Annotated in this window: 56 protein-coding genes, 1 tRNA gene, 1 pseudogene and 1 riboswitch (1 of these 59 cut by a window edge); of the genes and pseudogenes, 31 read left to right on the top strand and 27 right to left on the bottom strand. The window is 53.5% G+C overall.

The genetic code is table 11. The features are described from left to right. The first annotated feature begins 32 nt into the window (after nucleotides 1-32). Nucleotides 33-1,001, top strand: a complete 969-nt coding sequence (locus OGW13_RS14880) for an IS5 family transposase (protein WP_000654811.1) — start codon at nucleotides 33-35, stop codon at nucleotides 999-1,001. Between the two features lie 44 nt (nucleotides 1,002-1,045). On the opposite strand, the gene OGW13_RS14885 is transcribed toward OGW13_RS14880, so the two are convergent. Genes OGW13_RS14885 through OGW13_RS14905 form a run of 5 tightly spaced genes read right to left on the bottom strand, consistent with a single transcriptional unit; the run spans nucleotide 1,046 to nucleotide 9,096 of the window. After that, nucleotides 1,046-2,692 (bottom strand): hypothetical protein, encoded by a 1,647-nt coding sequence (locus OGW13_RS14885; protein ID WP_287116251.1) that lies wholly within the window; start codon nucleotides 2,690-2,692, stop codon nucleotides 1,046-1,048. A gap of 35 nt (nucleotides 2,693-2,727) precedes the next feature. After that, on the bottom strand, nucleotides 2,728-5,643 hold the full coding sequence (locus tag OGW13_RS14890; RefSeq protein WP_094169384.1) for a type I restriction endonuclease subunit R: 2,916 nt from the start codon (nucleotides 5,641-5,643) through the stop codon (nucleotides 2,728-2,730). Between the two features lie 56 nt (nucleotides 5,644-5,699). After that, the gene (locus tag OGW13_RS14895) at nucleotides 5,700-6,869 is read right to left on the bottom strand and encodes a restriction endonuclease subunit S (protein WP_094169383.1); all 1,170 of its coding nucleotides are present in this window, start codon (nucleotides 6,867-6,869) and stop codon (nucleotides 5,700-5,702) included. After that, a complete protein-coding gene (locus tag OGW13_RS14900; protein ID WP_094169382.1) occupies nucleotides 6,869-8,476 on the bottom strand; it encodes a type I restriction-modification system subunit M in 1,608 nt (535 codons plus the stop codon). Before OGW13_RS14900 ends, OGW13_RS14895 begins: the two co-directional genes overlap by 1 nt. A gap of 47 nt (nucleotides 8,477-8,523) precedes the next feature. Beyond that, a complete protein-coding gene (locus OGW13_RS14905) occupies nucleotides 8,524-9,096 on the bottom strand; it encodes a restriction endonuclease subunit S domain-containing protein (protein WP_094169381.1) in 573 nt (190 codons plus the stop codon). A 471-nt stretch (nucleotides 9,097-9,567) separates the two neighbouring features. Here OGW13_RS14905 and OGW13_RS14910 point away from each other — a divergent pair, with 471 nt between their 5' ends. From OGW13_RS14910 to OGW13_RS14965, 12 genes and pseudogenes are all read left to right on the top strand, one after another. Further along, a complete protein-coding gene (locus OGW13_RS14910; protein WP_048215512.1) occupies nucleotides 9,568-10,431 on the top strand; it encodes a GTPase family protein in 864 nt (287 codons plus the stop codon). Between the two features lie 91 nt (nucleotides 10,432-10,522). Next, nucleotides 10,523-11,350 carry a DUF932 domain-containing protein gene (locus OGW13_RS14915; protein ID WP_054626377.1) on the top strand — a complete coding sequence of 276 codons (828 nt, stop codon included), beginning with the start codon at nucleotides 10,523-10,525 and terminating at the stop codon, nucleotides 11,348-11,350. Between the two features lie 226 nt (nucleotides 11,351-11,576). Beyond that, nucleotides 11,577-12,272, top strand: a complete 696-nt coding sequence (locus OGW13_RS14920) for a hypothetical protein (RefSeq protein WP_054626378.1) — start codon at nucleotides 11,577-11,579, stop codon at nucleotides 12,270-12,272. Nucleotides 12,273-12,309: 37 nt separating this feature from the next. Beyond that, nucleotides 12,310-12,483: pseudogene (locus OGW13_RS14925) on the top strand (DUF4339 domain-containing protein); the annotation flags it as partial. Nucleotides 12,484-12,545: 62 nt separating this feature from the next. Then, nucleotides 12,546-13,454 carry an Ivy family c-type lysozyme inhibitor gene (locus OGW13_RS14930; protein WP_064761968.1) on the top strand — a complete coding sequence of 303 codons (909 nt, stop codon included), beginning with the start codon at nucleotides 12,546-12,548 and terminating at the stop codon, nucleotides 13,452-13,454. 99 nt (nucleotides 13,455-13,553) lie between these two features. Then, the gene (locus OGW13_RS14935) at nucleotides 13,554-13,793 is read left to right on the top strand and encodes a DUF905 domain-containing protein (protein WP_054626379.1); all 240 of its coding nucleotides are present in this window, start codon (nucleotides 13,554-13,556) and stop codon (nucleotides 13,791-13,793) included. Between the two features lie 83 nt (nucleotides 13,794-13,876). Beyond that, nucleotides 13,877-14,335, top strand: coding sequence for an antirestriction protein (locus OGW13_RS14940; protein ID WP_128347215.1), 459 nt, complete (start codon nucleotides 13,877-13,879; stop codon nucleotides 14,333-14,335). Nucleotides 14,336-14,350: 15 nt separating this feature from the next. Continuing rightward, nucleotides 14,351-14,827, top strand: a complete 477-nt coding sequence (locus OGW13_RS14945) for a JAB domain-containing protein (RefSeq protein WP_046495838.1) — start codon at nucleotides 14,351-14,353, stop codon at nucleotides 14,825-14,827. An 8-nt stretch (nucleotides 14,828-14,835) separates the two neighbouring features. Further along, nucleotides 14,836-15,057, top strand: coding sequence for a DUF987 domain-containing protein (locus OGW13_RS14950; RefSeq protein WP_000691995.1), 222 nt, complete (start codon nucleotides 14,836-14,838; stop codon nucleotides 15,055-15,057). Between the two features lie 18 nt (nucleotides 15,058-15,075). Next, the gene (locus OGW13_RS14955) at nucleotides 15,076-15,393 is read left to right on the top strand and encodes a type IV toxin-antitoxin system YeeU family antitoxin (RefSeq protein ID WP_046495841.1); all 318 of its coding nucleotides are present in this window, start codon (nucleotides 15,076-15,078) and stop codon (nucleotides 15,391-15,393) included. 20 nt (nucleotides 15,394-15,413) lie between these two features. Beyond that, nucleotides 15,414-15,755, top strand: a complete 342-nt coding sequence (locus tag OGW13_RS14960) for a TA system toxin CbtA family protein (RefSeq protein ID WP_048215514.1) — start codon at nucleotides 15,414-15,416, stop codon at nucleotides 15,753-15,755. A gap of 115 nt (nucleotides 15,756-15,870) precedes the next feature. Further along, entirely contained in the window at nucleotides 15,871-16,704 is an 834-nt protein-coding gene (locus tag OGW13_RS14965) for a DUF4942 domain-containing protein (protein ID WP_128347216.1), read from the top strand. A gap of 102 nt (nucleotides 16,705-16,806) precedes the next feature. On the opposite strand, the gene OGW13_RS14970 is transcribed toward OGW13_RS14965, so the two are convergent. Next, a tRNA-Ile gene (locus tag OGW13_RS14970) sits at nucleotides 16,807-16,882 on the bottom strand. A 125-nt stretch (nucleotides 16,883-17,007) separates the two neighbouring features. Between OGW13_RS14970 and mug the strand changes: the two genes are divergently transcribed. Beyond that, on the top strand, nucleotides 17,008-17,514 hold the full coding sequence (mug, locus tag OGW13_RS14975) for a G/U mismatch-specific DNA glycosylase (RefSeq protein ID WP_042998198.1): 507 nt from the start codon (nucleotides 17,008-17,010) through the stop codon (nucleotides 17,512-17,514). 47 nt (nucleotides 17,515-17,561) lie between these two features. Here the strand turns inward: mug and rpoD are convergent, their stop codons facing one another. The 3 genes from rpoD to rpsU form a co-directional block, all read right to left on the bottom strand. Further along, the gene (gene rpoD / locus OGW13_RS14980; RefSeq protein WP_042998197.1) at nucleotides 17,562-19,406 is read right to left on the bottom strand and encodes an RNA polymerase sigma factor RpoD; all 1,845 of its coding nucleotides are present in this window, start codon (nucleotides 19,404-19,406) and stop codon (nucleotides 17,562-17,564) included. Between the two features lie 233 nt (nucleotides 19,407-19,639). Next, nucleotides 19,640-21,385, bottom strand: a complete 1,746-nt coding sequence (gene dnaG, locus OGW13_RS14985; RefSeq protein WP_044265580.1) for a DNA primase — start codon at nucleotides 21,383-21,385, stop codon at nucleotides 19,640-19,642. A 232-nt stretch (nucleotides 21,386-21,617) separates the two neighbouring features. Then, nucleotides 21,618-21,833, bottom strand: coding sequence for a 30S ribosomal protein S21 (rpsU, locus tag OGW13_RS14990; protein WP_001144069.1), 216 nt, complete (start codon nucleotides 21,831-21,833; stop codon nucleotides 21,618-21,620). 227 nt (nucleotides 21,834-22,060) lie between these two features. Between rpsU and tsaD the strand changes: the two genes are divergently transcribed. Further along, complete coding sequence (gene tsaD, locus OGW13_RS14995; protein WP_042998195.1) at nucleotides 22,061-23,074, top strand: tRNA (adenosine(37)-N6)-threonylcarbamoyltransferase complex transferase subunit TsaD; 1,014 nt, start codon at nucleotides 22,061-22,063, stop codon at nucleotides 23,072-23,074. 123 nt (nucleotides 23,075-23,197) lie between these two features. Here the strand turns inward: tsaD and ureG are convergent, their stop codons facing one another. The 10 genes from ureG to ttdA form a co-directional block, all read right to left on the bottom strand. Beyond that, on the bottom strand, nucleotides 23,198-23,815 hold the full coding sequence (gene ureG / locus OGW13_RS15000) for an urease accessory protein UreG (protein ID WP_042324316.1): 618 nt from the start codon (nucleotides 23,813-23,815) through the stop codon (nucleotides 23,198-23,200). A 9-nt stretch (nucleotides 23,816-23,824) separates the two neighbouring features. Continuing rightward, complete coding sequence (locus OGW13_RS15005; protein WP_287116252.1) at nucleotides 23,825-24,499, bottom strand: urease accessory protein UreF; 675 nt, start codon at nucleotides 24,497-24,499, stop codon at nucleotides 23,825-23,827. After that, entirely contained in the window at nucleotides 24,499-24,957 is a 459-nt protein-coding gene (gene ureE / locus OGW13_RS15010) for an urease accessory protein UreE (protein ID WP_042998193.1), read from the bottom strand. Before ureE ends, OGW13_RS15005 begins: the two co-directional genes overlap by 1 nt. 9 nt (nucleotides 24,958-24,966) lie before the next feature. Next, nucleotides 24,967-26,670 carry an urease subunit alpha gene (gene ureC / locus OGW13_RS15015; protein ID WP_109739822.1) on the bottom strand — a complete coding sequence of 568 codons (1,704 nt, stop codon included), beginning with the start codon at nucleotides 26,668-26,670 and terminating at the stop codon, nucleotides 24,967-24,969. Then, nucleotides 26,663-26,983: an urease subunit beta gene (locus OGW13_RS15020; protein ID WP_044328096.1), complete on the bottom strand. Its 321-nt coding sequence runs from the start codon at nucleotides 26,981-26,983 to the stop codon at nucleotides 26,663-26,665. The genes ureC and OGW13_RS15020 overlap by 8 nt, the downstream gene beginning before the upstream one ends. Before the next feature lie 9 nt (nucleotides 26,984-26,992). Continuing rightward, entirely contained in the window at nucleotides 26,993-27,295 is a 303-nt protein-coding gene (locus tag OGW13_RS15025; RefSeq protein WP_042998190.1) for an urease subunit gamma, read from the bottom strand. Between the two features lie 9 nt (nucleotides 27,296-27,304). Further along, entirely contained in the window at nucleotides 27,305-28,129 is an 825-nt protein-coding gene (locus tag OGW13_RS15030; protein ID WP_287116260.1) for an urease accessory protein UreD, read from the bottom strand. Nucleotides 28,130-28,252: 123 nt separating this feature from the next. Further along, nucleotides 28,253-29,716, bottom strand: coding sequence for an anion permease (locus OGW13_RS15035; RefSeq protein WP_042998189.1), 1,464 nt, complete (start codon nucleotides 29,714-29,716; stop codon nucleotides 28,253-28,255). A gap of 48 nt (nucleotides 29,717-29,764) precedes the next feature. Further along, complete coding sequence (gene ttdB / locus OGW13_RS15040) at nucleotides 29,765-30,370, bottom strand: L(+)-tartrate dehydratase subunit beta (RefSeq protein ID WP_042324302.1); 606 nt, start codon at nucleotides 30,368-30,370, stop codon at nucleotides 29,765-29,767. Continuing rightward, nucleotides 30,367-31,278: a L(+)-tartrate dehydratase subunit alpha gene (gene ttdA, locus OGW13_RS15045; protein ID WP_090048979.1), complete on the bottom strand. Its 912-nt coding sequence runs from the start codon at nucleotides 31,276-31,278 to the stop codon at nucleotides 30,367-30,369. The genes ttdB and ttdA overlap by 4 nt, the downstream gene beginning before the upstream one ends. A 212-nt stretch (nucleotides 31,279-31,490) precedes the next feature. Between ttdA and ttdR the strand changes: the two genes are divergently transcribed. After that, a complete protein-coding gene (gene ttdR / locus OGW13_RS15050; protein WP_042998188.1) occupies nucleotides 31,491-32,423 on the top strand; it encodes an L-tartrate utilization transcriptional activator TtdR in 933 nt (310 codons plus the stop codon). Between the two features lie 32 nt (nucleotides 32,424-32,455). On the opposite strand, the gene plsY is transcribed toward ttdR, so the two are convergent. After that, nucleotides 32,456-33,073 carry a glycerol-3-phosphate 1-O-acyltransferase PlsY gene (plsY, locus tag OGW13_RS15055; protein ID WP_042998187.1) on the bottom strand — a complete coding sequence of 206 codons (618 nt, stop codon included), beginning with the start codon at nucleotides 33,071-33,073 and terminating at the stop codon, nucleotides 32,456-32,458. Nucleotides 33,074-33,179: 106 nt separating this feature from the next. Between plsY and folB the strand changes: the two genes are divergently transcribed. Both folB and bacA read left to right on the top strand, forming a co-directional pair. After that, nucleotides 33,180-33,545, top strand: a complete 366-nt coding sequence (gene folB / locus OGW13_RS15060; RefSeq protein WP_042998186.1) for a bifunctional dihydroneopterin aldolase/7,8-dihydroneopterin epimerase — start codon at nucleotides 33,180-33,182, stop codon at nucleotides 33,543-33,545. 150 nt (nucleotides 33,546-33,695) lie between these two features. Further along, nucleotides 33,696-34,517 carry an undecaprenyl-diphosphate phosphatase gene (gene bacA / locus OGW13_RS15065; RefSeq protein WP_042998185.1) on the top strand — a complete coding sequence of 274 codons (822 nt, stop codon included), beginning with the start codon at nucleotides 33,696-33,698 and terminating at the stop codon, nucleotides 34,515-34,517. A gap of 47 nt (nucleotides 34,518-34,564) precedes the next feature. On the opposite strand, the gene OGW13_RS15070 is transcribed toward bacA, so the two are convergent. Beyond that, nucleotides 34,565-35,806 carry a multifunctional CCA addition/repair protein gene (locus OGW13_RS15070; RefSeq protein ID WP_044265588.1) on the bottom strand — a complete coding sequence of 414 codons (1,242 nt, stop codon included), beginning with the start codon at nucleotides 35,804-35,806 and terminating at the stop codon, nucleotides 34,565-34,567. A 65-nt stretch (nucleotides 35,807-35,871) separates the two neighbouring features. After that, nucleotides 35,872-36,492, bottom strand: coding sequence for a TIGR04211 family SH3 domain-containing protein (locus OGW13_RS15075; RefSeq protein ID WP_042998183.1), 621 nt, complete (start codon nucleotides 36,490-36,492; stop codon nucleotides 35,872-35,874). Nucleotides 36,493-36,733: 241 nt separating this feature from the next. Here OGW13_RS15075 and OGW13_RS15080 point away from each other — a divergent pair, with 241 nt between their 5' ends. From OGW13_RS15080 to glgS, 4 genes are all read left to right on the top strand, one after another. Beyond that, nucleotides 36,734-38,035, top strand: a complete 1,302-nt coding sequence (locus OGW13_RS15080; RefSeq protein WP_054177132.1) for a CYTH domain-containing protein — start codon at nucleotides 36,734-36,736, stop codon at nucleotides 38,033-38,035. A gap of 107 nt (nucleotides 38,036-38,142) precedes the next feature. Continuing rightward, nucleotides 38,143-40,971, top strand: a complete 2,829-nt coding sequence (gene glnE, locus OGW13_RS15085) for a bifunctional [glutamate--ammonia ligase]-adenylyl-L-tyrosine phosphorylase/[glutamate--ammonia-ligase] adenylyltransferase (protein ID WP_287116253.1) — start codon at nucleotides 38,143-38,145, stop codon at nucleotides 40,969-40,971. Between the two features lie 47 nt (nucleotides 40,972-41,018). Further along, on the top strand, nucleotides 41,019-42,452 hold the full coding sequence (gene hldE, locus OGW13_RS15090) for a bifunctional D-glycero-beta-D-manno-heptose-7-phosphate kinase/D-glycero-beta-D-manno-heptose 1-phosphate adenylyltransferase HldE (protein ID WP_042998180.1): 1,434 nt from the start codon (nucleotides 41,019-41,021) through the stop codon (nucleotides 42,450-42,452). A gap of 164 nt (nucleotides 42,453-42,616) precedes the next feature. After that, complete coding sequence (gene glgS / locus OGW13_RS15095) at nucleotides 42,617-42,823, top strand: cell surface composition regulator GlgS (protein WP_080343280.1); 207 nt, start codon at nucleotides 42,617-42,619, stop codon at nucleotides 42,821-42,823. A gap of 33 nt (nucleotides 42,824-42,856) precedes the next feature. On the opposite strand, the gene ubiK is transcribed toward glgS, so the two are convergent. Beyond that, nucleotides 42,857-43,153, bottom strand: a complete 297-nt coding sequence (gene ubiK / locus OGW13_RS15100) for a ubiquinone biosynthesis accessory factor UbiK (protein WP_042998179.1) — start codon at nucleotides 43,151-43,153, stop codon at nucleotides 42,857-42,859. Between the two features lie 132 nt (nucleotides 43,154-43,285). Next, nucleotides 43,286-43,435, top strand: a riboswitch (FMN riboswitch). Between the two features lie 105 nt (nucleotides 43,436-43,540). On the opposite strand from ubiK, the gene ribB reads away from it, so the two are divergent. After that, nucleotides 43,541-44,194, top strand: coding sequence for a 3,4-dihydroxy-2-butanone-4-phosphate synthase (ribB, locus tag OGW13_RS15105; protein WP_061076268.1), 654 nt, complete (start codon nucleotides 43,541-43,543; stop codon nucleotides 44,192-44,194). A gap of 212 nt (nucleotides 44,195-44,406) precedes the next feature. Then, nucleotides 44,407-44,583 (top strand): hypothetical protein, encoded by a 177-nt coding sequence (locus OGW13_RS15110; RefSeq protein ID WP_042998176.1) that lies wholly within the window; start codon nucleotides 44,407-44,409, stop codon nucleotides 44,581-44,583. A 19-nt stretch (nucleotides 44,584-44,602) separates the two neighbouring features. Here the strand turns inward: OGW13_RS15110 and zupT are convergent, their stop codons facing one another. Beyond that, nucleotides 44,603-45,376, bottom strand: a complete 774-nt coding sequence (gene zupT / locus OGW13_RS15115; RefSeq protein ID WP_042998175.1) for a zinc transporter ZupT — start codon at nucleotides 45,374-45,376, stop codon at nucleotides 44,603-44,605. A gap of 132 nt (nucleotides 45,377-45,508) precedes the next feature. On the opposite strand from zupT, the gene ygiD reads away from it, so the two are divergent. Next, nucleotides 45,509-46,297 carry a 4,5-DOPA-extradiol-dioxygenase gene (ygiD, locus tag OGW13_RS15120; RefSeq protein WP_042998174.1) on the top strand — a complete coding sequence of 263 codons (789 nt, stop codon included), beginning with the start codon at nucleotides 45,509-45,511 and terminating at the stop codon, nucleotides 46,295-46,297. A 41-nt stretch (nucleotides 46,298-46,338) separates the two neighbouring features. Here the strand turns inward: ygiD and OGW13_RS15125 are convergent, their stop codons facing one another. The 3 genes from OGW13_RS15125 to tolC all read right to left on the bottom strand — a co-directional run bounded on the left by OGW13_RS15125 (nucleotide 46,339) and on the right by tolC (nucleotide 49,804). Further along, nucleotides 46,339-47,499: a glutathionylspermidine synthase family protein gene (locus tag OGW13_RS15125; protein ID WP_042998173.1), complete on the bottom strand. Its 1,161-nt coding sequence runs from the start codon at nucleotides 47,497-47,499 to the stop codon at nucleotides 46,339-46,341. 5 nt (nucleotides 47,500-47,504) lie between these two features. Then, on the bottom strand, nucleotides 47,505-48,170 hold the full coding sequence (locus OGW13_RS15130; RefSeq protein WP_042998172.1) for a DUF1190 family protein: 666 nt from the start codon (nucleotides 48,168-48,170) through the stop codon (nucleotides 47,505-47,507). A gap of 149 nt (nucleotides 48,171-48,319) precedes the next feature. Beyond that, a complete protein-coding gene (gene tolC / locus OGW13_RS15135; RefSeq protein WP_042998171.1) occupies nucleotides 48,320-49,804 on the bottom strand; it encodes an outer membrane channel protein TolC in 1,485 nt (494 codons plus the stop codon). 204 nt (nucleotides 49,805-50,008) lie between these two features. Between tolC and nudF the strand changes: the two genes are divergently transcribed. From nudF to OGW13_RS15165, 6 genes are all read left to right on the top strand, one after another. After that, the gene (gene nudF / locus OGW13_RS15140; RefSeq protein ID WP_042998170.1) at nucleotides 50,009-50,641 is read left to right on the top strand and encodes an ADP-ribose diphosphatase; all 633 of its coding nucleotides are present in this window, start codon (nucleotides 50,009-50,011) and stop codon (nucleotides 50,639-50,641) included. Continuing rightward, a complete protein-coding gene (locus OGW13_RS15145; protein ID WP_042998169.1) occupies nucleotides 50,638-51,060 on the top strand; it encodes a DUF1249 family protein in 423 nt (140 codons plus the stop codon). Before nudF ends, OGW13_RS15145 begins: the two co-directional genes overlap by 4 nt. 24 nt (nucleotides 51,061-51,084) lie before the next feature. Further along, on the top strand, nucleotides 51,085-51,912 hold the full coding sequence (gene cpdA, locus OGW13_RS15150; RefSeq protein WP_042998168.1) for a 3',5'-cyclic-AMP phosphodiesterase: 828 nt from the start codon (nucleotides 51,085-51,087) through the stop codon (nucleotides 51,910-51,912). Further along, entirely contained in the window at nucleotides 51,912-52,493 is a 582-nt protein-coding gene (gene yqiA, locus OGW13_RS15155) for an esterase YqiA (RefSeq protein ID WP_042998167.1), read from the top strand. Before cpdA ends, yqiA begins: the two co-directional genes overlap by 1 nt. Nucleotides 52,494-52,520: 27 nt before the next feature. Continuing rightward, nucleotides 52,521-54,413, top strand: a complete 1,893-nt coding sequence (gene parE / locus OGW13_RS15160; protein WP_042998166.1) for a DNA topoisomerase IV subunit B — start codon at nucleotides 52,521-52,523, stop codon at nucleotides 54,411-54,413. Between the two features lie 176 nt (nucleotides 54,414-54,589). Continuing rightward, nucleotides 54,590-55,513: the 5' portion of an aminotransferase-like domain-containing protein gene (locus OGW13_RS15165; protein WP_109739825.1), read on the top strand. Its footprint extends 261 nt past the window's final position; the window shows 924 of its 1,185 coding nt (coding positions 1-924); its start codon is at nucleotides 54,590-54,592; its stop codon lies beyond the right edge, outside the window.

Here is a 55,513-nt window from a genome sequence, read left to right on the forward strand (position 1 = left end):
GGCTTTGTTGAATAAATCGAACTTTTGCTGAGTTGAAGGATCAGATCACGCATCCTCCCGACAACACAGACCATTCCGTGGCAAAGCAAAAGTTCAGAATCACCAACTGGTCCACCTACAACAAAGCTCTCATCAACCGTGGCTCCCTCACTTTCTGGCTGGATGATGAGGCGATTCAGGCCTGGTATGAGTCGGCAACGCCTTCATCACGAGGAAGGCCCCAGCGCTATTCTGATCTCGCCATCACCACCGTTCTGGTGATTAAACGCGTATTCCGGCTGACCCTGCGGGCTGCGCAGGGTTTTATTGATTCCATTTTTGCCCTGATGAACGTTCCGTTGCGCTGCCCGGATTACACCAGTGTCAGTAAGCGGGCAAAGTCGGTTAATGTCAGTTTCAAAACGTCCACCCGGGGTGAAATCGCACACCTGGTGATTGATTCCACCGGGCTGAAGGTCTTTGGTGAAGGCGAATGGAAAGTCAGAAAGCACGGCAAAGAGCGCCGTCGTATCTGGCGAAAGTTGCATCTTGCTGTTGACAGCAACACACATGAAGTTGTCTGTGCAGACCTGTCGCTGAATAACGTCACGGACTCAGAAGCCTTCCCGGGCCTTATCCGGCAGACTCACAGAAAAATCAGGGCAGCCGCGGCAGACGGGGCTTACGATACCCGGCTCTGTCACGATGAACTGCGCCGCAAAAAAATCAGCGCGCTTATTCCTCCCCGAAAAGGAGCAGGTTACTGGCCCGGTGAGTACGCAGACCGCAACCGTGCCGTTGCTAATCAGCGGCTGAGCGGAAGCAATGCACGGTGGAAATGGACAACGGAATATAACCGTCGCTCGATAGCGGAAACGGCAATGTACAGAATGAAGCAGTTGTTGGGAGATTCACTGACGCTGCGTGACTACGATGGTCAGGTAGCGGAAGCTATGGCCATGGTGCGTGCGTTGAACAGGATGACAAAGGCTGGGATGCCAGAAAGCGTGCGTATTGCCTGAAAATCCAGCCAGCTACAGGGTCGTTCGCACGAAATCTTATTTATTCAACAAAGCCCCGTCAATGCACTGATACCTTGTATCCGCTGGTGAAGCTGACGCTCAATTTTGTCAACAACGCTTTCAAACTCCTGATAATTATGAACAATGGTTTGTTGGCGGTGCCTGACGAGTGTTGTGTTACCTTCCGCATGAGTCAAAAGGTGTAACGCTTGCGCACGAACCTTCATTGCCAGGTCCCATTCATGGATTCGCTCATCAAGGATCTTTTGTTGGGTCTGGATCTTATTCGTAATTTCTGAACTGCCAAAGAGCCCACGGTCTTTAAGTGCTGCCACTTTGTCGCCAGTAGCAGTAATATCAGTCAGTAAGTGTGCCTGCAGGGCGGAAAACTGGACTTCAATATCCTCCAGTTTTTGACGTATTGCGGGTGAGCATTGCCCCTCCAGGACCGTGGGGGTAATTTGCTGCAGATACTGTATGGCTCCAATGATCTCTGACTTACGTGCATTGTTCTGGAACGCAGAAACCTCGCGTACTGCTTCAACAATCTCCGTCAATTTTTTACTGATATCAGCCAGGTGCTTTTGCGCTAGCACGGCAGAAGCAACATTCAATAACATTCCGGCGTTAACAAACTGACTGAGTTTGTCAGGATTCAGCAGAACGGCATGTTCTTTGATGCCTTTTTCTCCCAGGCTAAATCCACGGAAACCAGGGCCATCTTTTACACTCGCCAGAGGACCATTAATAATGACCTCCATATATTGATGGCTGGCAACATGTGCAGAGGTCGCTAGTGAGGGTAATGTTTGCAACAGCGGGCTCAGGCGTGAAATACCGGCAATATCCTGTTCCTGCATCGCACCCGTGTTGATACTTTCCGAAGGTGGAATTGTCGCAACCGTAAGCGCAGGTTGGTGAATATCATGCCCAAAACCCCAGCGTTGATCGTATGTGAGAGCAGGCAGCGTGGCAGATGATAGCTGGGTGGCAAGCCGGAACTGGCGGGAGTTTTTTAAGCGAATCCAGGCAATTTGCACCACGCAAGGCAGTGTCACTCGAAACGCAGGGTTTGAGATGTCATAGGCGGTATAAAGACCCGTAATAGCCAGGCCAACCGGCCCGGTTAATACGCCCAAAACGCGCCCGATGCCAAGCCCTGCAATTAAAGGCAGTACTTTGCCTGCGGTCGTTTGTGCAAGACTATTGGCAACGAGTGCCGCTCTCTGCCAGACAGGAATATCCATACTGGCAGAGCCGTTTATGCCCATCTCACGCAGAATCTGGCGGCGCTCATCATCCGACATTTTTTTCCATGACGAGGTAAATACACAGTCAATAATCAGCGCTTCTTTTTCTTCTACCGATGCATCAGCCGGGACTTTCATCTTCAGATGGCTTGCAACGTCATCTACAATTTCGCTGTAGTTGACGCCGTTGCGACGAAACAGATTCACGAACGTATTACCACCGAAATGCTGCAACTCCCGAATAAGCAGACGCAGAGTTTCGTCATCAGGTATATCCTGGCGTTTGGCATCCTGTAATACATTCTTCACACTGTCTGACATGGAAAAACCAAGCTTACCGGTGTTAGTGACATAATCGATCAGCAGATCTATATCGCCTTTGTCTGCGTTCAACAGCAGTTGAACCAACGCGTCATCACCCTGGATATCTATCTCACTCATGAAAATACCTCTCCCATATTCGTCACCAAAATCTTTTAAAACCCGCGCATCCCATTGATAAACGTTTCAATCACATTGCGCACACGGTCGTAGACACGTGCCCGCACGTTCTTGCGTTCCAGAATCTTCGGCGTCCAGGTTAGCGTTTCTGCCACTTCATCCTCTCGCGGCATCACGTCGGTAAAGAGGTAGTTATCCAGTAAGCCGGTCAGTTTGATCGAATCGAGTCGCTCTTCGCTACACAAGGCTGCCAGCGCCTTACCTTTTTCCTGTTCGACATAAGCTTCAAACACCTGAGTGATATCTTCGTCATGCGAGGCATGCAGCAGGCTTTTTTCGATAAAATTATCAATAAGCTCACGTTTACTACGCAGCGTGACGTCGCTGTCGACAATATCCATGATCTTTTTCTTCTGCTCCTGCTGTTCTTTTGGCGGCATCGCCTGAATGCCAGCCAATAGATGCAAAATGTAGCCGACGTTAATTTCGTCGCGATGAATCAGCGAGACTTCAAAATCCACGTCTTCAAGAATCGAGACTTTCTCCTTGCTGGAGTGTTTTTTCACCTTGTCGTGGATATCGAGGTACTTACTGGTGAAATCCGCCAGCGTCTGGTCCGATAGCGGTTTAGCCGCATCATCAAAATCGGCAAAGCTTTCGAGAATGTTTTTCAAACGCATCACATCGCGGAATGCCGTTACAAACGCCAGCTGTGCTTCCTCATCTGGCAAATCGTCCACGCTTTCCACCGTTGGCGTCAGCGTTAACAAGCGATCGACAGCGTTCTGATAATCCCCGAAGTACTCCTCAAAGGGTTTGACCAGCACCGTAGAAGAGGCATCTTTGTTCGAGAACAAGGCAATAGCATCGTCGGTGGCTTTCTTCAGATTGCGGAAGCAGACGATATTCCCGTGGCTTTTCTTCTCGTTGAGAATGCGATTGGTGCGGGAAAACGCCTGTACCAGGCCGTGAAAACGCAGGTTTTTATCGACGTAGAGCGTGTTCAGCGCCGGGCTGTCGAAGCCGGTGAGGAACATATTCACCACCAGCAGAATATCGATGCCTTTCTCTTTGGTGCGCTGGGCAATATTTTTGTAGTAATTGTAAAAGCTCTTTGAGTCATTGGCCGAGTAGCTGGTGCCATACAGCTCGTTATAATCCTCGATAAAGCTATCCAGATGATCGCGACTTGAAGTGTCAACTTTCGCCCCCTGCGGCAGGCTAATATCCTCTTCATCCAGGAGGCCGTTTACCGTCTCTTTATCACTTTTGTCCGCTTCATTGGCGGCGTAGGTGAAGATGGTGGCAATCTTTAACGGCTTGTAGTTGGCATCCGCCGCCTGCAGTGCGGCCTGCTTTTCTTTAAAGAGTTTGTAGTAAGTGATCAGCATATCGACTGACCCGACGCAGAACATCGCGGTGAACTCGCGATTGCGGGTCTTGGCGTTATGGTGGGCAAGGATGTAGTCGGTCACTTTGCCCAACCGGATGTCGCTTTCCATCACCTCTTTGGTGTCGATATCCTCCACATCGATATCGATCTCATTGCTGCTTTCTTTGCGCTTGTAAGTACCGACATATTCCACGGCAAAGCGCAGAACGTTTTCATCCCGGATGGCGTCGACAATCACGTATTTATGCAGGCATTTATCGAACAACAGTTCGGTGGTCTGTTTGACACCATTGGTGATATTGACGTTATCGGCAAAGATTGGTGTCCCGGTAAAACCAAACAGCTGTGCGTTCTCGAAGAAGTTCACGATCGCTTTATGCGTATCACCGAATTGGCTACGGTGGCACTCATCGAAGATAAAGACGATGCGCTCTTTGCGCAGGTGTGCGAGCTGCGCTTTATACCCTTCATGGGTGATGGCGTTGTTCAGCTTCTGAATGGTGGTCAGGGTCAGTTTGGTGCTGCTTTGCTTGAGATGTTTTATCAGCGTACTGGTGTTGTTGGTGGTGTCCACGCTGTCTTTTGCAAAGCCGTTGAACTCTTTCGCCGTCTGATAATCCAGATCCCGGCGATCGACCACAAAAATGACCCGATCCACTTCCGGCATCTCCATGATCACCTGGCTGGCTTTAAACGAGGTCAGCGTTTTACCGGAGCCGGTGGTATGCCAGATATAGCCGTTCTCCGGCCGACCTTGCTTGTGGAGATTTTCCTTCACATGGCGGATCATCGCCTCACAGGCGTAAAACTGGTAAGGACGCATCACCATCAGGCACTTACGGGTTTCGTTCAGCACCGTGTAGTGGGTGATCATTTTGGCGATGTGACAGACCTTCAGAAATGCGTCGGTGAATTTCTCCAGCGCTTTGAGCGGGTTATTATTTTCATCGGTCCAGAAGAAGGTCTGCTCGAAATGGTTGGCGCGGTTATTGGCGTAGTATTTGGTGTCCACGCCGTTGCTGATAATAAAGATCTGCACATACTGGAACAGACCACTGCCTACCCAGAACGCGTCCCGATGGTAACGATCGATCTGATTAAAGGCCTCTTTCAGCCCCAGGCCGCGACGCTTAAGTTCAATCTGCACCAGCGGCAGGCCGTTGATCAACAGCGTGACGTCGAAGCGGGTTTTACGCGTATTTTGCTCGGCATTGAACTGCTTCACCTGGCTCGTCACCTGAAACTCGTTCTGGCACCACTCCTCTTTATTGATAAAGCTGAGCCACTTCTCAGTGCCGTCATCACGCAATAACTGGTAGCGATCGCGCAGAATCTTAGCGCGATCGATAACTTCATTACCTTTTGTCAGGTGCAAGAAAATACGGTTAAATTCGCCGTCCGTGAGTGGCGCAGATTCCAGTCGGTTATGGATTTCAATCTGCTTTCGCAGATTGGCTTTCATACTGGTTTCGTCGGTGACATTCACCCGTTCGTAGTGCATGCCCACCAGTTGTTCCACCAGTTGCGTTTCTAACTCGTATTCGCTTTGCGTTGCCATCAATATTTAGTGCCTTCTGATTAGATAAAGCCCGATGCTGACCGGGCTAACATTTTCTAAATGAACATCTGCTGAAGCAGGCCTTGCTTCCAAGATTTTAATTTATTAATTTCTTGCCTATTAGCTGAAATTCGACTTTCCATAGCAAGAAATAATTCTGATATTTTTTTTTGTTCATTAGGGCTTGGTATTAGGAAATTCATTTTTTTTAAATCAGTAATAGATAATACTAATTGTGATGAACCTACGGCGTAAGCCCGGAATATATGCTTGTAGTAATTAAACATTATGGTGTAAAAATAATTATCACCATATTCAAAGTTAAATACAGGGTAATATACGCTTATGCATCCAGTAGTATTCAATCTGTTCTGGTTGAAGAAAAATAAACCATCATCACTTCTTGATCTATAAGTTATATAACCACGCGGGATAATATTAAAACCTAAGTTACTTCTTTCGGTTAACCTATTATCTCTATAATATTCTTTTTGCAAAACCAATCCAGACCGGGAAGATGTCATTACAGGCCATTCATCTTCAAGAGTCGTTTTACATTTATACTCTGATAGTAAAGAACCTATTTTTTTATTCTCCCACTTAGGGAAGTTCGAGCCATCTTTATCTTTAAATCGTAATTCTTGTCTGAAAATTTTCTGCATAATACCGGTTCTGTACTGGTGCAGCATATTATGCTCTTTGTTCAATAAATTTATTTTTTTGTCAACAGCAGACAAAAAACTTGCGATTTTTTTTTGTTCTTCGAGAACAGGGAATGTTGCGTGCCAGTCACATAATTTTTTAAAGTAAAGTCGAGTTCTGGTTCCCCCAGCTTTTTGCTGAATCGCAAATGCTTTGAACTCGTTTGTGTAGTTTAACTTTGAAATAAGAAAATAATCATCCAAACCTTTCCCTTTAAAAACGGGATATTCTTTGCTAATTGCAATTTCCGGGAGTTTATCATTAAGATTAAAGTGGAATGTGTTATCGTCACTCATATGCCGATAAGTGATATATCCGTATGGAACTACGCCATATTCTCCATCATTCTGAAGTTCTCGGTCAGCGAAATATTCCGCTTGAGGTTTTAATCCTTGGCGAGAAGATGAATAAATGGGGATATTAGTTTCAGAAGAAACTCTCTTCTGAAAACTCTGCACATAATCGCCTAAGCGAAGTTTTTTCCATTCTTGCGAAAACTCGCTGAAACGTAGTTTGGGCATCATCAATTATTTCCCTCCATCACTGTAAATGGAGTTTCTATTCCTAATTCTTTGCAGAACCCAGCAATAATTTCATCGACTTCCGATACTTTACCTTCCAGATTGCGAATTTCCTTTGCTAATGCATTCAGATCGATCTCATCTTCTGCTTCAAAAGTATTTACATAACGTGGAATATTAAGATTGTAATCGTTAGCGCGAATATCTTCAATTGTCGCGGCGTGGCTGTACTTCTCAATATTTTTCCAGTCGTTGTAGGTATCGGCAATTTTGTCTATATGTGTAGACAGTAGCCTGTTCTGGTTTTTTGCTTTTTCAAACTCATTACTGGCGTCAATAATTAAAATGCTATCGTTGTGCTTACGGCATCTACGCAGCACTAGTACGCAAGTAGCTATCGGCGTTCCATAGAAAATATTTGCGGGTAAGCCGATAACCGCATCGATGCAGTTTAGCTTCTCAATCATAAACTGACGGATATGACCTTCGGCGGCTCCTCGGAACAGCACGCCGTGAGGCAATACCACCGCCATGGTGCCGTCATCTTCCAGGTGATGGAACATATGCTGTACAAACGCCATATCCGCTTTGCTGGAAGGGGCCAGTTTGCCGTACTGGGCAAAGCGGTCATCGTTCATAAACAGCGGGCTGGCGCTCCACTTGGCGGAGAACGGTGGGTTAGCAACGATAGCGTCAAATTTCAGATGCGTATGCTGCGGGTGCTCCAGCGTATCTTCCTGAATGATCTCAAAATCCGCATAGTGTACCCCGTGCAGGATCATGTTCATACGTGCCAGGTTATAGGTAGTACGGTTCATCTCCTGACCGTAGATTTTACCTACCGACGAGGCTTCACGTTTTACGCGCAGCAGCAATGAACCCGAGCCACAGGTAGGATCGTAGACGTTTTTCAGCTTCAATTTGTGGGTGGTGACGATTTTAGCCAGCAGGGTGGAAACCGGCTGTGGGGTATAGAACTCCCCGGCTTTCTTACCTGCGCCTGAGGCGAACTGGCCGATCAGGTACTCGTAGGCATCCCCCAGAATGTCGGAACTCGCTTCGCTCAGGTTAAAGCTCAGTTTGTCGAGTTCAGTGACGACTTTGCCGATCAATTCGTTTTTTGCTTTCGCCGTGTTACCGAGCTTGCTGGAGCCTAAATCAAGATCTTCAAACAGGTTGCTGAAGTCATCCGCGGAGTCGGTACCCAGCGTGCTCTGTTCAATGCTGCGTAGGGTAGTCGCGAGGTCTTCCAGAATAAAGCCGGTACCTGTGCCTTTGGGGTCTTTAGCCACACGTTCTGCCATGGTGTGGAACAGATCCGTTGGCGGCAGGAAATAGCCTAAGGTCTGGACACTGTCCTCTTTTACCGCATCAACGATATCCTGATAAGCGGGATGTTCCGCAGTCAGTTCGTTGTACTGAATGCTATCTTCCGCCAGAATTTTGTTCGCATACGCGACAAATTTTTCTGACAGGTATTTGTAGAAGATAAAACCTAGGCAGTAGTCGCGGAATTCATCGGCATTCATCTTACCGCGCAGGGTATCGGCGATATTCCACAGGCGGCCTTGCAGTTCACTTAAATTTTGCGCTTCAATCTGGGGAGACATAGTTGTTCCTGTTGTTTTTCTTCGTCACGAAAGAGTGACGTAATAAGTCAAATCATACCACCGAGCAGGCTCAGGATCTGTTGTTCACTCAGGGCGGCAATTCGCTGCTGATAAAAGCGTTTTTCTCGCGCCGCCAGATAGAGCCCTCCCATCGCTTTTTGCTGTGCGAGTGGCGGGAGGGTAACGGTAAAATTTTTCAGTTCATTAACCGCGATACGCTGTACGACGGTAGAACCCTGGGTGGTCTGAATCCGCTGACGTCGTCCCTCCGGGCTTTCATTGAAATGCCAGAGGAACCACGCGGCATCAATCCGACTGGTATCAACATCCACTTTGACGTAGTTATTACCTAAAATACGTCCGGCATTTTCGGTGCTCACGCGAACCGCCTTGCCATGAATCAAGCTGATGACAACATCTCCTTTCTGCGCCAGCACAACATCCTGATGCGTTTTCACCCACTGTTCTTTCTCGGCTGACACAATAGCTGACTGCCAGTCATCTACCAGAAACTGTTCGGTCGCATAGAAACGAAATGCGGACCCATCTGCGCTTTCCTGGATACGGCTGATGTGCGAGCCTGCCGTAAACGTAGCTATTTCCTTGTAGGTGAGCAGCATTCAAACTCCGAATAAAGATAAATTACATATGCTTTGTGCGGTGTAGCATACTCATGCCGAATAGATTAAATCAAGTAATTTATATTTATTACACGCGATCGTGATCAAATTTTTTCTGGTAAGAATAGCGTTATATAGTGCTCAGATATCAGGTTGAACACTAAAAAAATCATTCATAACTTCAAGTTTTAAAGCATGAGAACTGACCTGCTCCCCGTTGATTAGTACACCCCGATGTTAGTAATGTCTTCATAAGCCACATGAGGACATCCCCATGAAGAAGCGTTTTTCCGACGAACAGATCATCAGTATTCTCCGCGAAGCCGAAGCTGGGGTATAGCCCTGGTTTTGTTAATAAGACACCTGCACTCTAAAATTTTTCAGACATATATCATTTCCATGAACGCAACATCATTACGGCGAATTCCTCAAGGATTCGCCTTTTTTGTTTTATTTGTCTCAGGAGATGTCATGAGAAATCGGGAAGGCTTGCATTCGCTGCAGAACTCACTTTCTGGGTTACCGCAATGGGTGTCTGAACGCATTTTGCACCAGGTAAGCCAGTTAACCAGTTATGAACCAATGATCGGCATTATGGGCAAAACCGGGGCTGGTAAATCCAGTCTGTGCAATGCTCTGTTTGCCGGTGAGGTATCGCCGGTCAGCGATGTAGCAGCCTGTACCCGTGAGCCACTGCGTTTTCGTTTTCAGGTTGGAGGGCGGTTTATGACACTAGTGGATTTGCCTGGTGTCGGGGAAAGTGGCGCACGTGATACCGAATATGCTGCTCTTTACCGTGAACAGCTTCCTCGCCTCGACTTGGTACTGTGGTTGATCAAGGCTGATGACCGGGCGCTGTCAGTGGATGAGCACTTTTATCACAAGGTGATTGGCGAGGCATACCGGCATAAGGTGCTGTTTGTTATCAGCCAGTCGGACAAGGCTGAACCCACCAGCAGAGGAGAACGATTATCCACAGAACAGAAACAAAACATCAGCCGTAAAATCTGCCTATTGCATGAGTTGTTCCAGCCCGTGCATCCGGTGTGTGCCATTTCAGTTCGGGCTAAGTGGGGACTGCGGGTGATGGCCGAGCGGATGATTAAGTGCCTGCCGCGTGAGGCCAGCAGCCCGGTGGTGTCGCAACTGAAGCCCTCCTTTCGCACACCGACAGTCCAGAAAAAAGCGCGTGACGATTTTGGTGAAACGATCGGCACGGCGCTGGATGCGGTAAGTGCCCTGCCGTTGATACCGGCTCCGGTGAGGGCAGTCATACGCGCGGTGCGCGATACCGTGGTGTCGGTTGCCCGGGCCGTCTGGAATTTCTTCTTCTGAACGTTTAACGATTGTCTGTTCTTTCCCGAGCCCTGTCGCCTGTGCGACAGGGCTTTCTTTTATTTGTTTTTCCGTTATGAGGAGTCTGCTTATGACCCGTCTGGCTTCGCGCTTTGGCGCTGCAAACCTTATTCGTCGCGACCGCCCGTTAACCCGCGAAGAGCTGTTTCGCGTGGTGCCCAGCGTGTTCAGCGAGGATAAACACGAATCCCGCAGTGAACGTTATACCTATATTCCGACCATCTCCCTGCTGGACAGCCTGCAGCGCGAAGGCTTTCAGCCATTCTTTGCCTGTCAGACCCGGGTACGTGACCCGGGTCGTCGTGAACATACAAAGCATATGTTGCGTTTGCGTCGGGAGGGACAGATTACCGGTAAACAGGTCCCGGAAATCATTCTGCTCAACTCGCATGACGGCACAAGTTCGTATCAGATGCTGCCGGGATTATTCCGTGCAGTGTGCCAGAACGGGCTCGTCTGCGGTGAGTCTTTTGGTGAGGTGCGGGTGCCGCACAAAGGAGATGTGGTGAGTCAGGTGATTGAAGGGGCGTATGAAGTGCTGGGGATTTTTGACCGTGTGGAAGAAAAGCGAGATGCCATGCAGTCGCTGATGCTGCCGCCACCTGCTCAGCAGGCTCTGGCACAGGCCGCGCTGACGTACCGCTTTGGTGAGGACCACCAGCCGGTTGCCCCGTCACAAATACTTTCCCCACGCCGCTGGCAGGATGAGAGTAATGACCTGTGGACCACCTACCAGCGTATTCAGGAGAACCTGATAAAAGGCGGGCTTAGCGGACGTAGTGTAAAAGGCGTGCGAACGCATACCCGTGCCGTGCGCGGCATTGACGGAGATGTGAAGCTTAACCGGGCACTGTGGGTGATGGCGGAAGCCATGCTCAGTGGTTTCCGGCCTGCGTGAGTTCACATTTTACCTCTGGCATGGTTATTAAAATGTGAATAAATGACACACCCTGTCATTTCGGGTGCACAGAACTTGCCGGTTAAATCATCAGAAATCCGCGCAGGTCTGATAATCACGGGCTTCATGCGCTTCCCAAATTAATTCCCGTCGTGGACATATCCTGTCAACCCTCTCCTTTAGAATCTTATTTCTTTCAGTCAGTTAACCATGCGGAGGAGCCTCCATGCCACTGACAGAGCGCCGCTACGACAGGCTGGCGGTCAGGCTGTCGCTGATTATCAGCCGTCTTGTGGCGGGTGAAACGTTAGAGATGCAAAAACTGGCGACCGAGTTTGATGTGTCGGTCCGTACCCTGTACCGGGATTTTCGCGAACGACTGATGTACCTGGACCTCGAATGTCATCAGGGATGCTATCGCCTGCGGACCGGTGCAGGTCCGCAGGGTGAACTGGATGTGCTGACTTTTGCATACCGGGCCGGGCTGGCCGATATCTTTCCGGGGCTGGACCGGCGTCTGGCGGGCGCACTGCTGGCATCGGATGGAACCCCTTGCCTGGTGTGGCAGTCACCACAGCCGATAACGACCACCAGCCCGCTGGTATTTTATCGACTGGTCAGCGCCATCACCGGCAGCCAGCGTGTATTGCTGCTCGCGGACGGTGAACGTTGTGACGGACTGGCCCCGTACCGTCTGATATTTCTCGACGGCTGCTGGTACCTCACCGGTGAACTTAACGGGCATATAACCGTGCATCCTCTGGCGACCATCCATGCAGTGACAATCCTGAACACCACTTTTACCCCTCGAAAACGACTCAGCCTGTTAACCACTCAGGCAGGCTTTATCCGGGCACTTCCTCACTTCAGCTGTATCCGTGAAGTTTTGTCACAGGCTGCCGATAACGGGGGATCGGGATGAGCTTTGGTTTAATGACCTCTGTTAACAAGGAAAAACAATGATATGGCATTACGAGATAAATGGCGTACGTCACGACAATGTGACCGAAGACGACATCACCGGCCTGATTGTTCACGGTGAACTGACTGCCGCCACTCTGGTTTGGCGACAGGGAATGACGGAGTGGCAACCGGTCTCCGCCACCCCACTAGCTTCGGTGCTACTTCAGAGCGCCATACGCGAGCATACGCCCACAGCCCCTGACGCATCAGGGGCTTTATAAGGAGTCTTATAATGAAAAGAAAATCTTTCTCTGCAAATGTGAAATGGAGTTGGTTGGCATTGTCTGTGGCACTGATGGCCCCGACTGTAGTCCAGGCAACCGCAAAAACGGCGGTAGAAGCCAAGAACTGTCAGTCAGAAAACAATACCTGCCCATATCCTTTCGACCTGTACAAAACCGACCCAGCGTACAAAAAGTCGTTTGATGAGACCATGAATCAGAATGGTTTACCGGCGATGCTCGACGAGATGAATGGTCCAGCGGGTCCGATGGAACCAGTAAAAATTGACGGTAAAGTCTACCTGAAAGGTTTTATGTGTGAAGACGGTAACTGTGGTAACCACAATCTGACATTCTTGTACCAGCCTGACCTCCATAACTTCGTGGGCTTCTACAGCAACGGTAAAGATGGGCAATGGGTTAACACCCCAAGTGATGGTGAGCTGAAAGTATTACGTGCATTAGTCAATGGGACTGCGGAACCAACACACACGCCAACCGCCACTACCACGTCCAATGATGCACCACCAGCGAATACCATCTGGGAATTTACCGGGGGTAACGGTGACACTCTGTGGAACATGTGCGGCGGTAAACATAACAGTTGTGTGATTGTTGGTAATACCAAACACGTGGCCGCCGTGTTAAATCACAAATCTGCAAGTGGGTGTTCATTAGGTGATTTTTACATCATTGACAGGGATGACCGTTCCTGGCAACAGCGAGATACTGGAACCTGTAGTCCAAATGCTTGGGTGCGCAAAGGCTCCATTAAAGGTGGTCAATATCTGTCTGTTGACATCGGCGTCGGTGATGAAACTGTTATCCAGTACCCTATCGGTTACTGGTCAGACATGAAAGAGTTTTCCGGCCCGAACCGACCATCCTGGGAAAAAGCAAAACAAGCTGCTAAGCAGTAGTGTTATCGTTACGACACGAAACATACCCTATTTTTCCTTCCTCTCTTTCAGTCCCCTGTCGCTTTTGCGACAGGGGATTTTGCTTTTAAGGTACACCGAATGTCTGAACCTAAATGGTTACCACCGGGACCTTTCATCCGACAGCAGGCCGAAGCGATTACCCGCCGATATCACAACATCGCCATTGAAGACGACCAGGACAGTCACTTCCGTCTGGTGGTTCGCGACCCCGAAGGCCGGATGGTCTGGCGGGCGTGGAACTTTGAACCGGATGCCGGTACGGCCCTCAACCGGTATATCGGGCAGGATGGCATTTGCAGAGCATTATCCACCGACTGACTGCAGTCATTTTTCAGACCCTGATTACCCCACCTCATACGCCAGCCATCGCCGCTGGCGTTTTTTATTGACGGAGAAACCCTATGACAACACAGACACAGCACGAGTTTGTTCCCGCTAACGAACCGCAGTTCACCCTCAGTGCCACGCTGGTACCCGACGAACAGCGTATCAACTTCTGGCCACTGCACTTTGGCGCTATCCCGCAGTGGATAACGCTGGAACCCCGTATTTTCGCCTGGATGGATCGCTTCTGTTCGACCTACAGCGGTGGTATCTGGTCCTTTTACACCCTCAGCAATGGCGGGGCGTTTATGGCTCCCGAGTCTGACAATGATGAGATATGGCGTCTGTTTAATTGCCTGAACGGCAACGATGCCCAAATGAGTGCAGAAGCCGCAGGTATTGCTGTCTGCCTGATTGCGTACAGCCATCACGCCTGTCGCACCCAATGCGATGCCATGACTGAACACTATTACCGCCTGCGGGACTACGCCCTGCAGCATCCAGAGGCCCACGCCATTCTGCGTATTATCGACTGACCGAAGGAGCAACAGATGAAACAGCTTTCCTTTTTACCCGGCGAGATGACGCCACAGGACCGGCGTCTCATTCAGCGGGCGCTCAGGGCTCTGGACCGCCACCTGCATGAGCCCGGCGTGGCCTTCACCTCTACCCACGCCGTACGTGAATGGCTGCGACTGCATATGGCCGCGCTTGAGCGGGAAGAGTTCCGTGTGTTGTATCTGGACAACCAGAATCAGTTGATTGCCCATGAGACGCTCTTCACAGGCACGATTAACCGTACCGAGGTGCATCCCCGGGAAGTGGTAAAACGTGCCCTATACTTCAACGCGGCGGCGGTGATACTCGCGCACAACCATCCCTCTGGTGAGACAACACCCAGCCAGGCTGACAAAACCCTCACGCAGCGACTGGTGCAGGTGCTTCAGCTGGTGGATATCCGCGTCCCTGACCACTTGATTGTCGGCGGCAGGCAAATCTATTCGTTCGCAGAACACGGTCTGCTGTGAGGTATGACATGAAAATTATCAGTAAACGCCGGGCAATGACGATATACCGCCAGCATCCTGAGTCCCGAATCTTTCGCTACTGCACCGGAAAATATCAGTGGCACGGTAGCGTCTGCCATTACACCGGCAGGGACGTTCCGGATATCACAGGAGTCCTGGCTGTGTACGCCGAACGCCGCCAGGACCGCAACGGGCCTTATGCCTGCCTGATGAGCATCACCCTAAACTGACAATAGTGGAGAACTGTAATGAGCAACATCACTTGGGGCTTGCAGCGCGATATCACGCCGCGCCTGGGAACACGTCTGGTGCAGGAGGGCAACCGGCTGCACTACCTAGCTGACCGGGCCAGTATCACCGGTAAGTTCAGTGACGCCGAATGCCAGAAGCTGGATGAAACATTCCCGCACTTTATCAGCCAGATGGAATCGATGCTGACCTCCGGTGAACTGAATCCCCTACACGTTCATTGCGTCACCCTGTACCACACCGGTTTTACCTGCGAAGCCGACACCCTCGGCAGTTGCGGCTACGTATACATCGCCATTTACCCCACTAAGCGCTAATTACTTTCACGAGAGCAAGCATGAAACCTCAATCTGCAGCAACTTCGCGGGCGGTAAAACCCTGCCTGTCACCCGTGGCTATCTGGCAAATTCTACTGACACGCCTGCTGGAACAACACTACGGCCTGACCCTGAACGACACGCCGTTCAGGGATGAATCCGTTATACAGGAACATATCGATGCAGGTATCACGCTGGCCAATGCCGTTAACTTTCTGGTGGAAAAATACGAGCTTGTTCGTATCGATCGCAGAAGGTTTAGTTGGCAGGAACAATCACCTTATCTTCGGGCAGCAGATATTCTGCGAGCACGGCAGGCAACTGGCTTGTTGCGGCAAAGCCGTAACAACGTAGTACGGTGAATATTGCGTACAACCTTCCTGATTTAAATTTCTGAGCTTTCTCCCTTGTTTACATATTGCATAATGCGCCTGCCATTACCCGGCGGGCGCGTTTGCTTTTTAAGGACAAAATGTCATGCAAACTAAAGCTGAAGTATTAACCGATCATAGCGAGCTGATTTGCTCGACCAGTATTGAACGCATAGTGACTGGCCGCGATGCCGCACTGAAACAGATAGAACAACTCATTCAGCAGCTTGATTCGATTTCACGACTAACCGCAGAAATTGGCGGTGGTACAGCGCAAGATTGGGCGATGAAAGCCGGGCACCGTTACGACAGCTGGATGACCGAAAAGGTAGATAAAGCGCTGCCTGCCGTCACACGCAATATTGACCGTAGTATCTGGCGAGACTTGATGTTGAAGTCTGGCATGATGGCCTTGATGGATGCTCAGGCCCGTGACCAGTGGCATAAGAACCTGGAGGAGGGGGATCTGCCTGCCATCAGCGAGGCGAATATCCTCAGTACTTTTGAGCAGCTACATCGGAACAAAATGGATGTATTTGAGCGTGGGATTATCAATGTCTTTAAAGGGCTGTCGTGGGATTACAAAACCAATAGTCCCTGCCGCTTTGGTAAAAAGATCATCGTCAACAATCTGGTGACGCATAGCCGCTGGGGCTTTAGCTTAAACTGGGGCTGGCGGAGGGATCAACTAGCGGACCTGGAGAGAATGTTGTTTCTGCTCGATGGTAAACCGATACCTGACAATCGTGGCGATGTTACTACTCGATTGATGGAGCATATTCGGGACAACTCTTCGAAGGATGTTTACGAAGATGATTTCTTCAGTATCCGTTACTTTCAGAAGGGAACAGCGCACATCACTTTTAAGCGGTACGATCTGACAGAAAAGATGAATGATATCGTGGCGAAGCACTATCCGGGGATGCTGGCAGCGAGATGAAGAGGGCAGGGAGGCAATTCCTTACCTGACCCATTACCTGACCCGATTCGTATAAAACGAAAAAGGAGTCAGACGATTTCTCATCTAACTCCTTGTTTTATTTGGTGGCCCCTGCTGGACTTGAACCAGCGACCAAGCGATTATGAGTCGCCTGCTCTAACCACTGAGCTAAGGGGCCGTGGCGGTGAATTATAAAGTAACTCCTGCGCGCAATCCAGCCATAACCGTACGTATGCTGTTTTATTAAACAACGTATTTTCAATCCGTTATACTTTTCTCATGACGTATCGTTGTGAGGTATTCATGGTAAAAGATATTTTAGCGCCGGGGCTGCGGGTCGTGTTCTGCGGCATCAATCCGGGGCTCTCTTCTGCCGGGACGGGGTTTCCGTTTGCGCATCCGGCAAACCGTTTCTGGAAAGTGATTCATCAGGCCGGTTTTACCGATCGCCAACTCAAACCGGAAGAAGCAGAACACTTGCTGGATTTTCGCTGTGGTGTGACCAAACTGGTCGACAGACCGACGGTGCAGGCTAATGAGGTTTCGCGTAAAGAACTGCATGATGGTGGGCGTCAACTGATTGCCAAAATTGAAGATTATCAACCGCATGCCCTGGCGATATTAGGTAAGCAGGCGTTTGAACAAGGCTTCAGCCAGCGCGGCGTAGAGTGGGGAAAGCAGAGCATAACGATTGGCGCAACGCAGGTGTGGGTGTTGCCGAATACCAGCGGACTGAGCCGTATTACCCTGGATAAACTGGTGGAAGCCTTCAGGGAACTGGATGAGGCGCTGATCGTGCGCGGAATGTAAAAAAAACGCCACCGGGAAGGTGGCGTTTGCAGTTTATGTGACGGGATTTAATCGTCCAGGAAGCTACGCAGGACTTCAGAACGGCTCGGGTGACGCAGTTTACGCAGTGCCTTCGCTTCGATCTGACGGATACGTTCGCGGGTCACGTCGAACTGTTTACCTACTTCTTCCAGCGTGTGGTCGGTGTTCATATCGATACCGAAACGCATACGCAGGACTTTCGCTTCACGCGCGGTCAAACCGGCCAGTACGTCGTGTGTTGCTGCACGCAGGCTTTCGGTGGTCGCAGAATCCAGCGGCAGCTCGAGGGTAGTATCCTCGATGAAATCACCCAGATGCGAATCTTCATCGTCACCGATCGGGGTTTCCATGGAGATCGGCTCTTTAGCGATCTTCAGCACTTTACGGATCTTGTCTTCCGGCATCAGCATGCGCTCGGCCAGCTCTTCCGGCGTCGGCTCGCGACCCATCTCTTGCAGCATCTGGCGAGAGATACGGTTGAGTTTGTTGATTGTCTCAATCATATGCACCGGAATACGGATGGTGCGCGCCTGATCCGCGATAGAGCGGGTGATCGCCTGACGGATCCACCAGGTTGCGTAGGTGGAGAACTTGTAACCACGACGGTATTCGAACTTATCGACCGCTTTCATCAGACCGATGTTGCCTTCCTGAATCAGATCCAGGAACTGCAGACCACGGTTGGTGTATTTCTTGGCGATAGAGATAACCAGACGTAAGTTGGCTTCAACCATCTCTTTCTTCGCACGACGCGCTTTCGCTTCGCCGATGGACATACGACGGTTGATGTCTTTGACCTGCTCGATAGTCAGGCCGGTCTCTTCTTCAATCTGTTGCAGTTTCTGCAGGCCACGGTGAACGTCATCGGCCACATCGTGCAGTTTTTCGGACCACGGTTTGTTCATCGCGATAGCCGCGTTGAACCAGGTTTCACTGGTTTCGTTGCCGGTGAACAGGGTGATGAAGTTCTTCTTCGGCATTTTGCACTGCTCAACGCAGAGCTTCATGATCAGACGTTCCTGGGTACGAACCCTGTCCATCATGACGCGCATGCTGTTCACCAGGTAGTCGAACTGCTTCGGCACCAGACGGAACTGTTTGAACACTTCAGACAGCTTCAGGATCTCGGCCTGAGCATCGGCGTGGCTACGACCTTTCGCTTTGATGGTGTCACGCGTGACTTCGTACTGCGTACGCAGTTCACCGAACTTCTCGCGCGCCAGCTCAGGGTCGATGCTGTTGTCGTCATCGCTGCTGTCGTCGTCTTCTTCCTCGTCTTCGTCCTCGTCGTCATCCAGGTCTTCCTGAGACAACTCAGAGCCGACGTGAGTGGCGGTCGGCGCCAAATCTTCTTCCGCGTTCGGATCGACAAAACCAGTGATCAGATCGGACAGACGGGCTTCTTCAGCTTCAACACGATCGTACTGCTCAAGCAGATAGGTAATGGCTTCTGGATATTCGGCAACGGAGCACTGAACCTGGTTGATCCCGTCTTCGATGCGTTTCGCAATATCGATTTCGCCTTCGCGGGTCAACAGTTCAACGGTACCCATTTCACGCATGTACATGCGAACCGGGTCAGTGGTACGACCGATTTCAGACTCTACGCTGGACAGAACTTGCGCGGCCGCTTCTTCCGCGTCTTCGTCGGTACTGGTGGTGTTTTCAGCAAGTAGCAGATCATCGGCATCCGGTGCTTCTTCCATCACCTGAATACCCATGTCGTTGATCATTTGGATGATATCTTCAATCTGATCTGAATCGACGATATCTTCCGGCAGATGGTCATTGACCTCGGCATAGGTCAGATAGCCTTGCTCCTTACCACGGGTGACAAGAAGCTTCAGCTGTGACTGCGGGTTTTGCTCCATAAGACGGTATCCACACTTAATTCGTTTGATTAGCGTCAGCAAGCCGTTGCTGCCAACATTTAAAGCGAGGGCGTACTTATATTTGTGCCGCTGCCTCTCAGTGCGGCTGTCGGGGGCTTCCCGATCGCTATTCGGCACTTAAGCCGTTAAATAGTTCACCCTTCAAGTTGTCTCTGCGCTAGCGGCGTTCTCTTGCTGCCTTGATACAACTCGAATGATTTTGTCTGCTTCAGTTATTTCTTCGCCAGTTCCTGGTTCAATGTCCAGAGTTCCCGGCGTTCTTCGTTGCTTAAACCGTGTGTGCGCTCGCGGGCAATTAGCTCTTCCTGGCGCAGCTCAAGCATCGAATCAAACATATGGTTGAGTGAGTCGGTGAAGGTTTTTTCAGCAATATCCTTATCTGCTATATCGTCCCACATCGACAGTTTTTCAAGGGTGGCCGCATCATTTGTGCCACGATAGTGTTCTAAAAGCTGTCCGGTAGTCAGCCCGGGCTGGGACAAACAAGTGTTGACCAGTTCGGCAAATAAACCAAGTCCGGGCAGTTTATTCTGATCCAGACCGCTTAACGGCGGCACCAGCGGCGCCAGTTCCGGATTTTGCACCAACAGTCCTATCAGTATACGCATGGTCGTGCGTTTTAGCTGCGGAGCGGGTCGGGAAGCCCCACTTTCAGACAATTTTGGCATCAATCGTTCAAGTTGGCTGTCATCCAGAATGCCAAGCTTGTTTCCCAATTCCTGGCGCAGATAAATGCGCAGCGTTTCACCCGGTACCTGTGTGATGAGCGGCAGCGCCAGCGTACTCAACTGCGCACGCCCGTCTGGAGTGCTCAGGTCCACCTGTGGCAGCAGGCTATTAAACAAAAACGCGGAGAGCGGCAGGGCCTGCTCCATCCGGGCTTCGAATGCCTCTTTCCCCTCTTTCCGCACCAGCGTATCGGGGTCTTCGCCATCAGGTAAAAACATAAAGCGTAGCTGACGACCATCTGTCATGTACGGCAAAGCGGTTTCCAGCGCGCGCCAGGCGGCGTCTCGTCCTGCCCGGTCACCGTCATAACAGCATATGACGTTGTTCGTGGCGCGGAACAGGAGCTGGATATGATCGGCGGTAGTTGAAGTACCCAGCGAAGCCACGGCATAGTTAATGCCATACTGCGCCAGCGCCACCACATCCATATAGCCTTCCACTACTAACAGACGTTGCGGATCGGCGTTATCCTGCTGCGCTTCATAAAGGCCATACAGCTGGCGACCCTTATGGAAAATATCGGTTTCTGGGGAGTTAAGGTACTTCGGCAGGGCATCACCCAGCACACGACCACCAAAACCTATCACCCGACCACGCTTGTCGCGGATGGGGAACATCACCCGTTCGCGGAAGCGATCGTAACTGCGTCCCTGATCGTTGGTGACCAACATGCCCGCATCCACCAGTGACTGGCGATTTTCGCTATTGCCGCCAAACCGTTTCAGGACGTTGTCCCAACCGGGAGGCGCAAAGCCAATAGCAAAACGCGCGATCACTTCACTACTGAGTCCTCGCTTTTCCAGATACTGGCGCGCAGGGGTAGCGGCGGGTTGCATCAGAGATTGCTGATAAAACGTGTTCAGGCCATCCATCAGTTGATAAAGGCTTTGCCGTTGATGGCGCTCTATCTGGCTGGGACCTGTGCCTGCTTCAAACGGGACGTCAAGATTATGCATGGCCGCCAGTTCTTCGACGGTTTCCACGAACTCGAGCTTGTCGTAGTTCATCAGGAAGTCGATGACGTTGCCGTGCGCGCCGCATCCGAAGCAGTGATAAAACTGTTTTTCACCGTTTACGGTGAAAGAGGGGGTTTTTTCGTTATGGAACGGACAGCACGCATGATAATTCTTGCCCTGCTTTTTCAGCTTTACCCGCGCGTCGATGAGATCGACGATGTCGGTTCGTGCCAGCAGGTCATTGATAAATACGCGTGGGATTCGTCCAGCCATATGCCCCGTTTATTTTTTATGACTCATATACACAAAATCATTCAGGTTGCATCAAGGCGGCAAAAGAGCGAATCCTCAGGAACGTACATCAGTACGTGACTGGGGTGAGCGAGCGCAGAGGCAGCTTGAATGATGACGTATATAAACGAAAATAAGCCGCGCATTCCTTTCGGAAGCACGGCCTTACAACTACAACTCGGTCTGAATCGAGAGCCTCAGCCCCCGACAGAGATTAGTACAGACGAGTGCGGCGTGCGTTTTCGCGAGCCAGTTTCTTCGCGTGACGTTTCACAGCAGAAGCTTTAGCGCGTTTACGTTCGGTAGTCGGTTTTTCATAGAACTCACGACGACGAACTTCCGCCAGAACGCCTGCTTTCTCGCAGGAACGCTTGAAGCGACGCAGTGCTACGTCGAACGGCTCGTTTTCACGTACTTTAATTACCGGCATGTAACTCTCACCTTTAATAAATTCGGTTTGCCGCTGGCATCAGCGCCAGCTTATTTCAAAATGGTGCGGAATTTTACTGCAATTGCTGCTGCTTTGTAAAGCACCGATGCGATTTTGAAAGGGACTTTTATAAGGGGGGAGAGTATACACGAAATCGGGAGTGAGGGTATACATCTCCCCGCATTCGACCTACACTGCGCGGTAATAAAGTGAGGTAGAAACAAGTCATGCGTGTACTGGGAATTGAAACATCCTGCGATGAAACCGGCATCGCCATTTACGACGATGAAAAAGGTCTGTTAGCCAACCAATTGTATAGTCAGGTGAAATTACATGCTGACTACGGCGGGGTCGTGCCTGAACTGGCCTCCCGCGATCATGTCCGCAAAACGGTGCCGTTGATCCAGGCGGCGCTGAAAGAGGCGGGACTGAGTGCAAAAGAGATTGATGCGGTGGCGTATACCGCAGGACCGGGTCTGGTTGGCGCGCTGCTGGTCGGTGCAACCGTCGGTCGTTCTCTGGCGTTTGCGTGGAATGTGCCCGCTATCCCCGTACACCACATGGAAGGACATCTGCTGGCGCCAATGCTGGAAGATAACCCGCCGGAATTCCCCTTCGTGGCGCTGTTGGTGTCGGGGGGACATACCCAGCTTATCAGCGTGACTGGTGTCGGACAGTATGAACTGTTGGGTGAGTCGATTGATGATGCCGCCGGTGAAGCGTTCGATAAAACCGCCAAACTGCTGGGGCTTGACTATCCAGGCGGCCCGATGCTGTCGAAAATGGCGTCGCAGGGCACCGCTGGACGTTTTGTTTTCCCACGGCCCATGACCGATCGCCCGGGGCTGGATTTCAGCTTCTCAGGGCTGAAAACCTTTGCGGCGAATACTATCCGCAATAACGGCGGCGATGATCAAACCCGTGCTGATATCGCCCGGGCGTTTGAAGACGCGGTGGTGGATACGCTGATGATCAAGTGTAAACGTGCGCTGGATCAGACCGGCTTTAAGCGTCTGGTGATGGCAGGCGGCGTCAGCGCCAACCGCACGCTGCGCGCGAAGCTGGCGGAGATGATGCAAAAACGTCGTGGTGAGGTGTTTTATGCCCGTCCGGAATTTTGCACCGATAACGGGGCGATGATTGCCTATGCCGGTATGGTGCGCTTTAAAGCGGGCGCCACGGCGGATCTCGGCGTGACCGTGCGTCCACGCTGGCCGTTGGCGGAACTGCCAGCAGCTTAAGTAGGGTTTGTCCTGCCCGGTGGCGCTACGCTTACCGGGCCTACGAATCTATTCTCTGCATTTACCGGATCGACAAGACCGCAGGCCGGGTCAGGCGAAGCCGCCACTCAGCAATACACCGCATTACACCCGCAACATTCCTCTGTCTTCCAGAAACGCAATAATCGTCGCCAGACCGTCACCCGATTTCAAATTGGTAAATGTCCACGGGCGCTCGCCGCGCATGCGCAACGTATCGCGCTCCATCACCTCCAGCGACGCGCCGACATAGGGGGCGAGATCGGTTTTGTTGATCACCAGGAAATCCGATTTGGTGATCCCTGGTCCGCCCTTGCGCGGGATCTTTTCCCCTTCGGCGACGTCGATCACATAGATCGTCAGATCCGCCAGCTCCGGGCTGAAGGTAGCACTCAGGTTGTCGCCGCCGCTCTCGACAAAAATCAAATCCAGATTGCCAAATTTTTCGCTTAATGCTTCCACCGCAGCCAGATTCATCGAGGCGTCTTCGCGGATGGCGGTGTGCGGACAGCCGCCGGTTTCTACACCGACAATACGTTCCGGCGCCAGTGCGCCCGCTTCGGTGAGAATCCGCTGATCCTCTTTGGTGTAGATATCGTTGGTGACCACCGCCAGTTGCCAGCGATCGCGCATTGCTTTGCATAACGCTTCCAGCAGGGCGGTTTTACCGGAACCGACCGGGCCGCCTACGCCAACGCGCAGGGGATGTTTGTACTCACTCATTGTCTCTCCTCAGGAGCGAAATAAACGGCAATATTGGGTTTCATGGCGTGCAGAGGCGATGGCCGCCAGCGGCGTGGCGGAACCCAGACGGTCGTCCGGACACGCCAGCGCTTGCGCCATGCCTTTGGCGTATTGCGCGCAAAGTGAAATAATCAGCCGTTGCGCGGCCTGTTGGCCAAACGGCACCAGCTTGACGCCGGCCATCACGGCGCTCTCGATCCAGCTGTAACCGAGCGTTATCGCCAGGTCATGCAGCGGAATGCGCCACTGCACGCCGAGCCAGGCCATACCGCAGAGCTGACTGTCGGCAAAACGTGCGCGCCATTGCTGCGGGCACTCTGGCTGCCAGTCGACCACCAGTCGGGTGAACGCGACACCCCGGCTACGTTCTTCTTCCCGCAGCTCGCGGGTTTCCCTGCAGGCCAGCAGATACGCGGTCCAGCGGCGTGCGGCGTCAATATCATCCTGCTCACAGGCGTGATACAGACGGGCAAACAGCGGCAGGTCGACGGTGAAAACGTTATTTTCCATCTGTCGGGTTTGCCAGCATTCGAAGGTGTCCACGCTGTTCACCCAGCCAGTTTCTACCGCCCACTCCAACCCCTGGGACCAGGTAAACGAGCCCACCGGCAGGCTGCTGCTGGCGAGTTGCAGCAAACGCAACTGCTGTTGTGCGTCACGCATCAGTGCGCATGGCTGTGGTGATGGCCGTGGGATTCACCGGCATACGCCCCGGCCTCGGGCTCAAACGGCAGATGGGCAAAGGTCACCTCTAACCTGAACTGGCGCAGCATGGTGTCCAGAACGTGATCGTGGTGATAGCGCAGTTCGTCCGGCAAAATTTGCAGTGGGACGTGACGGTTGCCGAGGTGGTAGCAGGCTTTCGCAAGCAGGAACGGATCGGTGCAACGCACCACCGATACCGCTTCGCTGGCAGCGATAATTTCTACCACCTCCGTGCCATCTTCAGTGCTCAGGCAATCACCGCCGCGCAGCAGCAAGCCTCGGGGCAGCATCAGCCCCGCCTCACGCCCGTCATTGAGCTGTACTTTCGCCCGGCTCTTCACGCGGATATCAATCGGCAGTGTCAGCGTGGCGGTGATGTGCGCTGGGGTGTCAACGCGTTGCGTCAATAACAGCATCTCGGCTCCTCAAAATAAAAAGTAACGTTGCGCCATCGGCAGAACGTCAGCGGGGTCGCTGGTAATGAGTTCGCCGTCGATGCGGACCTCGTAGGTCTGGGCATCCACGGTGATAGTCGGTTGCAGGCTGTTGTGGATCATGTCGGCTTTTTTCACCGTCCGGCAGCCTTTCACCACGGCGGTTTGGCTTTGCAAATTGAGCTGCTGTGCGACACCGTTTTCCACCGCCGCCTGCGACAGAAAAGTCAACCGGGAATGATGACGCGCCGCGCCGAGCGCGCCAAACATCATGCGGTAATGCACCGGTTGCGGCGTGGGGATGGAAGCATTGATGTCCCCCATTGGTGCGCAGGCGATCATGCCGCCTTTCACGATCGTTGCAGGCTTTACGCCGAAAAAGGCCGGTGACCAGAGCACCAGATCCGCCAGCTTTCCGGCTTCAATGGAGCCGACTTCGTGAGCGATACCGTGGGTCAGTGCCGGGTTAATGGTGTACTTGGCGATATAGCGCTTCACGCGCAGATTATCGTTCTCCCCCGTCTCCTCGGCCAAGGGACCGCGCTGAACCTTCATCCGGTGCGCCACCTGCCAGGTGCGCAGGATCACTTCTCCCACGCGCCCCATCGCCTGTGAATCCGATGAGGTCAGAGAAAACGCGCCAATATCGTGTAACACATCTTCGGCGGCGATGGTCTCCCGACGGATCCGTGATTCGGCAAAGGCCACGTCTTCGGCAATATCCGGATCGAGATGGTGGCAAACCATCAGCATGTCGAGGTGTTCATCAATGGTATTGACGGTATAGGGCAGCGTCGGGTTAGTAGAGGAGGGCAGGATATTCGGGTGCGCGCAGGCGGTAATGATATCAGGCGCATGCCCGCCGCCGGCCCCTTCGGTGTGAAAGGTGTGGATGGTACGATCGCCAATCGCCGCCAGCGTATCTTCGACAAAGCCTGACTCGTTCAGAGTATCGCTGTGCAGCGCCACCTGAATGTCCATCTCATCGGCCACGGTTAGCGCACAGTCGATAGCCGCAGGCGTCGCGCCCCAGTCTTCGTGAATTTTCAGGCCGATGGCACCGGCGGCAACCTGCTCGCGCAGTGCATCGGGGTGGGAGCCATTGCCTTTGCCCAGCAGACCGATATTGACGGGCAGCGTATCCGCCGCCTGTAGCATCCGGGCGATGTACCACGGCCCCGGCGTACAGGTGGTGGCGTTGGTGCCAGCTGCCGGTCCGGTACCGCCGCCAATCATTGTCGTCACGCCGGAGACCAGCGCCTCTTCCGCCTGTTGCGGGCAGATCCAGTGAATATGGGTATCCACGCCGCCTGCGGTCACGATCTTGCCTTCACCGGCGATCGCTTCGGTGGCGACGCCGATCGGGATCGTTACGTCAGGCTGAATATCCGGATTCCCGGCTTTGCCGATGGCAAAGATCCTGCCGTCTTTAATGCCGATATCCGCCTTGACGATCCCCCAGTGATCGACGATCAGCGCGTTGGTGATCACCAGGTCCACGCATTCCTGAGACGGCATCTGTCCCTGGCCCATGCCATCGCGGATCACTTTGCCGCCGCCGAATTTCACCTCTTCGCCATAGGTGGTGAGGTCGTTTTCCACTTCGATCCACAGATCCGTGTCCGCCAGACGCACTTTATCGCCGGTGGTCGGGCCGAACATGTCGGCGTAAGCCTGCCGGGAAATCTCAGCCATGCTTCACCTCCAGCGCACCCATGACGTCGCCGCGAAAGCCAACAATACGCTGTGCGCCCGCCACTCGAACCAGTTCGACTTCTCGCTTTTGGCCCGGTTCAAAACGTACCGCCGTTCCCGCCGGAATATTCAGCCGAAAACCCAGCGCGGATTCGCGGGAAAAGCGGAGCGCCGGGTTGACCTCGTAAAAGTGGTAGTGCGATCCCACCTGAATAGGGCGATCGCCATGGTTTTCTATCACGATCGTGCGCGTTTCGCGCCCTGCGTTGATCGCAATGTTTCCCGCTGCGATCCGGTATTCGCCTGGAATCATGGGTTCTCCTTAGACGATCGGGCTGTGAACGGTGACCAGCTTCGAACCGTCTGGAAAGGTCGCTTCCACCTGGATGTCCGGGATCATTTCCGGAACGCCTTCCATCACCTGCTCACGGTTCAGAACGTGGCGGCCATCTTCCATCAACGAGGCGACGCTTTTACCGTCGCGCGCGCCTTCCATGATGAATGCGCTGATGAGCGCCACCGATTCCGGGTAGTTCAGTTTCAGACCCCGCGCCAGTCGGCGTTCTGCGACCAGCGCGGCGGTAAAGAGCAACAGTTTGTCTTTTTCTCTGGGGGTCAGTTCCATAAGCGTCTCTCAGGTTTGCCAGATGCGCGGCAGGTGCGGTGGTTTTTGGGTTAACAGCGGGCGTAAAAACTGCCAGATTTCGCGCATGACGCGCTGAACAGTCAGGTTGTCGTCAGCCAGAAAACGAACCGTCAGCAGTGAGTCGACGAGCGTTGCCCCGGCATAATCACCGAGCGGAGCAAGACGTTCCCGCGCACCGTCGAGCATCTGTTCCGTAGCCGGATAGCAGAGCAGGGTACCGCACCACGGCTGGCTGGCGATGACCGAGAGATCCCCATCCCTCAGCGTCAGGCGTTCAATGAGCAGCGGCTGCCCGTCGCGCCAGATCTCCAGACGGTTATGCAGCGTGCCGTGGCTGAACGTTTCTTGCATAACCGGTCGCCCGAGGCAGAGCAGATCCCAGCCCAGCAGGCGGCTTTCAGCGGTGAGATGAAATACGGAGCGGAGGCTGGCGTTAGCGCCGGGGAACAGGATCGTATCCTGCGGCAGCCATTCCAGCGTCGCGTTTGGGGCCAGCGTGAACGTCTGATGCAGGCACGCCTGTGGGCCTGCGCTACGATAAAACTTACCCGCGCCGGGCATGGTGATTAATACGTGACTGTTTTCGTCCAGCGTGACGGAAATGTGCAGCTCATCACCGCCGACAATTCCGCCGGGCGGGTGGAGTAAATAGAGGTGGCAAACATCGTCTTGCGGATAAAATGGCCGTTGAACCGTCAGGGGACCGACGTGGCGTGCGTGCGTGAGCACCGTTTTGTGCGCGGTATGGCTAAACCGCAGGTCGAGTTCGGCCTGCCAGCCCCGTGTCGGTGTCTTGTGCGCAAGGGTTTCCAGAGCGTTTCCCTTCTCAGCGTGAGGGTGTTTGCATAGCAAAAAGTATGCCTCAGCGCGGCGGGAAAACGGTCATATGAGACGCTTATGGAAAAAAGGGGCGACAGCCCTGCCGCCCCAACGGGGTTAAAGCAAAACGAGAGGCATCCAGATAAGCCCGGTCGCCAGCAGCAGCACCAGGAAAATCAGGCCGAAAATTGCCCCCAGCCGCCAGTAATCCACGGTCGGCAGATAACCGCTGCCATAGTAGATAGGGCTTGGTCCGGTCGCATACGGAGTGAGAATGCTGCCCAGACCAATAGCCGCACCGACCATCAGGCAGAAGACCGGTAAGGGAATTTCCGGCATCGCCAGCGCGGCGGCGATCATCATCGGTGCCAGCGCGGACGTATACGCCGTGGCGCTGGCAAAGAAGTAACGCAACAGCCAGAACACCACGATCAGCGCGATCATCACCATCACCGGTGAGTAGCCGCTCAATCCGCTCGCCAGCAGTTTGCCAAACCAGGTGATAAAGCCGGTGTTGTTCAGTCCGGTTGCGAGAGTGATAAGTGAGGCCAACCAGAAGAAGACGTTCCACGCCGATTTATTACTGACGATGTCATCCCAGGAGATGATGCGCAGCACCAGCATCAGGGCAACGACGCTGTAACCGACCATCGCGGCATCGATGTAGTCCCCTCCGAAGATCCACAGCACCAGGGCGCCTACCATCAGCACCAGCATCTTTTTCTCACGCGAGCAGAGCGGCCCCATCTCTTTGAGTTCCGATTCCGCCCAGCGTGGCACCTGATCGCCCGACTTCAGCACGGGCGGATATAGCACATAGGCGAGCCACGGCACCAACAGAACCAGCAGAATGCTCAGCGGCAGCATGCCTAAGAACCAGTCGCCCCAGCTCAGCGCCGTATGGGACGCGGTCTTCATCAGACCAATCAGCAGCAGGTTCGGTGCCATCGCCGTCAGGAAAATGGCGCTGGTCACGCAGTCGGCGGTGATCCCCATCCACATAATATAAGAACCAATGGAACGGGCGCTGGGATCGTTGGGTTTTGAGTTATAGAGCGGCGGCAGGTTGCGGATAATCGGGTAGATGATCCCTGCGCCGCGTGCGGAGTTAGACGGTGTAACGGGAGCAAGAATCAGCTCGGAGAACATCACCGCGTAGCCGAGAAACAGCGTGCGGTGCCCCATTTTTTTCACCAGCATCAGCGCGATACGCCGACCGAGGCCGGTTTTTTCATAGCCGGTGCCAAACATGAAGGCGGCGAAAATCAACCAGATCACCGAGTTAGAAAAACCAGAAACTGCCCACGAGAGCGCTTTGGACGTAAATTTGAATCCGTCCTGGGCGAGTTGTTCGGGGCTGAACAAAAGCCACGGCGAGAGAACCGCGATAATTGATATCCCAATCATCGCCACGACTGCGCCGGGTACCGGTTCCAGAATGAGTCCCACGATAACCCCGGTAAAGACCGCAAAGTAGAGCCAGGTGTGGCTCTCAAGACCGGTGGGGACGGGCAAAACAGCAATAATGGCGATGACCACCAGCGGAGCCAGATATCGCCACCAACCAGATAAAGGTGCCATTGTCGTATCCCTGCGAAAGAGGGAGAGGCCGAGGCCTCTCCGGAAGGGTTATTTGATGTAATGCACGTGTTCGCAGATTTCGTCGACGATGGGACCGCGACGTTCGGCGAACTGTTTTTTGTTTTCGGCGATCAGGTTGTTGCCGTGGGTGTCGATAGAGACAATCAGCGGACCGAACTCTTTCACCCGGCAAACCCACAGCGATTCCGGCATACCGAGCTCCATCCAGTGCACTTCTTCGATCTCTTCCACTTGAGTGGCTGCCAGCACCGCGCAGCCTGCCGGGAAGATCACGTGTAGCGCCTTGAACTTCTGGCAACCTTCTTCCGTTAGCGGCCCCATGCCGCCTTTACCCACCACCAGTTTGACACCCGTCTGCTCAATGAACTCTTTTTCAAAGGCTTCCATGCGCATGCTGGTGGTGGGGCCGACGGAGACCATCTCCCATTTTTCACCGTTCTTACGCACGATCGGTCCGGCATGGAAAATCGCTTTACCGTTGAGGTCGTAGGGGATCGGGCGCTTTAGTTCGATCAGGCGGCGGTGGCAGACGTCGCGGCAGGTCACCAGCGTACCGGTCAGATAGATCACATCGCCAACGCGGATGTCTTCCAGGTCTTCGGCTTTGATCGGGGTTGTGAGGATCTTTTTCATAACGCGCTCCGGGTGTGAGACAGGTTTTCGAAGGAGAGGTCAGAATGGACCAGCAGCGTACCGCGACGGTGCGCCCAGCAGCCGGTAGAGACAGCGACGCCAATGGTCGACGGGTGACGCGCGGCGGATTCAATATGCACGCCCATCACCGAACTGTTGCCGGTGAGCCCCTGCGGGCCAATGCCCAGCCGGTTCAACCCTTCTTCCAGACGCAATTCAAGCTCTGCCGCTTTGGGGTTCGGATGGCGGGTGCCGATCGGACGCAGTACCGCTTTACGGGACAGCACGGCGGCGGTTTCAACGGAGGTGGCGATCCCCACACCGACCAGCACCGGCGGGCAGGCGTTGACGGCCAGCGTCGAGATGTTTTCAAAGACGAACTTCACCACGCCTTCGTAGCCTTCGGAAGGCATCAGCACTTTGGAACGCCCCGGCAACGTGCAGCCGCCGCCGGCCATGTAAACTTCAATTTCCGCGTCTTCGCCATCAGGGACAATGTCCCATGTCACCCACGGTACGCCGCTACCGGTGTTTTTACCGGTATTCACTTCGTCAAAAATTTCTACCGCGTTGTGGCGCAGCGGCGCTTTCACCGTGGCGTCTTCCACCGCTTGCTTGAGAATGCTTTGCAACTCACCCAATAGCGGGAAACGGGAGCCAACCTTCACGAAGAACATGATCTCACCGGTGTCCTGGCAAGCCGGACGGTTAAGATCGATAGCCTTCTGCATGTTGTCGAACATCGTGTGGTAGATGATTTGCCCCATCTTTGAGGTTTCGGCATCCCGTAGCTGTTTTAATTTGTCCACCACATCGTCGGGCATGCGCGTGGAAATCATGGCGGTAAAATTGGCGACTATTTCCGTCAGCGTACTAACCGCATTTTGATTATTTTGATTGCTCATCATGTCAACTCCAGTTCTTTTATTTGTCTGGAAATAAATCCTCCCTCACAAACTACCATTGAATGTGTGGTTTTATATTATTTGCCACTGTGTATATGCAATTAACAGTTCGTGAATGATGCTGAAGAAAGATGATGAAAATTGAGCAAAGGCAGAGATTAACCTTAGATTGAGAATTACACTTCAGGTATCAATTATCATGGACACCCCGAAAAATGCTCAAAAACTGGCCCTTAGCCAAAGACCTTCAGGTGCTGGTGGAAATCGTCCATACGGGCAGTTTTAGCGCCGCAGCATGCGCCCTCGGACAAACGCCTGCCTTTGTGACGAAGCGGATCCAGATTCTGGAAACTACGCTCGGCACTACGCTGCTTAACCGCTCGGCGCGCGGGGTGGCGCTGACGGAAAGCGGTCAGCGTTGTTATGAACAGGCACTGGTGATCCTGACGCAATATCAGCGCCTGATTGATGATGTGACGCAAATCAAAACGCGCCCGGAAGGGATGATTCGTATTGGCTGTAGCTTCGGATTTGGCCGCAGTCATATTGCACCTGCGATTACCGAATTGATGCGCAATTATCCTGAGTTACAGGTCCATTTTGAACTCTTCGATCGGCAAATTGATTTGGTTCAGGATAATATCGATCTCGATATTCGTATTAACGATGAGATCCCGGATTATTATATTGCGCATTTGTTAACAAAGAATAAAAGAATATTGTGTGCCTCCCCAGAATATTTACAAAAATATCCTGAACCCAAAACCTTGCAGGAATTAAGTCACCATGATTGCCTGGTGACAAAAGAGCGTGACATGACGCACGGAATATGGGAACTGGGAAATGGCACGACGAAAAAATCGGTCAAAGTGAGCGGGCATCTCTCTTCCAACAGCGGTGAAGTCGTTCTGCAATGGGCGCTGGAGGGCAAAGGCATCATGTTGCGTTCAGAGTGGGATGTGCAGCCGTTTCTGGTAAGCGGCAAACTGGTGCGAGTGTTGCCGGAATATGCGCAGAGCGCCAACATCTGGGCGGTATATCAGGAACCACTGTACCGCAGCGTGAAGCTCAGAGTTTGTGTGGAGTTTCTGGCAGCATGGTGCCAGCAGCGCTTAGGCAAGCCGGACGAGGGCTATCAGGTGCTGTAGGCCGGGCTGGACAACGCCATTTCCGGCCAACTTCACTCGGGATCTTTCTCGCGTCTCTTGCGCAGTTTGGTCCAGATTTTCGTTTCCTGGCGGCGCCACAGGCGCTGGATGTTGTCATGATGGCGCAGCAAAATCAGGCACGACAGCATGGAGACCGGGAAGGTGAACTGCGGTTTGAACCACCAGACATAGAACGGGGCAATCAGCGCGCTGACGATCGCTCCCAGCGATGAATAGCCGCTTAACAGAACGGTGAGCAACCAGGTGCCCGCCATTACGCCGGTGAGATCCCAACCGATAGGCGCGATAGCGCCAAAGGCTGTTGCTACGCCTTTTCCACCTTTGAAGCCAAAGAAGACTGGCCAGATATGCCCCAGACAGGCGGCGATGGCGATAAGACCCAACCAGAACGGGCTAACGCCCAGCGCATACGCGCCCCAGACGGGCAACATCCCTTTCAGGACGTCGAAAATCAGGACCGCTGCGGCTGCTCCCTTGCCACCGATTCGTAACACATTGGTCGCGCCAGGGTTGCCGGAGCCGCTGCTACGCGGATCGGGCAAGCCAGCAATGCGGCAGACCAGAATGGCACTGGAAATGGAGCCGCAGAGGTACGCGAAGAGGATCATTCCAGGCGCGATTGCACTCATAAGCTGTTCCGTTTTGAAAATGTCGTGTAAAACGCTACTTCTGTGGATAATACGCATATTTCGCCGGAAGTGGTATCCGGGTTAGCCAAAAAGCAGGCAGGTCGTGATGGATATTGTATTTATAGAGCAACTTTCGGTAATCACCACGATTGGTGTTTACGACTGGGAACAGACTATCGAACAGAAGCTGGTGTTCGATATCGAAATGGCATGGGATAACCGAAAATCAGCAAAAAGTGACGATGTCGCCGATTGCCTGAGCTATGCGGATATCGCCGAGACGATTGTTAATCATGTAGAAGGCGGGCGTTTCGCGCTGGTGGAGCGCGTTGCCGAAGAGGTGGCCGAACTGCTGCTGACGCGCTTTAATTCGCCGTGGGTGCGCATCAAACTCAGTAAGCCCGGCGCGGTGGCGCGCGCGGCCAATGTGGGCGTAATCATTGAGCGTAGCAATAATCTGAAAGAAAAATAATTATCTTCATATTTGTTAAACCAAACGGATATAAAAGAGTCCTATACCCGTCATACTTCAGGTTGCATGTGCGTTGGCTGCACGCAAATTATTGAGGGTATGAAGCTGGATCATTTTGCGCTGTAAATTTTTCTACTTAGGGGTTTATTGATGAGCGATATGCACTCGCTGCTGATTGCGGCAATTTTGGGTGTGGTCGAAGGATTGACGGAGTTTTTGCCAGTTTCCAGCACCGGACACATGATCATTGTGGGCCACCTGTTGGGATTTGAGGGTGATACGGCAAAGACGTTTGAAGTGGTGATCCAGTTGGGGTCCATTCTCGCGGTAGTGGTGATGTTCTGGCGGCGTCTGTTTGGCCTGATCGGTATTCACTTTGGTCGTCCGTTGCAGCGTGAAGGGGAAAGTAAAGGCCGTTTAACGCTGATCCACATTCTGTTGGGGATGATCCCGGCGGTGGTGTTGGGACTGGTCTTCCACGATACGATCAAATCGCTGTTTAACCCGGTTAATGTGATGTATGCGCTGGTGGTGGGCGGTTTACTGTTGATCGCTGCAGAGTGTCTGAAACCGAAAGAACCGCGCGCACCGGGTCTGGACGACATGACTTACCGTCAGGCATTCATGATTGGCTGCTTCCAGTGCCTGGCGTTGTGGCCGGGTTTCTCCCGTTCCGGGGCGACCATTTCCGGCGGGATGCTGATGGGTGTGAGCCGTTATGCCGCGTCTGAATTTTCGTTCCTGCTGGCCGTACCGATGATGATGGGGGCCACCGCATTGGATCTCTACAAAAGCTGGTCGTTTCTGACGGCGGCTGATATCCCCATGTTTGCCGTCGGTTTTGTCACCGCCTTCGTAGTTGCATTGGTTGCCATCAAAACCTTCCTGCAATTGATTAAGCGGATCTCCTTCATACCGTTCGCGATCTATCGTTTTATCGTCGCCGCGGCGGTCTACGTGGTGTTTTTCTGACCGACCTCTCATGCCGGATGAGCGCAGCGCCATCCGGCATTCACACCTTAATTGACCGCCTTCGGGAAGCGAGTCTCTTTCCAGCGGGCAAGCGCCGCAATCCGGCGTCGGGTCAACTCCTCGCGAATCTCAATACCTTTAAATCCGGCCTCGACAACGTCTTTGGTGGGCACCGATTGCGCCACTTTCCACGCTTCCCGCAGCAAACGCCCCTGCGGATAATCCGCGGCTTCAAATCCCGTCCGTCCGCGCACGTCAGCTTCGCTGGTGAGCGCAATTTGCTCCACGCGTTGCGGTTTGCGCCAGGCATCGATTGAATCAAACAGTTTCACGATGGTTTTAGGTTGCAGTATCGGGAAGGTATGGATGAGATCGTGGAACTCCGCCACCAGTTTGGCTAAATCACGGATTTCATTCGGGACGCGCAGGCGCTGGCATAACTGTTCGACCAGTCTGACGCCCGCCGGGCCGTGCCCGTGGTGACGCGGCCAGAGCTCCGGCGGAGTCAGGCCTTTGCCGAGGTCATGACACAGCGTGGCAAAACGCACGTCAACTTCCGGACTGAGCAGCGCCGCCATCGACAACGTCATCAGGGTATGAATCCCGGTATCGATTTCCGGATGCCACTTCGCTGGCGCAGGGACGCCAAACAGCGCATCAACCTCCGGGAACAACACGCGTAGCGCGCCACAGTCGCGTAAGACCTGGAAATAGACCTGCGGGTTACGCGTGGTTAACGCGTTCTCGGTCTCTTTCCACACGCGCTCTGCCGTCAGGTGTTCCAGTTCACCGGCGTGCGTCATTTCGCGCATCAGGGCCATGGTTTCGTCAGCAATGCGGAAGCTCAGATGCGCATAGCGGGCGGCAAAACGTGCCACCCGCAGGACGCGAAGCGGATCTTCATTAAAGGCTGGTGAAACATGGCGCAGCAGGCGTTGCTCCAGATCGCGCCGACCGTGATAGGGATCGACGATCTCACCGTCACCATCTTGCGCCAGGGCATTAATGGTCAGGTCACGGCGCTGGAGATCGTCTTCCAGCGTGACGTCCGGCGCGGCATAACAGGTGAATCCGGTATAGCCCGAGCCAGACTTACGCTCGGTACGCGCCAGGGCATACTCTTCGTGGGTTTGCGGATGGAGAAAAACAGGAAAATCGCGACCTACCTGCTGGTAGCCCGCGTCGAGCATTTGTTGCGGCGTGGCACCAACCACCACCCAATCTTTATCTTTAACCGGTAGCCCTAACAGCGTATCCCGAACCGCACCACCGACCAGATAAATCTTCACGCCACACCACCTCTCCAGGGAAATACAATCCCTTAATCATATGACAGTGTGGCGGAGAAGGCGATTTAGTTCATCCAGCGGTCTTTGCGTTTTCGGCTTGGGATCATGTGCGGCAGGATCAAACCGAGCAGCAGGCCAAGCCCCAGCACGCCGCCGCCATACATAAACCACTGCATGATGATGGTGCGTTGCTTATCATCAAGCTGCAAATTCGCGGCGCTGACCTTCTTCTGCGCCACAATCAGCTCGTTCTTCAGCTTCTGATTCTCTTCTTTCAGCCCATTGATCACGCTGTCGCTCTGCGACACTTTCTGCTGCATGTCAGCCGTGCGTTGATTCCAGGTGGTGTCAATATTGTTGAGCTTATCGGTCAGCGTTTTGACCTGATTTTCCAGATCCGGCACGCGGGTGCGCAGGCTGGGCGTGCTGTTCAGCTCTTTCATCGGGATCCAGGCCGTCCGCCCGGTGCTGTCTTTAACCTGCGCGTAGTTTGTGTTGGCGTCAGTTTGTAACAGTGTGACTTCTTCGCCCGCGTTGACCGTGCCAACGAGGCGATAATTATCCCCCGGACCACTGCGGACCCAGGTGTTCAGTTCATCAGAGACATAGCGCTTTTCTTCGGCGTGAGACACGGCAGTAGCGCTAAGTGCGAGTAACATAAATCCAATCAGGCGTAATTTTGGCATCAGGCTGTCGTTATTGTCATAGAAAGTGGAACGATAGTAGTGGTATCAGTGTCTCTACGCAAAGCATTCAACATCAATCGGAATCATCTGTGTCCGGTTTACCGCTACTTCAAAACTTTTACGCCCGTCAAATTGCTCGTTGCATGGCAATTTGGCGCAAAATACTATCTACTGACAAAAAAGATCACCGTAAGTTCGTCGTGATTCTCTCTTATGTGACATAACCGGTAAGTACAAGGCCATGGCTCAGGAAATTGAATTAAAATTTATCGTTAATCACGACGCCGTGAACGCGCTGCGTGACCATCTGAATACGCTCGGAGGCGAGCATCATGCACCCAGCCCGTTGTTGAATATTTACTACGAGACCGAGGATAAGTGGTTGCGTGGTCACGATATGGGGCTGCGTATTCGTGGGGAGAAAGGTCGCTATGAGATGACCCTAAAAATTGCCGGACGAGTGACCGGCGGTTTACACCAGCGACCGGAATACAATGTTCCCCTGAATGAGCCCACGCTGGATTTAACGCAATTTCCGCCGGAGGTGTGGCCCAACGGTGAGCTGCCTGCCGATCTCCTCTCCCGCGTGCAGCCGCTGTTCAGCACCGATTTTGAACGTGAAAAATGGCTGTTGACCGTGGATGGCAGCCAGATTGAAATCGCCCTCGATTTAGGCGAAGTGAAAGCAGGTGAACTGGCGGAGCCGATTTGCGAGCTGGAGCTTGAACTGCTGAGCGGCGACACCCGGGCGGTTCTGAAGCTGGCGAATCAGCTGGTGAACCAGGCGGGTCTGCGCCAGGGCAGCCTGAGTAAAGCGGCGCGTGGATATCATCTGGCGCAGGGGAATCCTCCACGCGAGATCAAACCGACTGCGGTGCTGAAAGCACCCGCGAAAGCCAGCGTGGAACACGGGCTGGAAGCCGCTCTGGAGCTGGCGCTGGCACAATGGCAGTACCACGAAGAACTCTGGGTTCGCGACAATAAGGCCGCGAAGGCGCATGTGCTGGCCGCGATGGGCCTGGTGCGTCACACCCTGATGCTGTTTGGCGGCATCGTTCCGCGTAAAGCGAGTGCTCACTTACGTGATCTGCTCACCCAGTCGGAAGCGACCATCGCTTCTGCGGTTTCTGCCGTGACGGCGGTGTATACCACCCAAACGGCGATGGCGAAACTGGCGCTGACTGAGTGGCTGGTGACCAAGGCCTGGCAGCCGTTTCTGGATGCAAAGGCGCAGGCCAAAATGGCGGATTCTTTCAAGCGCTTCGCCGATATCCATCTTTCGCGTACCGCCGCTGAGCTGAAAAGCGTTTTTGGACAACCGCTGGGTGACCAGTATCACGATCAGTTGCCGCGTTTACGCCGCGATATCGACACCGTTTTACTGCTGGCGGGGTATTACGATACGCCGGTGGTTCAGGCCTGGCTGGAGAACTGGCAAGGGCTGTATCACGCTATTGCCAACGGCCAACACATTGAAATTGAACATTTCCGCAATGAGGCGAACAACCAGCAACCGTTCTGGTTGCACAGCGGGAAACGATAACCGGAGTGCCTGATGGCGCTGCGCTTATCAGGCCTACGGATCGACATGTTTTGTAGACCGGATAAGGCGTAATGCCCACATCCGGCAACGTTACAAGGAACCTTTTAATGAAGCCGCTTTCGTCACCGTTACAGCAGTACTGGCAAACCATTGCAGAGCAGTTACCTGAATCCGTATCTGGCGTACAAGCGAAGTCAGTACTTACATTCAGTGATTTTGTGCGGGACAGCATCATTGCGCATCCTCACTGGCTGACGGAACTGGAAAGCGCGCCGCCGCAGGCCGATGAATGGCAACAGTACGGCGAATGGTTACAGGCGGCGCTGGCAACGGTGAACGATGAAGCGGCGCTGATGCATGAGCTGCGTCTGTTTCGCCGCCGCGTGATGGTGCGCATTGCCTGGGCGCAGGCGCTGTCGCTGGTGGACGATACCGACATTCTGCAACAGTTAAGCCATCTGGCCGAAACGCTGATCGTCAGCGCGCGCGACTGGCTGTACGACGCCTGCTGTCGGGAATGGGGAACGCCGTGCAGTCAGGACGGTATTCCACAGCCGCTGCTGATTTTGGGCATGGGCAAACTGGGCGGCGGTGAGCTGAATTTTTCTTCGGACATCGATCTGATCTTTGCCTGGCCTGAGCACGGCTCTACCCAGGGGGGACGCCGCGAACTCGATAACGCGCAGTTTTTTACACGCATGGGGCAGCGGCTGATCAAGGTTCTGGATCAGCCTACCCAGGATGGTTTTGTCTATCGGGTGGACATGCGGCTGCGTCCGTTTGGCGACAGCGGCCCGCTGGTGCTGAGTTTTGCGGCGCTGGAAGATTATTACCAGGAGCAAGGGCGCGACTGGGAGCGCTACGCGATGGTCAAGGCGCGGATCATGGGCGATACCGACGGTCGTTATGTCGATGAACTGCGCGCCATGCTGCGCCCATTCGTCTTCCGCCGTTATATCGACTTCAGTGTGATCCAGTCGTTGCGCAATATGAAGGGGATGATTGCCCGTGAAGTTCGTCGCCGGGGGCTGAAAGATAACATCAAGCTCGGCGCGGGCGGCATTCGCGAAATCGAATTTATTGTGCAGGTATTTCAGTTGATTCGCGGCGGGCGTGAGCCGTCGCTGCAATCGCGTTCACTGCTGCCGACGTTAAGCGCGATCGCCGCACTGCATTTGCTGCCGGAAAACGATGCCGAACAGTTGCGACTGGCCTACCTCTTCCTGCGTCGACTGGAAAACCTGCTGCAAAGCATTAACGATGAACAGACGCAGACGCTGCCGGGCGATGAACTTAACCGGGCGCGGCTGGCCTGGGGAATGAATGCGGATAACTGGTCGCAGCTGATGGAAACGCTGGAAGGGCACATGGCGAACGTTCGGCGCGTGTTTAACGAGCTGATAGGCGATGACGAAACTGACACGCAGGAAGATGCGCTCTCGGAACAGTGGCGCGAACTGTGGCAGGATGCCTTGCAGGAAGATGACACGCCGCCGGTGCTGTCGCATCTTACGGATGACGATCGCCAGCGCGTGCTGGCGTTGATTGCCGATTTCCGTAAAGAACTGGATAAACGCACGATAGGCCCGCGCGGTCGCCAGGTGCTCGACCACCTGATGCCGCACCTGCTGAGTGATGTCTGCACGCGCCAGGACGCGTCTCTCCCGCTGTCGCGCATTACGCCGCTGCTGGTGGGGATTGTCACCCGCACCACCTATCTGGAGCTGCTGAGTGAATTCCCCGGCGCACTGAAGCATCTGATTTCGCTCTGCGCAGCGTCGCCGATGGTCGCCAGTCAGTTGGCGCGCTATCCGCTGCTGCTCGATGAACTGCTCGATCCGAATACGCTCTATCAGCCGACGGCGACCGACGCGTATCGTGATGAGTTACGTCAGTATTTACTGCGCGTCCCGGAAGATGATGAAGAACAACAGCTGGAAGCCCTGCGGCAGTTCAAGCAAACGCAACTGCTGCGTATTGCCGCCGCGGATATTGCCGGTACGCTGCCGGTGATGAAAGTCAGCGACCACCTGACCTGGCTGGCGGAGGCGATGATTGACGCCGTTGTGCAACAAGCGTGGCTGCAAATGGTGGCGCGCTACGGCCAGCCGACCCATCTTACCGAGCGGGAAGGGCGCGGTTTTGCGGTGGTGGGCTACGGCAAGCTGGGCGGTTGGGAATTGGGCTACAGCTCCGATCTCGATTTGATCTTCCTGCATGACTGCCCCATTGACGTGATGACCGACGGCGAGCGGGAAATTGACGGGCGGCAGTTCTATCTGCGGCTGGCGCAGCGCATTATGCATCTGTTCAGCACCCGCACCTCCTCGGGCATCCTGTATGAAGTAGATGCCCGGTTGCGTCCGTCAGGGGCGGCGGGGATGCTGGTGACTTCCACAGAGTCCTTTGCGGATTATCAGAAAAATGAGGCCTGGACGTGGGAGCATCAGGCGCTGGTGCGCGCACGAGTGGTTTACGGCGACCCGCAACTGACCTCGCAGTTTGATTCGGTGCGTCGCGATATTATGACGCAGCCTCGCGATGGCAAAACGTTGCAGAACGAGGTGCGCGAAATGCGTGAAAAAATGCGCGCGCATCTGGGCAATAAACATCGCGATCGCTTTGATATTAAAGCTGATGAAGGCGGTATTACGGATATCGAATTTATCACGCAATATCTGGTGCTACGTTATGCCCATGACAAACCCAAACTGACCCGCTGGTCGGATAATGTGCGCATTCTGGAACTGTTAGCGCAAAACGACATTATGGACGAGCAGGAGGCGATGGCGTTGACCCACGCCTACACCACGCTGCGCGATGAGTTACATCACCTTGCCTTACAGGAGCTGCCAGGCCATGTGGCGCAAACGTGTTTTGAGGCGGAACGTACGCTGGTGCGGGCAAGCTGGCAGAAGTGGCTGGTTGAAGAATGAAGTGTGCTATTATCGCGCGCAAATTTTGAATCTCTCAGGAGACAGGAATGAAAGTAACGCTGCCAGAGTTTGAACGTGCAGGAGTCTTGGTTGTCGGTGATGTGATGCTGGATCGCTACTGGTACGGGCCCACCAGCCGTATTTCACCTGAAGCGCCGGTACCGGTGGTGAAAGTCGATACCATCGAAGAACGTCCGGGCGGTGCGGCGAACGTGGCGATGAACATTGCCTCTCTGGGCGCAAATTCGCGCCTGGTCGGACTGACCGGTATTGACGATGCCGCGCGCGCGCTCAGCAAAACGCTGGCGGACGTGAACGTGAAATGCGACTTTGTTTCTGTCCCGACCCATCCTACTATCACCAAACTGCGCGTGCTTTCACGCAACCAGCAACTGATTCGTCTCGACTTCGAAGAAGGTTTTGAAGGTGTGGATCCGCAGCCGCTGCATGAGCGTATCAACCAGGCGCTGAGCTCGATTGGGGCGCTGGTGCTGTCTGACTATGCGAAAGGCGCGCTGGCCAGCGTTCAGCAGATGATCGCGCTGGCGCGTAAAGCCGGAGTGCCGGTGCTGATCGATCCGAAAGGGACTGATTTTGCCCGCTATCGCGGCGCGACGCTACTGACGCCAAACCTCTCTGAGTTCGAAGCGGTGGCAGGAAAATGCAAAAGCGAAGAAGAAATTGTTGAACGTGGCATGAAGCTGATTGCCGATTTCGAGCTTTCCGCGCTACTGGTCACCCGCTCCGAGCAAGGGATGACACTGCTGCAACCGGGCAAAGCCCCGCTGCATATGCCGACGCAGGCGCAGGAAGTGTATGACGTGACCGGTGCGGGCGACACGGTTATTGGTGTGCTGGCGGCGACGCTGGCTGCCGGTAATTCGCTGGAAGAAGCCTGCTTCTTCGCCAATGCGGCGGCGGGTGTGGTGGTCGGTAAGCTGGGGACCTCCACTGTGTCTCCTATTGAACTGGAAAACGCGGTACGCGGCCGTGCGGAAACCGGCTTTGGCGTGATGACAGAAGACGAGCTGAAGCAGGCCGTTGCCAGTGCCCGTAAGCGTGGTGAGAAAGTCGTCATGACCAACGGGGTGTTTGACATTCTGCACGCCGGTCACGTCTCCTATCTCGCAAACGCACGTAAGCTGGGCGATCGCTTAATTGTCGCGGTCAACAGCGATGCATCGACGAAACGGCTGAAAGGGGAAACGCGCCCGGTGAATCCGCTCGAACAGCGGATGATCGTGCTGGCCGCGCTGGAAGCCGTTGACTGGGTGGTCTCCTTTGAAGAAGATACGCCGCAGCGCCTGATTGCAGGCGTATTACCGGATCTGTTGGTGAAAGGTGGTGACTATAAGCCAGAAGAGATTGCCGGTAGTGAAGAGGTGTGGGCCAACGGCGGCGAAGTGCTGGTGCTCAACTTTGAAGACGGTTGCTCCACCACCAATATCATCAAAAAAATTCAGAAAGACAGCGATAAATAACCACTGGCGGTGATGTCTGGAAATCGGGCATCACCCGTGTTCCCAAAGTGTGACATCAGGCAACTGATTTGCGCACAATATGTACAAACCTGCTACGCCTCCCGGTAAATACTGGTATCAGAAAAAAGCATATGACCTTAACAGAGATTCACCGACTGGAGGATATGCTAATGAACAACAGTGTTTATTCGATGAACAATTTCGATTTCCTGGCGCGGAGCTTTGCCAGAATGCAGGCTGAAGGTCGCCCTGTTGATATCCAGGCGGTTACCGGCAATATGGATGAAGAGCACCGCAGCTGGTTTTGCAAACGCTACGCGCACTACTGCCAGCAGGCAATGAACGCCAGAAAGTTAGAAGTGGAACATTGATATGTCAACGGGCCTTGCGGCCCGTTGCTGTTTTTACGCTTGCGGTTCTACTGGTGGGATGGCGGGCGCAGGTTTGACTTCTTCAATGGCCTGACGCGCTTCCAGCTCGCTCAAACGTTGCTCCAGCAGCGCCAGCTTTTCACGGGTGCGTAGCAGTACCTGGGTCTGAACATCAAACTCTTCGCGGCTCACCAGATCGAGACGCGTCAGCTGAGATTGCAGCGTTTGACGGATTTTCTTCTCGACATCTTCCCCGAACTCCCGGATCCCTTTCGGCATCGACTCGTGAACTTGGCGAGCGATCTGCTCAATTTTTTTCGGGTCAATCATAGTGGTTTCCCTGAACTGGTAAGTGTTAACGCTCATTGTAGTGCGATCTGCGTAAGGCATAAACCAGAATTGTGTGATGTTAATGCGGGTAAAGGCGTTGATGAAGGTAATCAATAGCGTTATAGTTAATCCGCTTATTCTCAGGGCGGGGCGAAATTCCCCACCGGCGGTAAATCAACTCAGGTTGAAAGCCCGCGAGCGCTTTGGGTGCAAACCTAAAGGTCAGCAGATCCGGTGTAATTCCGGGGCCGACGGTTAGAGTCCGGATGGGAGAGAGTAACGATCCAGTCGGGCATGGACCCGCTCACGTTATTTTTTTGCCGCTTGTCGGTACTCCTAAGACTGCCCTGATTCTGGTAACCATAATTTTAGTGAGGTTTTTTTACCATGAATCAGACGCTACTTTCCTCTTTTGGTACGCCTTTTGAACGTGTCGAACACGCTCTGTCTGCGCTGCGCGAAGGCCGCGGTGTGATGGTGCTGGATGACGAAGATCGTGAAAACGAAGGCGATATGATTTTCCCGGCAGAAACCATGACCGTTGAGCAGATGGCGCTGACCATCCGTCACGGTAGCGGTATTGTTTGCCTGTGCATCACCGAAGATCGTCGTAAACAACTCGATCTACCGATGATGGTGGAAAATAACACCAGCGCTTATGGCACCGGTTTTACCGTGACCATTGAGGCTGCGACAGGGGTCACGACCGGTGTTTCTGCTGCCGATCGCGTAACCACCGTTCGCGCGGCAATTGCCGATGGCGCAAAACCTTCCGATCTGAACCGTCCGGGACACGTTTTCCCATTGCGCGCTCAACCGGGCGGCGTATTAACCCGCGGTGGCCACACCGAAGCGACCATCGATCTGGTGACGCTGGCGGGCTTCAAACCGGCGGGTGTCCTGTGTGAACTGACCAATGATGATGGCAGCATGGCGCGTGCGCCGGAGTGCATCGACTTTGCAGGCAAACACAATATGGCTGTTGTGACGATCGAAGACCTGGTGGCTTACCGACAGGCGCACGAACGTAAAGCCAGCTAACTCTGCCTTGCCGGATAGTGGTGCAAGCACCTTATCCGGCAAATTTCGCTTTTTCAAACATCCTGTCGGTTAATAAACATCCAATCTTTTTCTCTATGATCGAAATCATCTTTTCGATTTCATACTATGCCAGTATATAATCCTACCTACTTATAGGTATGTTAAATTTTAACGCTAAATATCTGTTAATGTTAAATTTTAAGGGTAAAAGGATGTTTATTGCCTGGTACTGGATTGTATTAATTGTTCTGGTGGTCGTGGGATATGTTTGCCACATGAAACGCTACTGTAAGGCGTTTCGGCAGGATCGTGATGCGCTAATGGAAATCCGCAATAAATTACTTCGTCGTGATGATGAAGAACGCGTCATGACTAAAGAGCAGGAATAACCGCTTCCTGCCCTCTCTGTTACCCGATCCCCATCGTCTGAAGTATGACCAGACTCAGCCCCATCACCGACATTCCGCACAGAACGCCATAGCTGGGGTTGTTGTTGGGATCGATCTCTTTTGCCAGCGGCATCAGTTCATCCACCGACAGCGCAACCATAATGCCGGCGACTGCGGCCATAATCGCCGCCATAACGACAGGTGACACCAGGCTACCAAGAATTAGCCACGCCAGCACACCGCCCAATATTTCTGCCATCCCGGAAATGCCCGCCCAGAAAATCGCGGTTCGTTTAGAACCGGTGGCCGCATAGACCGGCCCGGCGACTGCCAGACCTTCCGGAATATTATGCAGGGCAACCGCCAGCGCGACGCCGAATCCTAACTCCAGGTTACTGCTGGCGGTGACGTAGGTGGCAATTCCTTCCGGGAAGTTGTGCAGACTGATCCCCAGCGTCAGCAGGATGGCGGTACGTTTAATCGAGCCAGGAATCGGCTGCGTTCTTTTTTGCATCAGATCCTGCGGGTGGGCATGTGGAAGCAGACGATCCAAACCAAAATAACCCAGCAGGCCGATGATAAACATGCCGTAGCCCAGAACTGGCGGCATTCCCTTTGTACCCAGCGCGGCGGGCAGCATCTCCATCAAAGAGATCAGCAGCATGATCCCGGCGGCAAATCCGAGCGAAAACGCCAGCAGGCGATTAGAGGGCTTTTGCCCCAGTACGCCAAGAAACGCGCCAATGAACGTGGCGGCCCCCGCCAGTAAGGTCAGAATTAAAGGTACTGACATCAATGACTCCTTATACATCTCGCTGACCTTCAAAATAACTGATGATCATCATCATGGTTATCAGAGTTCTTCATTCATCGAAAGAGGGTATTGTAAGACCATCAAAATGACTCCCTGAGTAAGGATATCATCATGTCTTCAATTCGTATGCCAGCATTGTTTTTGGGACACGGCAGTCCGATGAACGTTCTGGAAGATAACCTGTATACCCGCGCCTGGCAGCAGCTTGGGGAGACACTGCCGCGTCCGAAAGCGATTGTGGTGGTGTCTGCCCACTGGTACACCCGAGGTACCGGCGTCACCGCGATGGAAGCGCCTAAGACCATTCATGATTTCGGCGGTTTCCCGCAGGCGTTGTACGACACGCATTACCCGGCGCCCGGCTCACCTGAACTGGCGCAGCACCTGGTTGATTTGCTTGCACCGGTGCCGGTTGCGCTCGACAAAGAAGCCTGGGGCTTTGACCACGGTTCCTGGGGTGTGCTGATAAAGATGTACCCGAATGCCGATATCCCCATGGTGCAGTTGAGCATTGATAGCACCAAACCGGCGGCCTGGCATTTTGAAATCGGGCGTAAACTGGCGGCGCTGCGTGATGAAGGCATCATGCTGGTGGCCAGCGGCAACGTAGTGCATAACCTGCGCACGGCGCGCTGGCACGGCGATAATAACCCGTATCCGTGGGCGACATCGTTCAATGATTTTGTCAAAGCGAACCTGAGCTGGCAGGGACCGGTTGAGCAGCATCCGTTGGTCAATTATCTCGATCATGAAGGCGGCTCACTGTCGAACCCGACACCGGATCACTATCTGCCGCTGCTGTATGTGCTGGGCGCATGGGATGGTAAAGAACCGATGACGATCCCGGTTGATGGTATCGAGATGGGCAGCCTGAGTATGCTGTCGGTACAGGTGGGATGATTAATGCCGGGTAAGGCGGAGTCGCCACCCGGCGTTCTCAATTACTCGACAAAAATATGCGGGTAGAAGCGGGACAGATCCTGAGTGATCAGCGCTCTGTCTTCGCGAATACCGATCCCGGCAGGCTGATCGTTGATCAACCAGCTACCGATCAGCATATAACTGTCGCCAAATTTCGGCAGTTGATGAAACTGCTGTACGATCATGCCTTCTTCACCGTACGGTCCTTCCACTGCTTCGATTGTTTTACCGTTCTCGATAATGGAGACGTTTGCGCCTTCACGCGAGAAGATCGGTTTCACGACGAATTTTTCCATCTGCGGATAATCGTCTTCGGCGAAATAAGCGGGAAGCAGGTTCGGATGGTTCGGGAACATTTCCCACAGCAGCGGCAACAGCGCCTTGTTGGAGATAATGCTTTTCCAGGCCGGCTCCAGCCAGCGCACGCCAGCGTCTTCCAGCTTAGTGGAAAACATCTCGCGCAGCATAAACTCCCACGGATAGAGTTTGAACAGGTTGGCTATCACCTGATCCTGTAAATCCGTGAACTGACCTTTTTCACCCAGCCCAATATCTTCAATATAGAGGAATTCAGTGGCGATCTCCGCTTCCGCTGCACAATCCTGCAGATACTGAATGGTGCCGCGATCTTCAACCGTATCACGACAGCAGGTCAGATGCAGAAGCTGGAAGCCGTACTGCTCACGCAGCTCGGCGAAGCGCTCGATGAGCTTTTCCTGCAGGCTGTTAAACTGGTCGCTGCCTTCCGGCAGATTGCCCGCATTGATCTGATCTTCAAGCCAGATCCACTGGAAAAACGCCGCTTCGTACAGCGAGGTCGGAGTATCGGCGTTGTTCTCCAGCAGCTTCGGTTCGCCAGAGCCATCCCACGCCAGATCAAGACGCGAGTAGAGCGACGGCTGGTTTGTCTGCCAGGACTGACGAACAAAGCCCCAGGTGTGCTTAGGAATACGGAATTTGGTCATTAGTTCGTCGCTGGCGATCACTTTCTCGACCACCTTGAGACACATCTGGTGCAGCTCAGCGGTCACATCTTCCAGCTTTTCAACCTGGGCCAGCGTGAGTTTGTAATAGGCATCTTCACACCAGTACGGTTCGCCGTACATGGTGTGAAAATTAAAACCGTATTCCGTGGCTTTATCGCGCCAGTCCGGGCGTTCGGTAATACTGACTCTTTCCATGCGTATCAGCCACCCATTGAACGCGTGGAGGTGCCGCTTGCGCTACGCTGCATGGCGCTCTGTTTGGCTACAGATTCACCGAAGCCGCCGCGCGTTACGGTAGAGGTGGTTGCCGGTTTCGGCGCCATGGCGGTTTTAGGAACCGTCATCGTACGACCAGGCTGTGCGGCGCCGTAGTTTTTACCACCCGCATCGGTGTATTTACCGTAAGCCGGGCTGGCCGGGTTTTTCGAGCTGAACAGCGGTTGCTGCGCAAAGCCCGCGCCGCCGCCCATCATGCGGCCCATCATATAACCCGCCATCAGCGGCATCCAGAAACTGCCGCTGGACTGCTGTGCCTGCGCTTCTGGCGCCATGCCTGCCTGAGCAGGGGCTTGCTGACACTGGCCTTCACCGAACTCAGCGATACAATCTTCGCGAGTGGCATATTTTGGCGCGGTACGTTCCGCTTCTTTCAGCGCATTGTTGTATGTGGTGGTACATTCTGCACTTTTACCCGGATTGGCTGCCGAGCAGTCATCCGCATTCTGATACAGCGATACGGTTTCATCGCTTTTCTCACAGCCCGCCAGCATAAACACAGCGGTAACGGCTAACGCCACAGGCGTCAGATGGCGTGCGCTCCAGCTTTTGCGGAACGAGGCGTGATGGATGGATTTTGTCCGTTTCATTTTCGTCTTTCCTGGACCCAGTGGTTATTACTGCTCAGGATAGAGGATGAGTGGTTGAAAATGAAGCGAGAAGAGGCGGGAATGCGGAACAATGGCGGGATCTTTACGTTGCCTTACGTTCAGACGGGGCCGCAGCCCCGTCATCGCGTTTAATTACGGAACGGATTTTTACCGTTGCTGCTGGAAGAACGTACCGACGCCGGTTGCGTGGCGGGCGCTGTCGCGTTGGCGGCATAGCCGTCAGCGTTCGCGTCCATCTGCGGGGTTTCCGGCGCGACGTGTTCCGGCGAGGTGGAGATCGGTTTGCCCAACGTGTTGTTCAGCGCCACCAGATCCTGCTCGTTCAACGTACCCAGCGCTGACTTGATATTCAGCTGGTTGATCAGGTAGTTATAACGCGCATTCGCCAGTTGCTGCTTGGCGTTGTACAGCGTGGTGGTCGCATCCAATACATCAACGATAGTACGTGTACCCACGGAGTAGCCTGCTTCCATCGCGTCTAATGAGCTCTGGGCGGAAACCACCGCTTGTTTGTACGCGTTAATGCTGCTGATTGACGCATTGATATTGTTGAAGGAAGAACGTACGGTCTGCACTACGCTACGGTGGGCACTTTCCAGTTGCTCACTGGCGCCAACAAAGTTGTATTGCGCCTGTTTCACCTGCGAGTTCACCATCCCGCCCTGATAAATCGGCAGCGAGAAGCTCAGGCCGACTTTGTTCTGGCCCATGTTGCTGTCGTCATACTGGGAGCCTACCGCGCTGCCGCGGGTTTTCGAACCACTGTAGGAGGTATCAGATACGCCGGTAGAGGCAGTTAAGTCCAGCGTTGGCAGGTGACCATCCTGCGCCTGGCGAATCTGCTCACGTGCCAGATCCTGGCTCAGACGCGCCTGTAACAACGTCAGGTTGCGGTTTTCGGCTTCTTTCAGCAGGGCGTTCACCGCCTGCGGCTTGTCGGTTTTGAAGCTGTCAACGTTCAGCGATGCCAGCTCCGGGTAGTAGTTGCCGGTAACCTGACGCAGTTCTTCAACCGCATTGTCGAGATCGTTACGGGCGGTCACTTCGTTGGCCAGCACGGTATCGTATTGCGAACGGGCGTTTTGCACGTCAGTGATGGCCACCAGACCCACGTTGAAACGCTGGGTGGTTTGATCCAACTGACGATAAATCGCCTCTTTCTGCGCCTGGGTGTAAGAGAGAACGTCAATGGCGTTCAGCACTTTAAAATAGGCGCTCGCGGTGTTGAGGATCAGCGTCTGCTGGTCCGTCTGGAAAGTCACGTCCTGAATACCCGCCGATTTTTCCTGCAGGGTCAGCGCACGCCATTTCGACATATCGAAAAGGGTCTGCGTTAATTGCAAGGACGCGCTGGTGGCATTTGAGTTCACGCCGTTAGCATCGCGGTAGCCGTTGCTGTAGGTGTAATCGGCACCTAAGCCCAGTTGAGGCAGTAAAGGACTACGTGCTTCGTTGATTTTTTCGAATGCAGCATCGCGATCGGCGGCGGATTTACGCAATTCCGGGTTGCTCAGGCGTGCTTGCTGATAAACTTGCATCAGGTTCTCTGCCTGGCTCAGTGTGCTGAACCCCGACAGGCTCAGGCCGATAAGGATGGGGAGCAATTTCTTCATTTGCATTCCTTGTTGTGAAGCAGTATTTAGCGCTGATCAAATTTTAAAAATAATTGCTGATTCTAGCAGAATCCGCCACCGCAAAAAGTTGGCGTTCTGTGCCATCAGGCGTTAATTTGCACCAATTTACCACAAGGTCGATGAAACGGCAGTCAAACGCCCTTGAAATTCACATTTAAATCACTATTGGTACAGGACGGCACAATGCGCAAATCAGGCAACTCGCCAGTAACTTTCGCCAAAAACGATGTAGAAATTATTGCACGAGAAACGCTATATCGCGGTTTTTTTTCGCTGGATCTTTATCGCTTTCGCCACCGTTTGTTCAACGGTGAAATGAGCCAGGAAGTGCGTAGAGAAATTTTTGAGCGCGGCCATGCGGCAGTCTTGCTACCCTTTGACCCTGAGCGGGATGAAGTGGTGTTAGTTGAGCAGGTGCGCATCGCGGCCTATGACACCAGTGAAACGCCGTGGCTACTGGAAATGGTGGCCGGGATGATCGAAGAGGGTGAAAGCGTTGAGGATGTGGCCCGCCGTGAAGCGATGGAAGAGGCCGGCATTGAGGTAAAACGGACGAAACCGGTGCTCAGTTTTCTGGCAAGCCCTGGCGGCACCAGTGAGCGCTCGTCAATTATGGTGGGTGAAGTGGACGCCACGACCGCAAACGGGATTCACGGTCTGGCTGATGAAAACGAAGACATTCGGGTTCATGTGGTAAGCCGGGAGCAGGCTTACCGTTGGGTAGAAGAGGGGAAAATTGATAACGCGGCTTCGGTCATCGCCCTGCAATGGCTGCAACTGCACTATAAAGAGCTAATAAACGAGTGGAAAAAATGAAGCGCTATACACCTGACTTCCCTGAAATGATGCGTCTTTGCGAAACGAACTTTTCGCAACTGCGACGTCTGCTGCCGCGTAATGATGCGCCTGGCGAAACGGTGAGTTACCAGGTGGGCAACGCACAATATCGGATTACGATCGTTGAATCGACCCGATACACCACGCTGGTGACCATCGAGCAGACGGCGCCGACCATCACCTACTGGAGCCTGCCGTCACTGACTGTACGGCTCTACCATGACGCAATGGTCGCCGAAGTGTGTTCAAGTCAGCAGATCTTTCGCTTCAAAGCACGGTATGATTATCCAAATAAAAAGTTGCATCAACGCGACGAAAAGCATCAAATTAATCAGTTTCTGGCCGATTGGCTGCGATACTGCTTAGCACATGGAGCGATGGCGATTCCGGTTTACTAGCGTCGTGAAACCTAAGGACACCATTTGGAAAGCCTGTTAAACCTTTCTCTGGCTGGTGAGGCCAGGGTCAGGATCTTACAAATTACTGATACTCACCTGTTTGCCGAAAAGCACGAAACGCTATTGGGCGTAAACACCTGGGAAAGCTACCAGGCCGTGTTGGATGCCATTCATGCCGAGGGGCAGGAATACGATCTGATCGTGGCGACAGGTGATTTAGCTCAGGATCAAACCGCTGCGGCTTATCAGCATTTTGCTGAAGGCATCGCAAGCTTTCGTGCGCCTTGCGTTTGGTTGCCCGGTAATCATGACTTCCAGCCTGCGATGTATAGCGCATTACAAGAGGCGGGGATCTCCCCTGCAAAATGCGTCATGGTTGGCGAGCAGTGGCAAATTCTGCTGCTGGACAGTCAGGTCTTCGGCGTACCTCACGGTGAACTGAGCGAATTTCAGCTCGAGTGGCTGGAGCGTAAACTTGCTGCGGCCCCTGAGCGTCACACTCTGTTGCTTCTGCATCATCACCCCATGCCTGCGGGATGCAGTTGGCTGGATCAACACAGCCTGCGTAACGCGGCGGAACTGGACAACGTGCTGGTGAATTATCCGCGCGTGAAATATCTGCTTTGCGGGCATATTCATCAGGAACTGGATCTCGACTGGAATGGCCGCCGTCTGCTGGCGACGCCCTCCACCTGCGTTCAGTTCAAACCCCATTGTGCGAACTTTACCCTTGATAGCATCGGCCCTGGCTGGCGTACGCTGGAGCTGTTTGCCGACGGTACGTTGAAAACAGACGTCTGTCGTTTGCAAGGGACTGAGTTCCGACCTGATACCGCTTCTGAAGGCTACTGATGTCTACGCTTCTTTACCTGCACGGCTTCAATAGCTCGCCCCGTTCGGCGAAGGCCTGCCTGCTGAAAAACTGGCTGCACGAACACTATCCTCATGTCGAGATGGTTGTGCCGCAGCTGCCGCCGTATCCGGCCGATGCCGCAGAGATGCTGGAGTCTATCGTACTGGAGCATGGCGGCGAGGCGCTGGGCGTGGTGGGATCATCATTAGGCGGTTATTACGCCACCTGGCTGTCACAGTGCTTTATGCTGCCCGCGGTTGTCGTCAACCCGGCTGTCCGGCCATTTGAACTGTTGACTGACTACCTCGGTCAGAACGAGAACCCCTACACGGGGCAGCAATATGTGCTAGAGTCACGCCATATTTACGATCTTAAAGTCATGCAGATCGACCCGCTGGAAGCGTCGGATTTAATCTGGCTGCTGCAACAGACGGGAGATGAAGTGCTGGACTACCGCCAGGCAGTGGCGTATTACGCCTCATGCCGCCAGACTGTTATTGAAGGTGGAAACCATGCATTCACGGGCTTCGAAGATTATTTCAACCCGATTGTCGATTTCCTTGGACTGCACAGTTGCTGACAATCATTTCGAATTGCTATTAAAACCATGACGCAAACTTATAACGCTGATGCCATTGAGGTACTCACTGGGCTTGAGCCGGTACGCCGTCGCCCAGGGATGTATACCGATACGACCCGCCCTAACCATCTTGGGCAGGAAGTGATTGATAACAGTGTCGATGAAGCACTGGCGGGCCACGCGAAACGCGTGGATGTGATTTTACATGCCGATCAATCTCTGGAAGTTATCGACGACGGTCGCGGCATGCCCGTGGACATTCACCCGGAAGAGGGCGTTCCGGCGGTTGAACTGATCCTCTGTCGGCTGCACGCGGGCGGCAAGTTCTCGAACAAGAACTATCAGTTCTCCGGCGGCCTGCACGGCGTAGGGATCTCCGTGGTCAACGCTCTGTCGAAGCGCGTGGAAGTGAACGTGCGTCGTGATGGTCAGGTGTATAACATTGCGTTTGAGAACGGCGACAAGGTTCAGGATTTGCAGGTTGTTGGCACCTGCGGCAAGCGTAATACCGGCACCAGCGTCCATTTCTGGCCTGACGAAACCTTTTTCGACAGCCCGCGTTTTTCTGTCTCGCGCTTAACGCACGTGCTGAAAGCCAAAGCTGTGCTGTGCCCTGGCGTTGAAATCACCTTTAAAGATGAAGTTAATAACAGCGAACAGCGCTGGTGCTATCAGGATGGCCTGAACGATTATCTGCGCGAAGCGGTAAACGGCCTGCCGACGCTGCCGGAAAAACCGTTCATCGGCAATTTTTCCGGTGACACGGAAACGGTCGACTGGGCGCTGCTGTGGTTGCCGGAAGGCGGCGAACTGCTGACCGAAAGCTACGTGAACCTGATCCCGACCATGCAGGGCGGGACGCACGTCAATGGTCTGCGTCAGGGGCTGCTCGACGCGATGCGTGAGTTCTGCGAATACCGCAACATTCTGCCGCGCGGCGTGAAGCTCTCAGCGGAAGATATCTGGGATCGCTGCGCCTACGTGCTGTCGGTGAAAATGCAGGATCCACAGTTTGCCGGACAGACCAAAGAACGTTTGTCGTCGCGTCAGTGTGCAGCGTTCGTCTCTGGTGTGGTGAAAGATGCCTTCAGCCTGTGGCTGAACCAGAACGTCCAGTCAGCCGAGCAGTTAGCGGAGATGGTGATCTCCAGCGCTCAGCGCCGACTGCGCGCGGCGAAAAAAGTGGTGCGTAAAAAGCTGACCAGCGGTCCGGCGCTGCCGGGAAAACTGGCGGACTGTACCGCGCAGGATCTGAATCGTACCGAACTGTTCCTGGTGGAAGGGGACTCGGCGGGCGGCTCCGCCAAGCAGGCGCGCGATCGTGAATATCAGGCGATCATGCCGCTGAAGGGTAAGATCCTGAACACCTGGGAAGTCTCTTCTGATGAAGTACTGGCCTCACAGGAAGTGCACGATATTTCTGTCGCGATCGGCATCGATCCGGACAGCGACGATCTGAGCCAGTTACGTTACGGTAAGATCTGTATCCTGGCGGATGCGGACTCCGATGGTCTGCACATCGCCACGCTACTGTGCGCGCTGTTTGTGAAGCATTTCCGCACGCTGGTGAAACATGGACACGTCTACGTCGCGCTACCGCCGTTGTACCGAATTGACCTCGGCAAAGAGGTTTATTACGCGCTGACGGAAGAAGAGAAAGCGGGCGTACTGGAACAGTTGAAGCGCAAGAAAGGCAAGCCAAACGTACAGCGCTTTAAAGGACTGGGTGAAATGAACCCGATGCAGTTGCGTGAAACCACGCTGGATCCCAACACGCGTCGTCTGGTCCAGCTCGTCATTGATGATGAGGACGATCAGCGCACTAACGCCATGATGGATATGCTGCTGGCGAAGAAACGCTCTGAAGATCGCCGTAACTGGTTGCAGGAAAAAGGCGACCTCGCAGATATCGACGGGTAATTATACGTTTCATTGTTAATAAAAAGGGTAAGCCATGATGGCTTACCCTTTTGCTTTCAGGATATCTGATTGATCTTGCCAGAGAGGTCTATTAGGCTCAATCGAGGCGAGAACGCGGATTGACGTTATGGCACTGACCGGGGATGGACGCCAAAAATACATAATAAGGAAACAGGATGAACAACACACATCTGTCTAAGAGCGTCGATGCCCTTAAACCCTCCGCTATCAGGGAATTACTCAAACATAGCAAAATGCCTGGCGTGATATCGCTGGGCGGCGGCATTCCCAGCCCGGAACTGTTTGATAATACAGGGCTGGAAATGGCCACGCGTAACATGATGGAAAACCAGTTTCTGGATGCGTTCCAGTATGGTCTGAGTGAAGGTTTTCCGCCTCTGCGGGAAGCGATCGCTCAGTTGTGTCAGAAGCGAGGCATTCAGACTGCGTCCGACGCCATTCTGGTGACCAATGGGTCCCAGCAGTCGCTGGATATTCTGGTGAGAACGCTGATCAATCCGGGCGACAAAGTGGTCGTCGAACGTCCGACCTATCTTGCCGCCTTGCAGGTGCTGCAACTGTCTCAGGCGGATATTCTGTCTGTCGGTACCGATAAAGACGGCATGATCGTAGACGATCTGGAAGTTTTGCTGCAGAACAACACGATCAAGTTTGTGTACATCGTGCCGACGTTCGGTAACCCCGGTGGCGTGGTTCTTAGTGATTCCCGTCGTCAGAAGTTGGTTCAACTGGCGAAACAGCATGACTTTGCCATCATCGAAGACGATCCCTACGGTGAAATCAATTTCACCGGCGAGACCTATAAAACGCTGTTCCAGCATGCCCGAGAGAGCGGATGCCCTGAGCAGGTGATTTATACCTCGACTTTTTCCAAGATTCTGGCTCCAGGCCTGCGTGTGGGTTGGGTGGTACTGCCGGAATGGATCAGACAAAAAGCGACCATCGTTAAACAGGCGACCGATCTGCATACCAGCGCGCATTCGCAGGCAATGGCCGCCAGCTATTTGACGTTAGGCCGTCTGGACGATCAAATTCAGCTCATTCGTCAGGCGTACCGTGAGAAGTGCTATTTGCTGGCG

The sequence above is a fragment of the Citrobacter sp. Ca225 genome (genome assembly GCF_030337175.1).
GTDB lineage: Bacteria > Pseudomonadota > Gammaproteobacteria > Enterobacterales > Enterobacteriaceae > Citrobacter_A > Citrobacter_A amalonaticus.

What these genes read in the sequence shown, in the direction of transcription:
- OGW13_RS14885 (WP_287116251.1), bottom strand. Translation starts at nt 2,692, where the DNA reads ATGAGTGAGATAGATATCCAGGGTGATGACGCGTTGGTTCAACTGCTG.
- OGW13_RS14890 (WP_094169384.1), bottom strand. Translation starts at nt 5,643, where the DNA reads ATGGCAACGCAAAGCGAATACGAGTTAGAAACGCAACTGGTGGAACAA.
- OGW13_RS14895 (WP_094169383.1), bottom strand. Translation starts at nt 6,869, where the DNA reads ATGATGCCCAAACTACGTTTCAGCGAGTTTTCGCAAGAATGGAAAAAA.
- OGW13_RS14900 (WP_094169382.1), bottom strand. Translation starts at nt 8,476, where the DNA reads ATGTCTCCCCAGATTGAAGCGCAAAATTTAAGTGAACTGCAAGGCCGC.
- OGW13_RS14905 (WP_094169381.1), bottom strand. Translation starts at nt 9,096, where the DNA reads ATGCTGCTCACCTACAAGGAAATAGCTACGTTTACGGCAGGCTCGCAC.
- OGW13_RS14910 (WP_048215512.1), top strand. Translation starts at nt 9,568, where the DNA reads ATGAGAAATCGGGAAGGCTTGCATTCGCTGCAGAACTCACTTTCTGGG.
- OGW13_RS14915 (WP_054626377.1), top strand. Translation starts at nt 10,523, where the DNA reads ATGACCCGTCTGGCTTCGCGCTTTGGCGCTGCAAACCTTATTCGTCGC.
- OGW13_RS14920 (WP_054626378.1), top strand. Translation starts at nt 11,577, where the DNA reads ATGCCACTGACAGAGCGCCGCTACGACAGGCTGGCGGTCAGGCTGTCG.
- OGW13_RS14930 (WP_064761968.1), top strand. Translation starts at nt 12,546, where the DNA reads ATGAAAAGAAAATCTTTCTCTGCAAATGTGAAATGGAGTTGGTTGGCA.
- OGW13_RS14935 (WP_054626379.1), top strand. Translation starts at nt 13,554, where the DNA reads ATGTCTGAACCTAAATGGTTACCACCGGGACCTTTCATCCGACAGCAG.
- OGW13_RS14940 (WP_128347215.1), top strand. Translation starts at nt 13,877, where the DNA reads ATGACAACACAGACACAGCACGAGTTTGTTCCCGCTAACGAACCGCAG.
- OGW13_RS14945 (WP_046495838.1), top strand. Translation starts at nt 14,351, where the DNA reads ATGAAACAGCTTTCCTTTTTACCCGGCGAGATGACGCCACAGGACCGG.
- OGW13_RS14950 (WP_000691995.1), top strand. Translation starts at nt 14,836, where the DNA reads ATGAAAATTATCAGTAAACGCCGGGCAATGACGATATACCGCCAGCAT.
- OGW13_RS14955 (WP_046495841.1), top strand. Translation starts at nt 15,076, where the DNA reads ATGAGCAACATCACTTGGGGCTTGCAGCGCGATATCACGCCGCGCCTG.
- OGW13_RS14960 (WP_048215514.1), top strand. Translation starts at nt 15,414, where the DNA reads ATGAAACCTCAATCTGCAGCAACTTCGCGGGCGGTAAAACCCTGCCTG.
- OGW13_RS14965 (WP_128347216.1), top strand. Translation starts at nt 15,871, where the DNA reads ATGCAAACTAAAGCTGAAGTATTAACCGATCATAGCGAGCTGATTTGC.
- mug (WP_042998198.1), top strand. Translation starts at nt 17,008, where the DNA reads ATGGTAAAAGATATTTTAGCGCCGGGGCTGCGGGTCGTGTTCTGCGGC.
- rpoD (WP_042998197.1), bottom strand. Translation starts at nt 19,406, where the DNA reads ATGGAGCAAAACCCGCAGTCACAGCTGAAGCTTCTTGTCACCCGTGGT.
- dnaG (WP_044265580.1), bottom strand. Translation starts at nt 21,385, where the DNA reads ATGGCTGGACGAATCCCACGCGTATTTATCAATGACCTGCTGGCACGA.
- rpsU (WP_001144069.1), bottom strand. Translation starts at nt 21,833, where the DNA reads ATGCCGGTAATTAAAGTACGTGAAAACGAGCCGTTCGACGTAGCACTG.
- tsaD (WP_042998195.1), top strand. Translation starts at nt 22,061, where the DNA reads ATGCGTGTACTGGGAATTGAAACATCCTGCGATGAAACCGGCATCGCC.
- ureG (WP_042324316.1), bottom strand. Translation starts at nt 23,815, where the DNA reads ATGAGTGAGTACAAACATCCCCTGCGCGTTGGCGTAGGCGGCCCGGTC.
- OGW13_RS15005 (WP_287116252.1), bottom strand. Translation starts at nt 24,499, where the DNA reads ATGCGTGACGCACAACAGCAGTTGCGTTTGCTGCAACTCGCCAGCAGC.
- ureE (WP_042998193.1), bottom strand. Translation starts at nt 24,957, where the DNA reads ATGCTGTTATTGACGCAACGCGTTGACACCCCAGCGCACATCACCGCC.
- ureC (WP_109739822.1), bottom strand. Translation starts at nt 26,670, where the DNA reads ATGGCTGAGATTTCCCGGCAGGCTTACGCCGACATGTTCGGCCCGACC.
- OGW13_RS15020 (WP_044328096.1), bottom strand. Translation starts at nt 26,983, where the DNA reads ATGATTCCAGGCGAATACCGGATCGCAGCGGGAAACATTGCGATCAAC.
- OGW13_RS15025 (WP_042998190.1), bottom strand. Translation starts at nt 27,295, where the DNA reads ATGGAACTGACCCCCAGAGAAAAAGACAAACTGTTGCTCTTTACCGCC.
- OGW13_RS15035 (WP_042998189.1), bottom strand. Translation starts at nt 29,716, where the DNA reads ATGGCACCTTTATCTGGTTGGTGGCGATATCTGGCTCCGCTGGTGGTC.
- ttdB (WP_042324302.1), bottom strand. Translation starts at nt 30,370, where the DNA reads ATGAAAAAGATCCTCACAACCCCGATCAAAGCCGAAGACCTGGAAGAC.
- ttdA (WP_090048979.1), bottom strand. Translation starts at nt 31,278, where the DNA reads ATGATGAGCAATCAAAATAATCAAAATGCGGTTAGTACGCTGACGGAA.
- ttdR (WP_042998188.1), top strand. Translation starts at nt 31,491, where the DNA reads ATGCTCAAAAACTGGCCCTTAGCCAAAGACCTTCAGGTGCTGGTGGAA.
- plsY (WP_042998187.1), bottom strand. Translation starts at nt 33,073, where the DNA reads ATGAGTGCAATCGCGCCTGGAATGATCCTCTTCGCGTACCTCTGCGGC.
- folB (WP_042998186.1), top strand. Translation starts at nt 33,180, where the DNA reads ATGGATATTGTATTTATAGAGCAACTTTCGGTAATCACCACGATTGGT.
- bacA (WP_042998185.1), top strand. Translation starts at nt 33,696, where the DNA reads ATGAGCGATATGCACTCGCTGCTGATTGCGGCAATTTTGGGTGTGGTC.
- OGW13_RS15075 (WP_042998183.1), bottom strand. Translation starts at nt 36,492, where the DNA reads ATGCCAAAATTACGCCTGATTGGATTTATGTTACTCGCACTTAGCGCT.
- OGW13_RS15080 (WP_054177132.1), top strand. Translation starts at nt 36,734, where the DNA reads ATGGCTCAGGAAATTGAATTAAAATTTATCGTTAATCACGACGCCGTG.
- glnE (WP_287116253.1), top strand. Translation starts at nt 38,143, where the DNA reads ATGAAGCCGCTTTCGTCACCGTTACAGCAGTACTGGCAAACCATTGCA.
- hldE (WP_042998180.1), top strand. Translation starts at nt 41,019, where the DNA reads ATGAAAGTAACGCTGCCAGAGTTTGAACGTGCAGGAGTCTTGGTTGTC.
- glgS (WP_080343280.1), top strand. Translation starts at nt 42,617, where the DNA reads ATGCTAATGAACAACAGTGTTTATTCGATGAACAATTTCGATTTCCTG.
- ubiK (WP_042998179.1), bottom strand. Translation starts at nt 43,153, where the DNA reads ATGATTGACCCGAAAAAAATTGAGCAGATCGCTCGCCAAGTTCACGAG.
- ribB (WP_061076268.1), top strand. Translation starts at nt 43,541, where the DNA reads ATGAATCAGACGCTACTTTCCTCTTTTGGTACGCCTTTTGAACGTGTC.
- OGW13_RS15110 (WP_042998176.1), top strand. Translation starts at nt 44,407, where the DNA reads ATGTTTATTGCCTGGTACTGGATTGTATTAATTGTTCTGGTGGTCGTG.
- zupT (WP_042998175.1), bottom strand. Translation starts at nt 45,376, where the DNA reads ATGTCAGTACCTTTAATTCTGACCTTACTGGCGGGGGCCGCCACGTTC.
- ygiD (WP_042998174.1), top strand. Translation starts at nt 45,509, where the DNA reads ATGTCTTCAATTCGTATGCCAGCATTGTTTTTGGGACACGGCAGTCCG.
- OGW13_RS15125 (WP_042998173.1), bottom strand. Translation starts at nt 47,499, where the DNA reads ATGGAAAGAGTCAGTATTACCGAACGCCCGGACTGGCGCGATAAAGCC.
- OGW13_RS15130 (WP_042998172.1), bottom strand. Translation starts at nt 48,170, where the DNA reads ATGAAACGGACAAAATCCATCCATCACGCCTCGTTCCGCAAAAGCTGG.
- tolC (WP_042998171.1), bottom strand. Translation starts at nt 49,804, where the DNA reads ATGAAGAAATTGCTCCCCATCCTTATCGGCCTGAGCCTGTCGGGGTTC.
- nudF (WP_042998170.1), top strand. Translation starts at nt 50,009, where the DNA reads ATGCGCAAATCAGGCAACTCGCCAGTAACTTTCGCCAAAAACGATGTA.
- OGW13_RS15145 (WP_042998169.1), top strand. Translation starts at nt 50,638, where the DNA reads ATGAAGCGCTATACACCTGACTTCCCTGAAATGATGCGTCTTTGCGAA.
- yqiA (WP_042998167.1), top strand. Translation starts at nt 51,912, where the DNA reads ATGTCTACGCTTCTTTACCTGCACGGCTTCAATAGCTCGCCCCGTTCG.
- parE (WP_042998166.1), top strand. Translation starts at nt 52,521, where the DNA reads ATGACGCAAACTTATAACGCTGATGCCATTGAGGTACTCACTGGGCTT.